Origin of the sequence: Thiomonas arsenitoxydans (assembly GCF_000253115.1) — a bacterium.
GTDB classification, from domain to species: domain Bacteria; phylum Pseudomonadota; class Gammaproteobacteria; order Burkholderiales; family Burkholderiaceae_C; genus Thiomonas; species Thiomonas arsenitoxydans.
In genome coordinates, this window is sequence record NC_014145.1 from 3,679,273 (window position 1) to 3,736,187 (window position 56,915).

Genomic DNA, 56,915 nt, shown 5'->3' on the forward strand with positions numbered 1-56,915 from the left:
AGGAGAGCGAGGTCGTTCTTGATGCCTGGCACCAGCCGCGGCGTGATGGCGAGCGTCCCGACCATGACGATGAGCAGTGGCAGCCAGGTCTGCCCCATCAGCCGCATCACCGGAATGCGGCGGCGGTTGAATAGCTCCACGGCGATGAGGCCGATGATGAGGCCGTTGAGCAGACCGCCCAGACCGATGGCTGCGCCGCCGCCACCGATCTTGGTCATATTGAGCATCGGGTCGAGGTTGGCGCGGAACAGGATGATGAGCAGCAGCAGGGTTTCGCGCGCATAAACGAACAGCAGCCCGAGGATGAAGGCCGCGGGCAATGCAATCATCAGCGCCTTGTGCCCGCGGTCGTCCAGTGCGAGCTTGGCAGCGGCAAAACCCGCCAGCAGCGCCAGGGCGATTCCCCCCAGAATGGTCAACGCCATCAGCGCGCGCTGGCGGCTGGCGGCGGTGAAATCGAAGGGCAGTGTCATGGTCTGCCAATCGGCTCAGCGCTGGTTGAGCACGCCGCCCACCAGAGTCAGGCCCGCATTGTGAAGGGCCGTCGCCGTGCCGCGCACTTCTGCGGCGCTGCTGAGGTGCTGATCAACCATGAGCAGGGCTCCTTCAGTTGCGGCGCAGACGGGCAATATCTCGGCGAGATTGCCGGGGGCGGTGTTGACCAGAACGACATCGAATTGCTCGGCGCTCTGCCTCAACAGGCTGAAAAAGCTCGGCCGCGCCAGCAACTCGGCGGGGTTGGGCGGTTGTGTGCCCGCACCCAGCACCGTGAGCCCGAGCAACGGCCCGATGCGCACGGCGGCCGTGGCGTCGGCACGCCCGATCAGCACATCTGACAGGCCGGCCCGCGCTGGCAGGTTGAACAAGCCCTGCAACAGGGGGCGACGCAGGTTGGCGTCGATCAGCAGGGTGCGCTCACCCAGCTGGGAAAAGACAACGGCCAGATTGGCGGCGAGATTGCTCATCGTCCCCGACGATCCGGTTCCGACTAGCGCCAGGCAACGCTGCCCGGTGCCAAACCAGCGCAGCATGAGCTGGCTGCGCAGCGCGCGCAATTGCTCGACCTGGGGCGTGAACGGCTGATACGCGGCCACCAGTTCATCGCTGAATCCGCTGGCCCCGGGGGCTAGGTAGGGGTAGTCAAACTGCCGGGCCAGGGCGAGGAGGATGTCCTGCTCGCTCACCAGGCCGAGGCGAACTGCGGCGTCGCCGAAACGCAGGTTCTCGGCTTTCTGCAGTCGCAGCACGCGCTCGGCATCTGCCGCGCTGAGCTTGCCTGAATCGAGCAGGAGCTGGCCGAGCTTGAGGTCGCGCGAGGGATCGGCGGGAAGCTCAGGCCGTGGGACGGCACCAGCGGGCGGGGCGGCACGCAGCAGCGTGCCCTCCAGTTCGCGCACATCTGCGCGCCGGGCCAGACGCACCGGAATCGGATCGACACGAGCGGGAATGTCCATGGCGGAGCCCATCAGCGCAGCAAAAGGGGGCGGATCTGCACGGCGCCTAACAGCGGGGCGCCGGTGAGGTCGATGACTTCCTGCATCGATCGCACCCTGCGTTGCAACTGTTCCAGCAGCAGAGCCAGGGAAATGCCGAGAATGAGGCCGAGCGCCGCGCCCAGCGCCACGCTGATCAAGGCGCGCGGTCCCGATGGAGCAAGAGGCGGCACGGCACGGCTCAACACGGTGATATCGGTCTGGTCCGACTTGGACAGCATTTGGCTTTGTTGGTAGCTGCGCAGTGTCGCGTCGTACAGCTTCTGCGCGTTGGCGGCCTGCTGCACCAGGAACTGGCCTTCCGCCTTGAGGGTGTTGTCGGAGATGAGGCGCTGCTGCTGCGCACGCACCGCAGCCTGCATGTCGGCCATGCTCTGGCGCGAGACCTGCGCGGTGCTTTGCACCGTGCTTTGCATGGTGGCAATCTGCTGCTCCAGCTTGGACTGCAGGCTGGAGGCCTCGGCTCGCGCTGCGATGTATTGCGGGTTATTCGGACCTTCGGTTTGTGCGAGCTGGCTGAGCCGGGCCTGCGCCAGTGCCAGACTAGTCTTGAGCGACTGCACCACTGGGTCACGCATGATTTCGGCGCTACTGTTGGCGGCGATCTGGGCGCGCGATGTGTCGGCATAGTTCAGCGCCGCGGCGGCTGCCTGCTGCGCGGCCAGCGCCTGCAGCGGCGCCGCCGCCTGCGGGTCTTGTTCGGTGAGGAGGACACCGTGCTGTTTCTGATACGCCACCAGCCGTGCCTGCGCCCGCTCGGCCTCGGCCTGCTGCGCCTTGAGCTGCGCCGCATACCACTGAGCGGTGCGTTCGGCTGGCTGGGTGCGCAGCGCCAGATTAGTCTGCAGATAGGCATCGAGGAAGGCATTGGCCACACGCGCAGCCTGCTCAGGCTGACCCGCCGTGTAGCTCATCGAGATAATGTTGTCTCGGTCGGTGGCGCCCACTTTGAACTTGGACAGCAGGCTTTGCGCGATCCACTCGCGCAGGCTGCCCGCTCCAGGCGTGAGCTTGGCGGCCACTGCGGCGTACTGCGCCTTCCAGCTTGGATCATCTGCGAGGTGCAGGGCGTCGACCACCTGAAGCGCGGTTGTTCGGTTGGTCAAGATCATGGTCTGGGTGTTGAGATAGGCTGGAATCAGCATGCCCTGCATCTGCGCCCCGGTGACAGGGTTGACGTACTGGCTGTTGACCACGACTTGCGCAGTAGCGACGTAATGCTTTGGCAGCAGCTTCGTGGTGACGCCGGCCGTGGTCGCCGCAATGAAGGCTAACGCGGCGATGACCAGCCAGCGTGCACGCAAGGTAAGCATCAATCCCTGAAGGTCCATGACAGCTCCTAAAACAGGCTTTGCCCGATGTCGATCACGTCGTCTGCGCGGATCGGCGTATCGGCACCGGCGCCGCGCTGCACCGCTGTCTTGTCGCCTTCGCCGGCGCGGTGAATGGAAGCGCCGCTGAGCGTGCCACGGCGCGTGAGCCCGCCGCCCAGCGCCACGGCCTGCAGCAGCGTCATGCCTGGCGCCAGGCGGTAGGCCCCGGGTTTGTTGACCTCGCCTTCGATGTAGAACACTGGCGCCTGCGGGACGTAGAGCACATCACCCGCGCTGACCACCGGGTCGGGCGCAGAGCCCCCTGCAAACAGGGCGTCAAGGCGGATCGTGGTGTCGGTGCGCTTGCCATCTTGCGAGCGCTGCAGGATGACGCTGTCCGCCCCGGTCGGGCCGATGCCTCCGGCCTGCGCCAGCAGATCGGTGACGCGGCTGCCACTATCGAGCACAAACTTGCCTGGCTTGTTCACGGCGCCGAGCACCACGGCCTGCTGGCTGAAGTATTTGTCCACCAGTAGGTTGACGTAGGGCTTGAGGATGAAGCCGCCCTCCTTCAGGCGTGCCGCCACCGCCTTGCTCGCCGCCGTGGCACTCAGACCGCCCACCGGCACATAGCCCAATAGCGGCAGCACCACTTGACCCTGCGCATCCACCTGCACCGCGGGCACCTGCAGTTCGGGGTGGCCGTAAACGGTCACGCTGACAATGTCTCCGGGGCCAAGCAGATACTCACCAGCCTGCGCGCGCGCGGCAAGCAGGACGATCAGAGCGATGAACAGAGCGAACAAAGGGCGGAAGCGCATGGCGGTTCGGTCTCCGTAGCGGGTTAGATCAGAATGGGTCAAAAAGCTTGCTTGAGGACGAGGCTCAGATCGTGGCTGGAATAGCTGCTATTGGCGGCGGTAGAAGTCTGGTTGTTCAGTGCATAACGCAGAGCAAGTTGCGTGCCCGGGCGCGGCTGGTAGCTGGCCACGAAGTCGGTGGCGTGAATGTGATCGCGCCGTGGCGTACCGGGGTAGGTGGCCTGCTCTCGCCGGTAATCGGCCTGCAACCGCGTGGTGGCGTTGAGCTGCCAGGACAGACCGATCAACGCCCCGGTGAGCACCTGGTAGCTAGTGGTCAGCGTGTTGTAGGGCACCAACCTTCGGTAGAGCGCACCCTGCAGCGTGGTGTCCACGGTCAGGGCGCGCTTGACAGCGATGTCGGCGATCACGCCGCTGAAGTCGCGCGCGGCCAGCCCATCGGAGCGATAGCGCAGATAACCGGCCGAGCCGCCCAACTGCCAGAACGCACCGTCTGACCAAATGAAGCGTGCTGTGCCGTCGATCTGGCGATAGTTGGCCGGGGGCGTGCCGCCGACCTGCAGCGCGGCGTTGGGATAACGGCCCTGCTGCATGCCCAAGGTGAATGCCAGGGTGTTGCCCGCCGCACTGGTGTAGCGCGGTCCGGCACGCATCTGGGCAATGTTCATGTCATAGGGCCGCTGACTGGCGGTGCCGTTGCGCACGCGAATCCACGCTGCATCCAGCGTACCGTCCAGACGCCCATACAACTGGCGCGCCCCTCCCGCGCTGAGTACCTGCTGGCGCACCACATCGCTCAGCGGGGCCTGGAAGATCAGGAGGTTCTGCAGCGTCGCCGTGTCGCTGGCGCCGAGGTAGAGATTCCACTTTGGCGTGTGGTTCAGTTCGTAGCCCAGCGCCACGTCGTGGCCGGTGTAGTCCAGGCCGTGGTAATGCTGGTATCGCGTTCGTCCGATGATCGCGTGGCCGTGCAGACGGCCGACGACGCCATCGTCGTCATAGCGCACCCCGGCCTGCGCGGCGCTCCAGCAATCGGACAGTTGCGCGTCTCCAAACTTCGCTTGTGCCGCAGCACCACTACTCAGGCCGAACAGATTGCTGCTGCAGGTGTGCTGCAGTTGCAGCACCGGATGGAGCCCCGGAGTCTCTGGCGTCCAGGGCGGCGGGAACTCAGCAGCTTGCGCGGCGCCCATGACCAACAGCACCAGCGCTGCGGAAACGACCGGTGGACGCAGTACTGCACTGGGATGCTGGCGGGCTGGATTGTTCATGCCGGTGTGTCCGCCGTAGCACGGCGGGGCAGCAGCAGCCGCAACAAGGCATCAACGAAAAAGCGGTTTGCCAGCAGATTGAGCAGTAGGTAAAGCGGGGTGGTAACCACCGCACCCACCAGCAACTGCAACAGCGGCGGACCAACCTGCTGCGCCAGCAGCAGCGCGGGAACCATGCTCAGCGCCGCCAGTCCCACCGGGCGCAACACCAGCATTGCGAACTCGCCTGCGGCAATATCTGCCAGCGGATGGTAGATAGCCATCCATGCCGGCACCAGCAAACCCAGCGTGGCCGCTGCAAGCAACAGCGCCAGCCATTGCGGCCCGAATTGCGCCCCAACGACGATGGCGGGCAAGACAACCGCCAGGATGCCCAGGTTCCAACGCAGCTCACGCCCGGCCTGGCCTACGCCCAGAATCAGATCACGGATAGGGCTAAACATCGCGCGCACATAGCCCACCACCGCCAGAATGGCGAGCAAATGCCCGGTGCCATGCCATTCGCCGCCAAACAGAACTCGCACCAGCGGATCGGCGAACAACGCCATACCGACATAAACCGGAGCGTTGAGGGCGCCCACCAAATTGAGGGTGGACAGGGTGATGGCGCGCACGCGGGCGCGCTCAGCCTGCACGCTGGCGATCAGCGGAAACCCCACCCGCGACAGGATCGGGTTGACGAAGGTCTGCATCTGGTTCATGAAATTGCGCGGCACGCTGTATAGACCGAGATCAGCGGGGGCGACGAACTTGCCCAGCATCATCACGTCCAGGCTGCGGTTGAGGTTGCTGATCAGCGCACTGGACACCGCAGCCAGGCCGAAATGCACATAGGGCTTTAGCTCCGCCCAAGACAGGTGCCAGCGTGGCGTCCAGTCGGCCGAGAGGTAGCGCCACGCCAACCCGCTGTTGACCACCGCACCGGTGAGACTGGACCACACCAAGGTGTAGGGCCCGGCGCCGTTCAACGCCGCGAGCACAGCCACGGCCATGCTGGCCGCTGCAGCGAGGGTTTCAATCACCGCCATGGGCTTGAAGCGCAGGTGCTTTTCGGCGTTCATACGAAACTGCGCGCCCACGCCGCTGACCAGAAAGGTGGCCGATGACAGCGCCAGCAGAGGAAGCAGCCGCGCGTCGCCATACAGCCAGGCGATCAACGGCGCGAGCGCCAGCACCACCGCGCCCAGAAACAGCGCGAACAACACCCCAGCCCAGAACAAGCTGGAGCGCTCGCCCTCGGTGACGTCGCGACGGTGGATGAAGGCACTGTTGAGCCCTGTGCCGTTGAGTACCCAAGGGAAGGTCAGCACTGCGGCAACGATGGCCATGATGCCGTAATCCGCCGGGGTGAGGATGCGGGTGAGCATCACCACCTGCAGCAGTTGCACGAGGGCCCCGGTGGCCGCTGACACCGCAGTCCAGCGCACGGCAGAGTAGGCCTGCTCCTTCAGGTTGGGCGGATTGTTGCTCATGACATGGCGGCGCCGGAACGCGCACGGCGGCCAAGCCGCATCTGCAGAGCCAGGTATTGCACGAAGCCGCGCACGAGAAAGAAGAAGGGCCGAGTTGGACGCCAGGTGTACTGCGCTCGCAGCGCGATCAGCAGCATCTTGAAGGCGGCCCATTTGAAACGGCTGTGCAGGAGGGTCTTGGCGTACATCGCGCCTTCTCCAATGAGATAGAAGCGCCACAGCGCGGGCACGTCTGGGGCCTTGCGACCGTGGTGATGCCAGACCAGCACGTTGGGCTCATAGCGGCCGGCGCCGCCGGCATCGCTCACCCGCATGGCAACTTCCCAGTCCTCCCCTGCAAAGCGTGCGCCGGCGCCGAACACCGGGTCGAACCCCCCCTGGCGGAGCAAAGGCTCACGGCGGAAGGCCATATTGGCGCCCTGAACGAAGGCGCCGGGCACCGGGCGGTTACCCGGTACATCAAACGGGATGGTGGACTCAGCGATGGTCACCGGCGCGTCGTCCGGGTCGAACAGCAAGATGCGCCCGGCGATGTAGTCCACCGGATGTTCGCGAAAGGTACGAGCAAGTTGCTCCACATAGTCGTCTGCAACGTAGCAGTCGTCATCGGTGAAGCCGATGACCGCGCCGCGCGCCCAAGGCAGCGCAGCATTGCGCCCGGCGCCGTTGCCGCGCGCGCCCTCGAACAGGGTGCCGGCGGGCACGTCAAGTCCCTCGATGAAGGCGTCGGCGACGGCGCGGGTGTCGTCGGTCGAGGCGTTGTCGACGATCAGCAGTTCCCAGCGCACGGTCGTGCGCTGGCGTTCAAAGCGCTCGAGGCAAGCGTGGAGCTGCCTTGCCCGGTTACGGGTGCAGATCACCACGCTGATCTCGATGACTTCGGCCCCGGCCCAATGCGCATTGAAGAAGGGCGCATTGGGCTCAGAGCGCATCTCGGCTCCGAGGGGATTGCGTGTGCTGGCGTCCATGGTGTCACACCAGCACGCGGCCGATGCCCTCACGTCGCACGAAATGACCGAGCTGCTCCCGCATGCGCGCATGCGCCGTGTCCAGAGCAGCGTCACTGCTGAGCCGGGGTGAATGCGTCGTTGCCAGCTTGTGCAGGTGATGGGCCGCACGTTCGACCCACCATGTCGGCGTGAGATCGCGCAAGGTGGACGTGGCGCGACGGCGCGCCGACAACTGACCGGCCAGCACGCTGCCCCGCGGCGCAATCCGTTGCGCCTGTTCGAGCCACGAACTGCGCGGCAGATGCGCCCAGTCGATGTGCAGGCCGAGGACCGATCCCCAATCGTTCCACTTCATACGGTGCTTCGGTTCAGGCGAGGCCGCAACCCAGGGCGTGCGCAGACTGTCGGCAATGATGGCGCCATGCATGGCCTCGGTCAGCAGCAATTCGGCGCCCGCAATCGCTGCCAGCACCGTGTCCACTGGCGCCGTTGGGTCGATGAACTGCACATCGGCCAGGCGGCAAGCCTGCTCCCATCGCCCCGGCCAGACACTTTCCCAATGAGGCATGAAAGCGACCGAACCCGGTACAGCCTGCCGGACAATGCCCAGACTGCGGATCAGAATGCCGGCATCGCCGATGGCCTTGTCCTCATCCAGGCCCAGCGCGGTGGCGCTGAGCTTGCCGCGCACGAAATACACGTCCCACAATGCATCCAGTTCAGGCGGTTCTGTGTAGCCGCCATACCCAGCGCCGAACACCACCTTGCGACGCTTCGGACTGAAGCCCGTCATGATGGTGGAGCCGATGCCGATGAACAGGTCGCCTGTGCCGTCGAACACCTCGCCGAGCAAGCGCGGCCAGAGCCAATGGTTCAGCTCGTCACCGAAGTTCGGACTGGCGCCGCGATAAGCATAGAGTTCCATGGTCGGGAGGCTCCGTATCGGCTGCTGTTCAGCCCATCAGGGCGGGGACCGGGCGGGGCTGGGGGGTGTCTCGCAGCGAAGATGCGATTTCGCTATCGAGCTTGGCATCAAGCAAATGCAGCAGTTCTCGCGATTCGACGCCGAATTTGCGCGCAAAAAGAAAGGGTTGAGCCTGCGGACAGGTCTTGCTCGGATGGCGCTCAGGGTGTCGCGTCAGGAATTCGGCATGCGCCAGGGTCAACGGTTCAGGGCGATGGCGCCGTGTGCTCCAGTCGGTGTAGGTCAGGCAGGGCCGAATGGCCGCTGAGAGGGACGAATTTCCCAGAATGGTGTGGAAACACGACTCGTCCGGACAGATAGTGTTGCGGTAGAAATCGACATAGGCGGGATGCTCGTCCATGAATTCAAGAACATGCGCCACAGCAGAGCGGGTCAAGGCCCACCACGTTGACCCGCCGTAAGGTTGCATCTTGCCGAGAACGGGCCCGAAATCCCGTCGCCGGGGAAGCAACCCCATTCCTTGGGCGCTGTGCATCAGCCGGTTAATGACACGAGAGGACGTCTTCTGCGGCTGATAGGTCGTCAACCGAGACAGGGGCTTCGATTCATCCAACGACGGCATGGACGTCAGATTGATGAATTCCAGATCCGCATGGCCCTGGAAAAATTGGTGGATGAAGGCGTTGCTGCGCACCGGATAGTCCGCGCCGCTGAGCAGCACGAAACGCGGGGGTGTCTGTCCGGGCTGCGCCAGCGCGGCGCGCATCAGCAGCACAATGGCATCGACCTGGGAGTAGTCGCCCCAGAACACCCGCGCACGGTCTTGCAGGATATGCACGCGCGGGGCATCCGGCAGGCTGAAGTCGGTAAGCCGAGATTTTTTGTCGATATGGACGTAGAAATGGCTGTCCGGCGTGGACAGGCGGTCGATCAAGGCACGCAGATGCGCGGGCTGATCGTGCGCGAGGATGAGGTAGGCGATGTCCATGAGCGGCTCCGTGGGATCAGGCCGCGGCCAGCGCGGGACTCAGTTGCGCCTGCGGACCTTTGCGGCCAAGAAGGTGGAGCTTGACGGTGGTGTGCTCGTTCATCAACGGGCGGTGACTGGCGCGAAACAGGGCGTATCGGGCCAGCAGGGCGGCGCGGTTGCGGTTGACCAGAATGCTGCGATAGCGCAGTTCGCGCTGAATCTGCGCGGGCTCCGCGTCCATGCGCAGCAGGGCGGCCCGCAGGGCGCTGAACTCCTCGCTGTAGTTGGTGCGGGCGCCCAAGTCGAACAATATCCCGCCATGGTTGCAGAAGGGCGTGGGGTCGAAGGTTTCGGCACCAACCATATGGCTCAGTCGCGCAGCCAGATGCCTAGAGACGCTTTGTGAGGCCGCCATCTGAGCCACGAATTTTTTGCGGCCCACACCGCCGGGGTGCACGCGGTAGCGGATCAGCCGTTGCGGCACGTTGGCCACCATGCCAAGCAGGGCAAGCTGGCCGAACAGGAAATAGTCCTCGACCAGATTCTCGAATTCCGCCACCGGCCGCGGCGGCTGTCCGTTGCCGAATTCCACGCCGTAGCGCGCACCCAGCGCATGCAGCCGGTCGAGCCGCATGGCCACGGTTGGGTGCGCCACTGGGTTGCAGAACAGCATGGCAGCGGCGATGCGGCCAGGCTCAAGCGGCAGCGGGTGCTGGCCCAGGGTGCGCCCCTGGTCATCAAAATTGGTGAGCTGCCCGCCCACCACCACCACTTCGGGGTGCGCGGCAAAACCCGCCAGAGTATGGCGCAGACGCTCGGGCAGCGCGATGTCATCGGCGTCGTGGCGCACCACGTACTTCGCGTCGCACAGCGCCAGTCCGGCGTTGAGCAGGCCGGACAGGCCGCGGGCATCTGGCAGGCAGTGGATGCGGATGCGGGGATCGATCAGCGCGCGGGACTGGGCGATCTCCAGAGTGTGATCGGTAGAGCCGTGGTCGAGGACGAGCAGGCGCCAGTCGGCAACGGTCTGGGCGCGGATGCTATCGATCGCCTCGGCCAGATAGGCCGCGCCATTTTTCACCGGTAGCAGGATGTCAAAGGTGGCCACGATGTCCTCAGTAGGCGTTCTGACCGCGGAACCCTTTGAAGGCCGTCGCGATGATGATGCGCAGGTCCATACCCAGAGACCAGTTGCGGATGTAGTGCATGTCGTACTCCACGCGCTTCTCCATCTTGTCCACGCTGTCGGTTTCGCCGCGCCATCCGTTGATTTGCGCCCAGCCAGTGATGCCTGGCTTGACCTTGTGGCGCAGCATGTAGCCGTGGATCAGCGCGCGGTACTGCTCGTTGTGCGCCACCGCGTGCGGCCGGGGGCCGACGATGGACATCTGCCCCTGCAGCACATTGAAGAACTGCGGCAGCTCATCGAGTGAAGTGCGCCGAAGGAAGGCCCCCAGCGGAGTGACGCGGAGGTCGCCGCGGGTGGCTTGCACCACGGTGTCACCGTTTTCCGTCACGGTCATGCTGCGGAACTTCCAAACCTCCACCACTTGGCCATTGAGCCCGTAGCGCCGCTGGCGGAAGATTGTCGGGCCGGGCGAGGTCACGCGCACAGCGACTGCGATGGCTAGCAACAAAGGGCTAATCAGCAACAGGATGAGGCTGGAGACGACCACGTCTTCGAGGCGCTTGAGCAGTCCGCTGATGCCGAAAAACGGCGTGTCGTACACGCTGATGATGGGGTGGCCTGCCACCTCGCGCCAGTTGGCATGGTTGCGCTCGAAAATGTAGGCATCAGGCACGATGAATACCGAGGCTGTGGTGTCGGCGAGGTCGCGCACAATCTGGTCGATCCGGTGCTCGGCGCAGATCGGTAGAGTGATGAACACGAAGTCCACCTTGCCCTCGCGGGCGTCGCGCACTAGATCGTCGATGCTGCCCACCAGCGAAAGGCTTTGCAAGTTCAGCCGCTTGACAGCGCGGTCGTCGTACACGCCCGCAACCCGCAACCCGGACCACAAGCGGCTGTGAAAGTGCCGCGCGATGCGCTCTGCCGTGCGGTTGGCGCCGATGAAGGCGAGGATGCGAATGTCGATCCCCTTACGCGCATTTCGCTCGACATGATGGCGCAGATAGGCACGCAGCCCCAGCATGCAGGCTGGCACGCTCAGAGACCAGGTGCCCAGCGCGAGCCGCGAATAGTCAGAGGTGACATGCAACGCAAAACCCGTGATCAACAGCGCCGATAGCACAGCGAGCCAGACGATGGCGAGCTGCCGCATCTCCTCGCGCAGCGGCAGAAGTTGCCACGAACCGTATAGATTCCAGAACCGCGCGCTGATTTGGAAGTACAGCAACGCAGTAGTCATCAATAAAAAGGTGTGGTCGGGCGCAACACTGCCGACCAGCAGCATGCTGCCGTACAGCAGCCCGCCAATGAATAACACATCGACCGCACGCAGCAGGATTTCAGCGTTGTCGTAAGAGGACTGCACTGCCCCACGCACCATGATTCGACCCCTCGCTGAGTATGACAATGCGCCCGACCGGGACTGCGTCGAACGTACCGGTCGCCTATGCCTAGCCGCCGGCGCAATTTCTTGCCGATGCGACCGCAGATGCGACGTTTTCACCATCGCTCATGCAATTCCCAGGCCATCGAGTCGGCTGGGTGCAAAGCGCCCCCATGAAACGCGGGAATCTGCCCAATGGCCGAACAGGAGCCGGGCATGCGGGCAGCTCGGTAACACGCAGACGGAAGCACTGCCGAAATCGGCCTGCCGAAGTAATTTGCATTGCAGTTGCGCACCGTAGCGGTGCGCCGGCACCCCGGTGCCGCGCATCATCGCACTGCTGCAGTGCAGCATTCGCAGGGTGACAGCCGCCTAGCGTCGCGACAAACCGGGTTCGGAATTTGCTAAGTGCACACTATCTTGGCTCACACGCAGAGGCCTCCAAATTGTGGTCTCAGGAGAGTGCATGACAACCGACGCCATCTCGAGCCGCGCGCCCACTCCTGATGAACGCAACCGTTGGCAGCGCGACGGCTTCGTGCCGCTGCCCGGGCTGTTTCCCCGCAACGCCGTGACTGAGGTAGAGCGTCTGCTAGACGGCCTCTACATTGCGCATCAGGCCGCTCGGCCCGACGACTGGACACAGCAGCGCGACGGTCAGGCCACCTCAGTAGAAATCCTACGCACGACAGAGCGCGAACCGCGGCTGCTCTTCACCGAGGTGTACCGACGCTGTGAGTGCTTTGCCAGTCAATTGCTGAACATGCCGGTGGAATGCGTATTCGAGCATGTCATCCGCAAGCCTGGGGGCGTGGGCACTGGCACCTTCTGGCATCAGGACTGCTATTACGAAAAAGTCGAGCCCTGGCGCTGCAAGCACCGTGTGCATTTCTGGATTCCGATGGCCGACGTGGCGCTTCACGGAGGCGCCATGCGCTACGTTCCCAACACGCACGGCGGCCAGCGCTATCCGCACGACACCATCCCCGGTGAACGCAATACCCACTACGTAATGGCCAGCGGCTTCGACCAGAGCACCGCTGTGGACGTACCCATTCAGGCAGGAGGCGCCATCGCGCACCACCCTCACCTGCTGCACGCCAGCGGGCCCAACACATCACCAGAAGGGAGAACCGCGTGGATTCTGCAGTTTGCCCGTCCGCGAACTGTCACGCAAAAACTCTACTTCCGTGCCCTGGGGCTGAAGGCTCGGGCACTGGGTCAGCTCAACCTCAACCCCGCAGCCGATTGAGCGACTGCAGCTCGTAAATCAACCTCGTGCGCACACCGTTGATCGACAGCGTGTCCTCGATGCCCTTGACCGCGCGCCCGGCGGCCGGCGCGTACCAGTAGTGCGTCATCACCGTGGCCTGCGCGGCGGTGTAGTGCCCTTGCAGGCGAATGGCGTGAAAAGTGCCCGCGGGCACGGTAATGGTCTGCTCGGCCTCCACGCTCACACTCACGCCCAGCCGGGTGTGCAGTTCCCAATCGGGCTGGCTCTGGGTGATGGTGTCTTTCCAGTTCTTGCCCACGCTCAGCGGAAAGTCGAACTGCGGAAACGCCGGGCTGTACTTAATCGCCTCGCCCGGCACGATTTCGCGTGAGAGCAGGTCGAACTGCTTGGAATAGATGTTTTTCAGCACCGGCGCGTCGGCCTTGTTGGTACGCTGCACTTCGACATGCACCTCGCCATTCGGCCCGATCTGCGTGACGTGATTGGCCAGCACCAGACCGGCGTCACCACGCTCGATTTCTTCCTGCGTGCGGGTGACGAACACCCAGCGGTCTCCAACGCGGATATCGGGCAACTGCATCTCATGTCTCCTCTAGGGCTCGAACGGTGCCGCGATTTTGCCCGCACGCCCGGCAAGACGCTGCTTGCGGCGCAATGCCCGTCACGGCAAAGGTGAATCAGTCCGGGCAAAGGTGAATCAGTCCGCGTCGGCATAGAACCCGGCACGGCGGCGCGCGCGCGGGGCTTCGTCTTTCACCGCCGATTGAATGGCGGCGATGTGCTCGGGCGTGGTACCACAGCAGCCGCCGACGATGTTCACCAGACCTTCGGCCGCAAACTCGTGCAGCAGCCGCGAGGTCACTTCGGGCGTTTCATCGAAGCCGGTGTCGCTCATCGGATTGGGCAGGCCGGCATTGGGGTAGCAGGAGATGAAGGTATCAGGCGCGGCCTTGGCGAGTTCCTGCAGATAGGGCCGCATGAGGGCGGCGCCCAGTGCGCAGTTCAGCCCTATGGCCAGCGGCTGGGCGTGGCGCACGCTGGCCCAGAATGCGGTCACGGTCTGGCCGGACAGCACGCGCCCGGAGGCGTCGGTCACGGTGCCACTAATGATGATGGGCAGCCGCTCGCCGGTTTGCTCAAACACTTCATCGACGGCGAACAGCGCCGCCTTGGCGTTGAGGGTGTCGAAAATGGTTTCCACCAAAATGACGTCGGCGCCGCCGCGCATCAGGGCGCGGGTCTGCTGGGCATAGGCTGCGCGCAGGGTCTCGAAATCGACATTGCGCGCACCGGGGTCGTTGACATCGGGGCTGATGCTCGCGGTCTTGGGCGTGGGGCCCAGAGCGCCCGCGACGAAACGCGGCTTGTCCGGGGTGCTGAACTTGTCGCAGGCCGCGCGCGCCAGCCGGGCCGAGGCTTCGTTCATCTCGTCCACCAGTTCGGCCATGCCGTAATCGTCCTGCGCCACCGTGGTCGCACCAAACGTATTGGTCTCGACCAGATCGGCGCCCGCGGCCAGATAGCCCTCGTGAATGTCGCGGATGATCTGCGGCTGCGTCAGGCTGAGCAGTTCGTTATTGCCCTTCACATCGCGCGGCCAATCTTTGAAGCGCTCGCCGCGATACTGCGCTTCGCTGAGTTTGAAGCGCTGGATCATGGTGCCCATGGCGCCATCGAGGATGACGATGCGTTGCTTGAGCAGAGCAGGCAGTTGGGCGGCGCGGGTGTAGGGCTTGGGGGCGGGTGGGTGGGCGGTCTGCATCCTTGCATGGTAAAGGCTTGCAGGGTGGGTGCCTGTGGCCTGATCTGCGCGGTGCGAAGCCTGCCTGCCTGACGGGGCTGCCGCGGGTGCTGCTGCGCCGAATCAGATTTCAGCCGCAATGTATTGCGCAAACGCAAAATCGCCAGCGACGGCGCTTGTTTGCGTAAGATGCAAAGCAGACACTCCACCGCCATGCGCTTTCTGCCGCGTCTGTTTTCCACTCTGCGCCGCGCCTCCCATCTGATCTGGGTGGTGCTCGCGGCGCTCATGCTGCAGCCGCTGGCGTTGGCGCAGCAGCCGGCCGCCGTTTGGATCTCGCTGCCGTATTGCGCGAGCGCAGCCGCCGACCACGATGCGTCGGCGCGCAGCGCACAGCCCGCGCGCCACAGCCCGTCGCAGCCGCACGCGCACAGCCTGCTGGTCCTGCTCAACCCGGCAGCCGCGGTCACGGCGTCCGCCCAGGCTGCGTTGCCCGCGCCCGACACATCGGCCCTGCCCAGCAAAGCAGGTGTGGTCGCACAATGCCCTGCCTACCGGGCCGCGCCGTACGCGGCAGCGCCGCCCCACTCCCCGCAACAGCCCCGCGCTCCACCCCGGTTCTCCTGACCCGCTTTCCAAGTCGCGCCGCGCGTTTCGCCACACGCGGCGCTCGGCATGCACGCCCGCCCGCCCCTGCGGGCCTACAGGAGTCTCCGATGCTTTGCGTACATTCCCCACGGGCAAGACGCTTGCCCGCCCCCCAGTGGCGCGCCCTGCGCGCAGCCAGCCTGGCCTGCAGCGCCATGGCGCTGGCTTTTCCCTTGTCTGCGCACGCCTGCGCCACCTGCGGCTGCAGTCTGAGTACCGACGCCGCCATGGGTTATTCCGCCGCCTCGGGTTGGCGGGTCAATCTGCAGACCGACTACATCAACCAGAGCCAGCTCCGCACGGGTACGCACAGCGTGTCGGCGGCGAGCGTGGCCGCGCTCAACCCCGCCGCGGGGCAGGAAGTCGAGCGCGACACCATCAACCGCTACACCACCCTGGGGCTGACGTACAGCCCGAATGCCGACTGGTCGGTCAACTTGCAGATTCCCTACATCGACCGCAGCCACAGCACCTATGGCGCAGCCACGCCGGATCAGATCACGGCAGGCAACCTCAGCGGCGCCACGCTGCGCGGCCTGGGCGACGTCAAGCTCATCGGCAGCTACCAGGGGCTGCTGCCCACGCACAACGTCGGGCTGCAGCTCGGACTGAAGTTGCCTACAGGCCGCTACGGCGGGCCGAACGCCGACGGCACGGGCACGGTAGGGCGCAGCCCGGTTGCTTTTTCCAGCGGGCCGAGTGCCGGGCAACTGGTGGACACCAGTCTGCAGCCCGGCACGGGCAGCACCGATCTGATCGTCGGCGCCTACGCCTATCAGGCCATCAGCCAGGACTTCGACGCCTTCGTCAGCGGCCAATTTCAGGCGGCGGTGGCGCACAAGCTCGACACCCCGGGCGAGGACTACCGGCCGGGCAACCTCGCCAGCCTAAGCTTTGGCCTGCGCGATGAGGCGCGCCCCGATTTTGTGCCGCAAGTGCAGGTGAACATCACGCACAAAAGCCACGACCAGGGCGCACTGGCCGACACCGCGGATACTGCGGGCACCGTGGCCTACCTCAGCCCCGGCCTATCGGCGACACTGGTCAAGGGCTGGCAAGCCTACGGCTTTGTGCAACTGCCGGTATATAGCCGCCTCGACGGCTATCAGCTCTTCCCGCACTGGACGGCCAGCCTGGGAATCAGTACCGCGTTTTAATCTCTGCTTATCTCTGCTTTCTTTCACTCGCAAACGGAGTTCACCATGCGTTCAAACGCTTTTTTCTCTCGCACCGCCCGGCGCGGCCTGGCCGCGGGCGCGCTCAGCCTGGGGCTGCTCGGCTCGGCCTGCGCCGCGGGCATCCAGGTCACCGACGCCTGGATCCGCTGGCTTCCGGCCAACCTGCCTGCGGGCGGCTATGCCAAGGTCACCAACGATACCGACAAGGAGATCAAGCTCGTCGGCGCGTCCAGCCCGAAATACGGCATGGTCATGCTGCACCAGACGGTCAACAAGAACGGCATGTCGAATATGGTGCACGTCGATGCCATCGCCATCGCCCCGCACAAAAGCATGGCGTTCACCCCGGGCGACTATCACATCATGCTGATGCAGCCCAAGCCGGGGATCGAGCCGGGGCAGAAGGTGCCGGTCACGCTCAAGTTCTCGGATGGCCAGACGGTCACCGCCGAATTCGAGGTGCGCAAACCCACCGCCTCGGGCCCGGGGGACATGAAGGGCATGGACATGGATCACATGCACGGCATGCGGCACTGAGCCGTCAGACGATGACCGCATGGTCCCGGCGCGCCCTGCTGCAACGCGGCGCATACCTTGGCGTGAGCCTGCTCGGCATGGGCTCGCAGACGGCCCGGGCGGCTGGCCTACACGTCGGCCAGCCCGCACCGGTCGCGGTGCTGCAGACCCTGGACGGGCAGACAATCTCTACCGCAGCGCTGCGCGGCGAGGTCGTCATCCTCACGTTCTGGGCGACCTGGTGCGACCCCTGCCGAGCAGAGCTGCCCGTGCTGTCGCGCTATGCGGCAGACCACGCCGCGCAGGGCTTGCGGGTGCTGGGCTTCTGCCTGGACGGGCCCGAGCGGCTGGCGCAGGTGCGCGCCGTCGCTGCCACGCTGTCCTTCCCCGTCGGGCTGCTGCCCAGCCCGTGGATGCCCGGCTACGGCCGCATCTGGCGGATTCCGGTGAGCTTTGTCATCGACCGCGACGGCCGTCTGGCCGATAACGGCTGGAACGATCCGCACCCGGCGTGGACGCAAGAGCGGCTGCAGCAAGTTGTCGGCCCGCTGTTGGCTTGAGTATCAATGCATGAAACCGATGCGCGACTGCCGATGCAGGCGCTCGAAGTCGAAATCCTTCGGCGCCAGCGTCGTGCGGTGGTCGAGCTTGGCCGCGCCGAACGCGTTCAGCAACAGGCGGCGCAGCTCGCGCGGCTTGCACTGCTGCAGCACGTCGAGCACGTCGGCGTCGGGCTGGTCGGGAAAGGTGGCGCCCCAATCGTGGCTGTTGCGAATCTCGCGGTAGAGCGTTGCGGCGATCTGGCGTGTGCCCTCGGCATCGGGCGCGGCGATGTCGTAAACATTGAGCCGGTTCAGGATGGGCTCGGGAATGCCGCTGGCATCGTTGGCGGTGGCAATCCAGATCACGCTACTGCAGTCGATCGGCACTTCGGCGAATTCGTCGGTGAAAGTGCGCGCGGTATCGGCTTCGAGCAGGCTGTATAGCGCGCCCAGCGGGTCGTACTGCGCGTGGCCCGCGGCCTTGTCGATCTCGTCGATCACCAGTACCGGGTTGGCATATTCGCCGCCCACCAGGGTGTCGAACACCTTGCCGGGGCGCGAATTCTTCCATTGCGATGACGCGCCCGACAGAATCCACCCGGCCGTGAGCGCATTCATCGGCGCCACCGCACAACTGGTGCCGAGCAGCGCCGACACGCGACGGGCGAAATAGGTCTTGCCGATGCCCGGGTCGCCCAGCAGCAGCATGGGCATGATTTCCACCGGATCACGGCTGTCGGCGCACAGCGCCAGACTGCGCTGGATGTCGCGCAGCGGCGCGCCGAAATTGGGCAGCTCGGCGCAGAGCGGCGACATCTCGGGCGCGTCCTGCGGCTTGATCGCCAGGCGCTCGCCGCCCGTGGCCAGCATGCGCTGGTAGGTGCCTCGCAGATGCTCGTTTCCATCCTGTCCGATGCCGTGAAGCTTGCGCTCCACTTCACTGACATCGAACACGGTTTTATAGGCGGCTACGGCAAGCATGGCATCCTCCTGGGAGTGGGTCACGGCGATGAAGCATCAACCATGCCTGCATCATCGGCACGACGACCGCTCCGCACAAGGGCACCGTTGCCGCGCGGCCTCACGCCACAGGCCAAACCGTGACAAACCTCTCAGATCTCGACTTGCGTGCCCAGCTCTACCACGCGGTTGGGCGGGATGCGGAAGTAGTCCGACGCATCCTGCGCGTTGCGGCTCATCCATGAGAACAGCACTTCGCGCCACAGCGCCATGCCAGGCAGCTTGGACGGAATGATGGTCTGCCGCGCGAGGAAGAACGAGGTTTCCATCAACTGGAATTCCAGGCCGTAGAGCCGTTCGCATTCCTTGAGCAGGCGCTGAATATCGGGCTCGTCCTGGAAGCCCAGCTCGACGTGCAGTAGGTAGATGCCCTCGTCCATTGGCGTGAGCTTGACCCCCTGTTCGGCGCTCACATGCGGCACATCCATGGTCTGCGCCGAAAGAAAAATCACCCGCTCGTGCAGCACCTTGTTGTGCTTGAGGTTGTGCAGCAGCGCGTGCGGCACGGTGGTCGCACTGGGGGTGAGGTAGATGGCCGTGCCTTCCACCCGGGTGGGCGGATAGGTGGACAGGCTGGCGACGAAATCCTGCAGGTTGAGCGCATGTTCTTCGAGCTGGCGACGCAGCAGGGTGCGGCCGCGCTTCCAGGTGGCCAGCAGGGTGTAGACCACGGCGCCGAACAGCAGTGGGAACCAGCCGCCGTGATCGATCTTCAGCGCGTTGGACGACAGAAAAGCCAGGTCGATCAGCGCGAACAAGCCGAACACCGCATTGGCCCGCAGGGCGCTCCAACCCCAGCGGTGCTGCGCGATCATCCAGCAGAACGCGGTGGTGACGATCATGGTGATGTTCACCGCGATGCCGTAGGCCGCCGCGAGGTTTTCCGCCGTTTTGAAACTCAGCACCAGCAGAATCACGAAGATCAGCAGCAGCCAGTTGATGAAGGGCACGTAGATCTGACCCTGATTGCTCTCATTGGTGAACAACACCCGCATGCGCGGCAGATACCCCAGCTTGATCGCCTGCGTGGTGATGGAGTAAGCGCCGGTGATGACTGCCTGCGAGGCGATGATGGTGGCGGCAGTCGCCAATGCCAACAAGGGCCACAGCGCCCACGAGGGCGCCAGATAGAAAAAGGGATTCTTGGTGGCTTCAGGGTGCGCCAGCACCAACGCGCCCTGGCCGAAGTAGTTAAGCACCAGCCCGGGCATCACCAGACTGATCCAGGCGAGCTGAATCGGCTTGCGGCCGAAATGCCCCATGTCGGCATACAGCGCCTCGCCGCCGGTGAGCACCAGAAACACCGCGCCCAGCAAAATGAGCGCCACACCGGGTTCGCGCACGAACAGCTCCGCACCGTAATACGGGTTGATCGCCAGCAGCACCGCGGGGTTTTGCACGATCTGCGCCAGTCCTAGCACGCCAATGGCGGTGAACCACAACAGCATGATGGGGCCGAAAAAGCGCCCGACCAGCGCGGTGCCGTGCTTTTGCACCACGAACAGCGCCACCAGAATGCCCGCGGTGATGGGCACGATCCAGTCATTGAAAATCGGCGTGGCCACACTTAGGCCCTCCATCGCCGAGAGCACCGAAATCGCCGGGGTGATGACGCTGTCGCCATAAAACATCGACGCACCCACCAGCCCGAGGGTGATGGCCACGGTGCGCCCGCGCGTGCCTTTGGCATAGCGGCGCATGACCAGCGCCATCAACGCCAGAATGCCGCCCTCGCCATCGTTGTCGGCGCGCAGCACCAGCAGCACATACTTCACCAGCACGATCAGGGTGAGCGCCCAGAAGATCAGCGACAGCACGCCCAGAATGTTGTCCGGGCTGTAGGGCACGCCGTGATCGGGGCTGAAGGCCGTCTGGAAGGCGTATAGCGGGCTGGTGCCGATGTCGCCGTACACCACGCCCAGGGCGCCGAGGCTGAGGGCCGCCATACCAGATTTGTGTTCGGTCGCGGAATGCGTTTCTGTCTGCATGGGAATTGCGCGAGGCCAGGCCCGCGACGCCGGAAGATGCGCGTCGCAGGATAGTTCATTCCTCCCTTGTTTCCACGCGCGGCGCCCCAGCCTGGCCTGCAACTGTTGGTTTTGCGTCGCAGCAATTGTGCCGCTGCCTCGCCAACCGTTGCGTCAGATCAAAACCTTCCTACTGGCTTTGCGCAAACATTCAATCATTATGATGAATCAATCTCTCGACTTCCAGCCCGATCTGCTCCAGCGTTTCGACATCTCCGGCCCGCGTTACACCTCCTACCCTACCGCCGACCGCATGCATTCCGGTTTCGGCGCGCGCGACTACGCCGAGGAATTGCGACGCCGCGCCCAGCGTCCCGACGAGCCGGTGTCGCTGTATTTCCACGTGCCGTTCTGCGAGACCCTGTGCTACTACTGCGGCTGCAACAAGATTCCCACCAAGAATCACGGCCGCTCCACGCCCTATCTCGACAGCGTGGAACAGGAGTTGAGGCTGATCGCCAGCATCTTGCAAGCCCGTCTGCCCGTCACCCAGCTTCACTGGGGCGGCGGCACGCCCACCTTCCTGAATGACGAGGAAGCCGCGCGGCTGATGGCCATGACGCGCGAACATTTCGACCTGCAGCCCGGCGGCGAATTCTCCATCGAGATCGACCCGCGCAAGGTGAATGAGGCGCGCGTGGCGCATCTCGCCCAACTCGGTTTCAACCGCATGAGCGTGGGCGTGCAGGATTTCGCGCCGGAGGTACAGCAGGCGGTCAATCGCATCCAGAGCGTGGAAGAAACCCGGCTGGTGATCGACGCCGCCCGTGCCAACGGTTTTAGCTCCATCAGCCTCGACCTGATCTACGGCCTGCCCTTCCAGAACCTCGATTCGTTCGCCCGCACCCTCGATCAGGTGATCGAGATCTCGCCCGACCGGCTCTCGCTCTACAGCTACGCGCATCTGCCGCACATTTTCAAGCCGCAGCGCCGCATCAACGCCGAAGATCTGCCTACGGCCGAGGTCAAGCTCGGCCTGCTGGGTCTGGCCATCCGCCGGCTGGAAGAAGCGGGTTATGTCTATATCGGCATGGATCACTTTGCCAAGCCGGGCGACGAGCTCGCCCGCGCCCAGCGCGAGGGCAAGCTGCACCGCAATTTCCAGGGCTACTCCACCCAGGCCGAACTCGATCTGCTGGCCTTTGGCGTATCCAGCATTTCCAACGTCGGCAACTGCTACGCGCAGAACGCCAAGACCATCGACGAGTACACCGAGATGCTGGCTTTCGGCAAGCTGCCCACGGCGCGCGGGGTGCATCTCACTCCCGAAGACCACCTGCGTCGCACCGCCATTCAGCGGCTGATGTGCGATTTCCAGCTCGATCTGGCCGCGCTGGCCGACGAATTCAAAGTGGACGCCGCCACCACCTTTGCCCTCGACCTGCAGCGCCTCAAGCCGCTGGAAGATGCCGGGTTGGTCGTGCGCGAAGGCCCGCAAGGTCTGCGCGTCCAGGTCACGCCGCAAGGCCGCCTGCTGGTGCGCATCGTCGCCATGCAGTTCGATGGCTATTTGCATCAGCCGCGCGAGCAATTGCTGCAGCCCCGCTATTCGCGGGTGATCTGAACGCTGGCCCGTCACGCCCGGCGGTGAGATGAGGGCGAGGGCGCCGATAATGGAGCCCGCGCACTCACAACTCCAAATCCATGAATCTGGTCAAGCCCTTGATCGCCCTGCTGGCGATCGTCAATCCGCTGGGTATCATTCCCTTTTTCATTCTGTTCACCGAGAGTTTCTCGCGGGAGCAGAAGAAGCGAACCATCCTCGTCGCTTCGATCTCGGCGTTTCTGGTCATCGCCGTCAGCACGCTGATCGGTGCTGACCTGCTGCATTTTTTCGGCATTTCCATCGCGTCGTTTCAGGTCGGCGGCGGCATGCTGTTGCTCATCAGCGCCATCAGCATGCTCAACGCCAAAACCGGCGCCACCAAATCGACCAGTGACGAGGTGGAAGAAGCCGCCGACCGGGCCAGCGTGGCCGTGGTGCCGCTCACCATCCCCCTGCTCACAGGCCCGGCCACCATCAGTACGGTGATCATTTATGCCAGCAACACGCACCACTGGTGGCAGCACGCGGTGCTGATCGGCTACGGTGTGATCATTGCCGGGGCCGCGGCGCTGTGCTTCATGGCGGCCGAACCGATTGCGCGGTTTCTGGGCAAGACCGGCATCAATGTGATGACCCGCTTGATGGGTCTGATCCTCTCGGCGCTCGCGGTGGAAATGATGAGCGACGGCCTGATCAAGCTATTTCCGGGCCTGGGACGCTAACCTGCAAACCCCAACTCTCAGGGTTCGCCCCTAGTGCGCGCGGCAGCCAAAATTCGAACAATGTTTTGTATTGCGATTGGGCTCACCCAACGCGCCCCAACAAGAGGGATCGAGGAGACAAACGACCTGCAACCCAGGTTGCTTCACGACAACAGCGCTGCACAATATGGCAGCGCAAGCAGTACCCCGAAGCACCGTGAACACTCGTTCCGGTGCTTTTTTACGCCCCGCTCCCCACGCCCGCTCCCAATATGGAACTGATCCTGCTCGGCATTGCCGCACTCTTTGCCGGGTTTGTCGATGCCATTGTCGGCGGCGGTGGTCTGGTACTCGTACCCGCCCTGTTTGCTGCGTTTCCCAACGCGGCTCCTGCCACGCTGTTTGGCACCAACAAAGGCGGCGCCATCTGGGGCACCTCGGCGTCAATGTGGTCGTATGTGCGCCGGGTTCAGCCCCCTTGGTCCACTGTGGCGCCCGCCACCCTTGCAGCGTTTGTCGGCGCGCTTGGCGGCGCCTGGCTCATCACACAAGTCAAGTCGACTGATTTTCGGCAGGCCCTACCTTTCATTCTGCTGGCCGTATTGCTCTACACCCTCAAGCGCAAGGATTTGGGACATCACCATGCCCCGCACCTGAGCGGCGGCGCCGAGCGGGCTCTGGCAGTGGGCGGCGGCCTGCTGATCGGTTTTTACGATGGATTTTTCGGGCCGGGCACTGGTAACTTCTTGATTTTCCTGTTTGTTCGTGGCTTCGGCTTTGATTTTCTCCATGCCTCGGCCAGCGCCAAAGTCGTCAACGTGGCCTGCAATCTTGCGGCCCTGCTGGTGTTCGCCAGTAAAGGCCACGTCATGTGGCAGTATGCCGCGCTCATCGCGGTGTGCAATATTGCGGGTAGCCTGCTGGGCACCCGGCTCGCCTTGCGCCGTGGCACGCACTTCGTGCGCGGCGTCTTTCTGCTGGTCGTCGCGGCGCTCATTCTCAAGACCGCGCACGATGCGTTTTTTTGAACAAACATAAAAAAAGCGCCGCCTGTTGCCAGTGGGCGCTTCATCTGAAACACGGCGTTGAAGCACGGCACATGGCCGCCAGACTTATTTTTTCATCGGGCAGGTGTTCATGCCGATGATGGAGTACAGCGGGCAGAATTTGAACAGGCCCGTGACCAGCGGCACAATGCCGATCCAACCCCAGACGCCGATGGTGCCCATCAGGCTCAAGGCGATCAGAACGATGCCCACAATAATGCGCAGAATGCGATCGATACCGCCGACGTTGAATTTCATGGTCCACTCCTTGAAAAAAGAATATCGCAATTTGACACCGATTCGTGCGGGCGCACAGTGACCTCGGTCACACGCGTCTTACCCCGACACCTCCCCGGCGGCCACTTGGCGCAGCACGGCGGGCTGCAGAATGTCGATCTTCTCGCGCGACAGCCCCACCCACCCGGCCGCTTCGAAGCGCTTGAGCAGGCGCGTGACGATCTCCCGCGCCGTGCCCAGCCGGTCAGCCAGTTGCTGATGGGTGCTCTGCAGACGCGGCCCTTGGCCCAGCAGGGCTTGCGCCAGACGTTGATCCAGGCGATGAAAGGCCAGCGCATCGATCAAGGCAGTCAGGTCGGCCATGCGCGCAGCAAACTGGCCGAGAACGAACCGGCGAAAGGCCGGAGCGCATTGCAGCCAATGTCCGAACAATTCAGGACGGATCATCCACAGCGCCCCCTCGGTCTGCATTTCCGCAAAGGCCGTGAGCACCTCACCCGAAAACAGGCTGGCCGACGACACCAGGCAGATTTCACCCGGCGTCAGGCGATACATCTCCAACTGCCGCCCGGAGGGCGCCATGCGAAACACGCGCGCCTCGCCAGACAACACCAGCGGGAACCCGCCGCAGTTCGCGCCGGGCGCGAAAAGCTGCGTTCCGCGCGGCACCTGCATGACGGTCGCCCCGCCAGCCCATTCCGCCTCCAGCTCAGCGGTGGGCACAGAGGTCATCGAGGGATAAAGCTCTTGCAGTTCGCGCAGGGTTTGCATGGAATTGAGTCGAAAGATCAAAATAATGCGGTTCGTGGATATGTTTCACGTGAAACAAAGCCCGACCAAGCTGCCGCACCGGGTAAACCCGCATAAAATGATCGGGTTGAGGAGACACACAGTGAATTATCCGCGTAACTTTGATGTCGTTGTCATCGGGGGTGGGCATGCCGGCACCGAGGCGGCTCTGGCCGCTGCGCGCATGGGCTGCGCCACCTTGTTGCTGACGCACAATATCGAAACCTTGGGCCAGATGTCGTGCAATCCGTCGATAGGCGGAATCGGCAAAGGACACCTCGTCAAAGAGGTGGACGCGCTGGGCGGCGCAATGGCCGAGGCGACTGACGAAGCAGGCATCCAGTTCCGCATTCTCAACGCCAGCAAAGGCCCCGCGGTGCGCGCTACCCGGGCGCAGGCCGACCGTCAGCTCTACAAGCGTGCCATACGCGGACGGCTGGAAGACCAGCCCAATCTGTGGCTGTTCCAGCAGGCGGCCGATGATTTGCTGGTGGAATCGACCGGCCAAGCCGAGCGGGTTACAGCCGTGGTGACACAGACGGGCATCCGCTTTCGCACCCGCACCGTGGTGCTGACCGCTGGGACGTTTCTGGACGGGAAAATTCACATCGGACTCGACCAATACGCCGCCGGGCGCGCGGGCGATCCGCCCTCGCTGCGTTTGTCCGCCCGGCTGAAGGCGCTCGCACTGCCGCAGGGGCGGCTCAAGACCGGCACGCCGGCGCGCATCGACGGCCGCACCATCGATTTTTCCAAGCTCATCGAGCAGCCGGGCGACCTCAACCCGATGCCGGTTTTCAGTTTTCTCGGCTCTGCCGATCAACACCCTGCACAGGTCGCTTGCTGGATCACCCATACCACCGAGCAGACGCACGACATCATTCGCGCCGGGCTCGATCGCAGCCCGATGTTCACCGGAGTGATCGAAGGCGTGGGCCCTCGCTATTGCCCGAGCATCGAGGACAAGATTCACCGCTTCGCCGACAAGTCCTCACACCAGATTTTTCTCGAACCCGAGGGGCTGCAGACCAACGAGTTTTACCCCAATGGCATCTCCACCAGCCTGCCCTTCGATGTGCAGATTGCCATGGTGCACTCGATTCCGGGGCTGGAAAATGCCCATCTGCTGCGTCCCGGCTATGCCATCGAGTACGACTATTTCAACCCGATGGCGCTGAAAACCTCGCTGGAAACCAAGTCCATCGATGGGCTGTTCTTCGCCGGGCAGATCAACGGCACCACCGGCTACGAGGAGGCCGCTGCGCAAGGGCTACTGGCGGGCATCAACGCCGCGTTGCAGGTACAGGGCCGTGATCCTTGGTGTCCGCGGCGCGATCAGGCCTATCTCGGCGTGCTGGTTGATGATCTGGTGACCAAAGGGGTGAGCGAGCCCTACCGCATGTTCACCAGCCGCGCCGAGTACCGGCTCAGTCTGCGCGAAGACAACGCCGATCTGCGCCTAACCGAGATCGGCCGCGAACTCGGCGTGGTGAACGACGCCCGCTGGGATGCGTTCTGCCGCAAACGTGACGCCATTGAGCGCGAGATTCAACGGCTGCGCACCACCTGGGTCACGCCGCAAAGCCTTCCGCCCGAACAGGCTGAAGCGCTGCTGGGCAAATCCATCGAACGCGAATACAACCTTGCCGACTTGCTGCGTCGCCCCGAACTGCGCTACGACACCCTGGCCGCGTTCCCGCACCCCGCTTTCGCCCCGGAATTCCCGCTGGGCGAGACCGAGCGCGAGCAGGTTGAGATCCACCTCAAATACGCCGGTTACATCGAACGCCAGCAAGATGAAGTCGAGCGCGCTGCGCAGCAGGAATCATTGCGCCTGCCGGCCGATCTCGACTACCGAGAAGTGTCGGGACTGTCGATCGAAGTGCAACAAAAGCTCAATCAAGCCCGCCCAGAGACGCTTGGCCTGGCCTCGCGCCTGTCGGGCATGACCCCCGCGGCCGTTTCCTTGCTGTTGATTCATTTGCGCAAAGGCGTCCTCAAAAAAGCGCTCAAACTGGAAAAGGATGCCCTCGCGTGAGTGCGATTACCCCCCGCACCGCTGGCGGCTTTTCCCTCGAAGACTTTTTGCACCAAACACTGTCCGCGCTCCAACTCGACTTTACCGCGCGCCAGCGCCAGCAATTGCTCGACTACACCGCCTTGCTCCAACGCTGGAACCGGGTGTTCAACCTCACCGCAGTGCGCGATCTGGAAGGCATCGCCCGACTGCATCTGGCCGATTGCCTGGCCGCACTACCCGCTCTGCAGCGCCTAGCTCCCCGGCGCCTGTTGGACGTCGGCTCGGGCGGCGGCCTGCCCGGCATCGTGTTTGCCATCGGCCTGCCTGAGGCGGAAGTTCATCTGATCGATACGGTGCAGAAGAAATGCGCCTTTCTGCAGCAGACCTGCGGCAGTCTGCAACTCAGGCAGGTCAACGTCCATCATGCGCGCGTCGAGGCTCTGGCCGATGCACGCGGTTTTGATTGCATTACCAGCCGCGCCTTCAGCGATCTGCCTTTGCTGATTCAGAGCACCCGACACCTGCTTGCCGACGGCGGCCAGTGGTGCGCCATGAAGGGCCAAGCGCCTCAAGATGAAATCATGGCATTGCCCGCGGATGTGGCCGCGCAGGTAGAACCCCTGCAGGTGCCTGGGCTCGATGCACAGCGTTGCCTGGTGTGGCTGCGGCTGACGTCTGCTGGCCGCTGATTTCGTGGCCGAGCCATCGGCTCCGGCACAATACAGCCTCGGTTGAGCCAGAAGTCTGTAGGACTCCTCACTCAGCACCGTTTCACGTGAAACATCGGTTTTCTGGAGAATCGGCTTGGCGCAGATTTTTTGCATCGCAAACCAAAAAGGTGGCGTCGGCAAGACCACCACCAGTGTCAATCTGGCCGCCGCCCTGGCGAACATCGGCCAACGCGTTTTGCTGGTCGATATGGACCCGCAGGGTAATGCCACCATGGGATCGGGCGTGGACAAACACGCCCTTGAGGCCTCGGTTTACGAAGTTTTGATCGGGCAGGCAGAGCTTGCCCAGGCCCGGCAACGCAGCGCCAAAGCCGGGTACGACCTCATCGGCGCCAACCGCGAACTGGCCGGCGCCGAAGTCGAGTTGGTCAGCCTGCCGCAGCGAGAGCGCCGACTCAAGACCGCGCTCGCCACCGTCGATGCCGACTACGACTTTATCCTCATCGACAGCCCGCCCGCCCTGGGCCTGCTCACACTCAACGGTCTTTGCGCCGCGCACGGTGTCATCGTGCCGATGCAATGCGAGTACTTCGCCCTCGAAGGGCTGTCCGATCTGGTCAACACCATCAAACAGGTGCACGCCAACCTCAACCGCGATCTGCGCATCATCGGCCTGCTACGGGTGATGTTCGACCCGCGCATCACCTTGCAGCAGCAGGTCAGCGAACAGATTAAAAACCATTTTGGCGACAAAGTGTTCAACACCGTCATTCCCCGCAACGTGCGCCTGGCCGAAGCGCCAAGTTACGGCTTGCCCGGCGTGGTGTTCGACCCAAGCAGCCGCGGCGCCAAAGCCTTCACCGAGTTTGCCCAGGAAATGGTTGACCGCCTGGCCGTGGCCGCATGACCCGCATTCTGCTGCTCCCCGGCTGGCAAGGCTCGAGCGACGGGCACTGGCAGCGCCAATGGGAAAGACTTTACGGCGACATCGTGGTGGAACAGGCCGACTGGGACTTTCCGCGCCGCGGCGACTGGATCGCCCGGCTGGAAGACGTCATCCTCGCCCAGCCCGACCCGGTCGCGCTCGTCGGCCATAGCCTGGGCTGCCACCTGATCGACGCTTGGTCGGCCAGCACGCGCCATGCCGACCGCGTCGTCTGCGCACTGCTGGTCGCGCCGCCCGATCTGCAGAGCGATGAACTGCCCGCCGCCTTGCTCCCCTGGCGACACCTTTTGAGCCAAGCGCCGCTGCCCTTCCCCGCGACCCTCGCCGCCAGTACCGACGACCCCTATTGCCGCTGGCAGGCCGCACAGCAGCTCGCCCAGCGCTGGGGGGCCCGCTGCGCCAACCTCGGCGGCTGCGGACACGTCAATGCCGCGTCCGGCCTGGGCGATTGGCCCCATGGCCGTCAACTGCTGGACGCGATGCTGCCGCCCGCCCAACACCCTACCGCCCTTTTTTCTGCTTGATCACCCAGCTTGATCCGTCTCACGCTCATGGCAACCAAAAAACCCAAAGGACTCGGCCGCGGCCTCGACGTGCTGCTCGGCCCCTCCGTCGAACTCTCGGAAACCGACGCCGCCGCACTACGCGAACTGCGGCTGGACGATCTCGTGCCCGGCCGCTATCAGCCCCGTGCGCAGATGGACGAGGGCGCCCTCTACGAACTGGCGCAGAGTATCAAGGCGCAAGGCGTAATGCAGCCCGTGCTCGTTCGCGCCCTGCCCGATGGCCGCTATGAAATCATCGCCGGCGAGCGCCGCACACGCGCCGCCCGCCTTGCCGGGCTCGACAGCGTGCCCGCACTGGTGAAAGAGGCTGACGACCGCACCACCCTGGCCATGGCCCTGATCGAAAACCTTCAGCGCGAAGACCTCAATCCGCTGGAAGAAGCCCGCGGCATCGCCCGGCTGATCGAAGAGTTCGGCCACACCCACGAGCAGGCCGGGCAAGCCGTCGGCCGCTCGCGCACCGCCACCAGCAATCTGCTGCGCCTGCTGCAACTGAGCGAGACCGTGCAGACCATGCTGCTGGCGGGCGATCTCGACATGGGTCACGCCCGCGCGCTGCTATCGCTCGACAAGGCGCAGCAGGTTCAGGCCGCACAGCAAATTCTGGCCAAACGCCTGAGCGTGCGCGAAGCCGAACGGCTGGTGGCTCGCACCCAGCAAGCGCAGAACCCGGGCGCCACGCCCAAAAAAGCCAAAGCCGCCAAAGATCAAGACTGGAAGCGGCTGGAAGAAGAACTGTCGGAACGCTTCACCGCCCCGGTTGAAATTCGCAGCAAGGCAGGCCGCAAAGGCCAGCACGGCGGAGAAATCGCAATTCGATTTTCCTCTCTGGACGAGCTCGACGGGCTGCTCGCGCTGCTGCGCGGCGGTGATACCGCTCAACCGTAATTACTGCAACGCCGACGACGCCGTCGCAAAGCGGCAGGCCGAATGCGCATCGGCCCGCCCCACCTCGCTGCCCAGCGTCAGCCAGTACGCTGCCAGACGGCGGCAGACGATGCTGAGTTCGGCGCTGAGTTGAGGGTGTTGCTGCAAGGTCTGCAGATTACGGCCGATTTTCTGCATGACCGCAAGACTGGGCTTGTCCGCGTAAAACGTCATCAATGCCAGGGTTCCGGCCAACAGCGGCTCGGCGGAGTCGACTCGGGTTTTCTGGGTATTCGGCATAAAAATCGCATGGCTGGCTAATGTGCTGGAGGACTAGTCCACACAAGGCTGGCGAGCAAAGCTGCGAGAAATCAACTACTTGGTCAAAATCAACTTGTCCTGCCGCGTTAAACGCAGTTGGTAAGTCTGCCCCTGATGGCGAATCTGCACCACAGAGCCTTGCCGGAAAAGATCGCGCGAATGCAGGGTCAACCCCGCGTTCGCACCCGGCTCCAGCGCGGAGACTACGTTCGCCGCTCGCGGCAATGGCTTGCACAGCCCCGGGTTCATCGTGACCACTCCATCGCTGCCCACGTCAGCAGCAGCACCACCAACAGACTGAGCCCAAGTTCTGCATATCCCATGATCGATCTCCCAAGTCAGGTCGGCCCGGAATCAGACCCACCGAGGCGAAACGCTCTGCGCCATCGCCTTGGGGCTATCTTATTGCGAATAATTCTTATTTGTAGGAATGCCCTCATGATTCAGAGGGAATAGCGTGAACAGACCCTAGTCGCAATACAGCTCGGTGCGATTACGCCCGCCCTGTTTGGCGCGATACATCGCCTGATCGGCCATCGACAGCACCCGGTCGATGCTCTGCACCGGCGCATCGCATCCCGCGATGCCCAGACTCAGGCTCAAGCGCACCACCCCGGCCGAGGTCTGGAACGGGTGCGCCGCGACGAACTCGCGCACCCGTTCCGCCACCTCCAAGGCCTGCGACGCGCGCGTATGCGCGAGCAGAATGCAGAACTCCTCGCCGCCCATGCGAGCGAACACATCGCCCTCGCGCAAAAGCGACAGCACCACCTGGGCAAACTCCACCAGGATTTCGTCACCCACCGGGTGGCCATAGCGGTCATTGATCTGCTTGAAATGGTCGAGATCGATCAGCATGATGCAAGGCCCTGGCTGCCCTGCGGGCCGCGTCCGCAGGGCGTGCTCGACCATGGCGAAAAATCCGCGCCGGTTCTGCAGCCCGGTCAACGGATCGGTGTGGGCCAGCGCGCGTAGTTGCTGTTCAAGGTGCTTCTGCGCTGAAATTTCGACCATGCCCGTGACAATGCAGTCCTCCCCGGCAAAGCGCAGCGGGCGCATGGACAAGAGCGCGTCCACACCCTGCCCTCCAACCGTCTTCAGCCGCACTTCAGCCTGACGCACCGTGCCTTCGGCTTGCGGACGCTCGAGCAACTGCAGGCGCTGCGCCGGATTTTCGTAAAAATCGGTCGTGAACACGTCGCCGTGCGAGAGATCATGCGGGTCGAACAGCACCTTCGCCGCCGCGTTGTAACGCAACACCCGGGAATCGGCCACACGCACCAGCACCAGTGGCATCGGCGAGGCGTCGAACAAGTGTTCGAGGTTTTCCTCGCTTTGCTCGGCGCGCTGCCGCGCCTGCTGGGCCGCCTGCGCCTGCTGTTCGAGTCGGCGTCGGTCCAGCCACGCCAGCCGCATGCCCCGGCTGAGCGAGACCGCAATCTGCCATCCGGCCACGTTGGCAAAGCCGAACAGCACCAGCGCGATATTGACGTATTTGGCGTCAAAATGCAGCGAAGTCCAGACAACGAACGCGAACAGTACGGTAAACACTCCGCCCACCCACATCGCCTCGCGTCGCATCACGGGCACATAGGCATAGCCGGCAAAGATCAGCGCCAGCGCGGTGATCGAGTGATAGTCCGCGCTGCCGCCATAGGCCAGCACCACCAGCAGGAACAGCACCATGATGCTCAGCTCGAAGCCGAGCAGCGCCGTCGCCACACGGCGCACATCCGGCACCTCCTTGGCCCGACCCACCCGCGCCAGCCACAGGCCCCAAGCCAGAATGCCAAAGCGCGCGACCAGCAAGCTCCAGTACACCGCCGTTGGACCGAGCACCGAAAGGTCGGTAAAGGTGGCGGAGAGAAAGGCCAAGGCGCCGTAAAGCCCGATCTGCCGCACCCGGTGGCCGATCACGCCCCATTCCGCGCGGATGAATATCTCGTCCTGCTGGCGGTCAGAGAAAAGCCCGTCCCTCCCGATGTGCCAGGAAGGATCCGCTTCACCGGGGGGCGCAACCACATGCAAAGAGTCGTACATGGACAAATTGGCACATCAACAAAACACGCATCGTATTGCCCAGACTACGCTTCGCAAAACTTGCCCTCCAAACGGAAGCGGAATAGTTCACAAAACCGGCCCGAGTTGAAGTCAACCGTCATCAAGCCCCTCCTAAGATGCCGCAAACAGCAGAAAATTCGTCTCTGGCGCACCCGACTTCCTCTCTCTGCATGTCAACCACGCTCTTGAGCCATCTCCCAGACGCCGACGCCACGCCCCGAGCCTGTGACGAGCGCTGGCCCTTGAGCCAAACCCAGCAAGACATTCTGCTGCGCCAAGAGTTGCTCGGCAGCGCCATCTACAACATCGGCCTGACCGTGAGCATCGACGGCGCGCTCGATGTGCTCGTGTTGCAGCGCGCCATTCAGGAAGTCGCCGCCGCCGAACCCATGCTGCGCGCCCGCGTGGTCGAGACCTCTCAAGGAAACGCCGGGCCGCCCCAAGTTTCCTTGACCCCCTCGGGGGGCGGGCTGGGCGCAGCCCGGCCCTGGGGGCACTCAGAAGGCCCGCGGTGGCAAATCGCCTCGGCGCAGACTTGGCGATTGCCCTACACCGACTTTTTCGCCGAGACCCACAGCCCCGACCGCGCCGCCCGGCTCGCCGCGCAAGCCATCGAGGCGATCAAAACCGAACCTACACCCCCGCAAGGCCCCCTCCTCTGGAAATCCGCCCTGTACCGCACCGCCGCGCAGCGCTACGCCTGGCTGCTGTGCTTCAACCACCTTCTGCTCGATGGCTATGGCGTCATGCGGGTCGGTCAGCGCATCGCTCAACGCTACAACGAGCTGCTGGACAATCCCCTGAGCGCCCCGCCGCAGCCCGGACCCGACTACGCACGGTTCCTCGAAAGAGAACAGGCCTACCTGCAGTCCGCCCGCTTCGAGCGAGACCATTCCTTCTGGCAGCAACGCATCGCAGGCGCCCAAGCGTTGGCCGCGGTTTCGGCCCCCGACCTTCAAACGCCACCCGAACCGCTGGTGCATCAGTGGCGCGTTAGCCCATCGATCTGGGCGCACTATCTGCAACAGGCGGCCGAACAGGGCCTGACCCCGGCGCAGGGCGTCCACTTTTTTCTGGCAACGTACATCGCGCGTGTGACCGGACAGGCCGATGTGCTCATCGGCATGCCGCTGCACAACCGCAAGGATGCCCTCGACAAACAAACCGTCGGTCTGTTTGCCAACACCCTGCCCCTGCGACTCCACACCGCTGAAGACGACCGTCTGCCCAGCCTCATGCGCGCGCTGGCCGAAGACACCCGGCAGATCCTGCGCCATCAGCAATATCCGCTCGACCGCGCCCTGGCGCGACAGCCGCACCGGCAGGGCATCGCAGGCATGCCCTTCGACCTGATGGTGTCGTTCGAAGACTTCGATCCGCACGCCACGCTGGGAAACGCCCGCCTGTCCTTCGCCCCCTTCCGCGGACAACCCGGGTTTGCACCGATCGCCGCCTATGTGCGCCAATACGGCAACTCCGAAAATCGGCCCATCGATCTGGTGATCGACCCCCGCGCCCCTGCCGCGCTGCGACATACCGAATTTCTCAGCGCCCGCCTTGATCAGCACCTGGCCGAACTCATCGCCCATCCGCAAGCCCGTCTGCGCGATCTCGACCTGCTGTGCGCCCAAGAGCGCGCCGCACTGGCCGCGCTGAACCGCACCGCCCAGCCCCGCCCGGCGCCGCAGTGCATGCACCTGCTCGTCGCCGAACAGGCGCGCGCCACGCCGCAGGCGGTTGCGGTGCGCTTCGGCGACACCCAGCTGAGCTACGCCGAGCTAGAGCAGGCGGCCAACCGCCTGGCGCACACCCTGCGCGGTCTGGGGGTGCAACGCGACGTGCTCGTTCCCGTCATCATGGAACGCCGCGCCGAACTCGTCGTGGCCCTGCTCGCCGTGCTCAAGGCCGGCGGCGCCTACGTTCCGCTGGACGCGGACCTGCCTCCCGAACGCCTGCAGCGCATCCTGCTCGATACCCAGGCCCGCGTCGTACTCGCGCAGCCGTCGCTGCACGCCGCCGTGCGAGCGGCCGCGGCTTCGGAGACGCCACAGCTTCTCGATGCCGATCTGACGCCGCCCTACGGCGACGTTGACGCCCCCGTCACCGAAAGCACGCCCGACGACCTCGCCCTGGTCATCTTTACCTCGGGCTCCACCGGGCAACCCAAGGGCGTGATGATTCCGCACCGCGCCCTGTGCAATCACAAGCTGTGGAACGCCCGCGTGCTCCAGTTCGGCCCGCACGACCGGCTGCTGCAAAAATCCTCGCTGAGTTTCGACGCGTCGATCTCAGAATTTTTCATGCCCCTGATCTGCGGCGCGGCGGTTCACCTCGCCCCGCCTGGCCTGCAGCGCGATCTGCCCGCCCTGTTGCAATTCGTGCGCGAACAGGGCATCACCCACCTCACCCTGGCACCCACCACCGCCCGGGCGCTGGTGGACGACCCCCAGCTGCCCGCCTGCACCAGCCTGCGCTACGTTCAGTTCGGCGGCGAGCCGCTGGACGCCGCCCTTGCCGCGCGCTTTCAGTCGCTGCTGCCGCAGCCCACCCTGCTCAACTACTACGGCCCGAGCGAAACCACCGAAGACAGCACGCTCTACGTCGTGGACGGCCCCATCACCCAGACGCGCGGCAACCTGCCCGTCGGACGACCGATCGACAACACCCGCGCCTACGTGCTCGACGAGCAGTTGCGGCAAATACCCTTCGATGTCACCGGCGAAATCTGCATCGCCGGTCTGGGCGTGGCGCGGGGCTACCTCGGCCAGCCCGAACTCACCGCCGAGCGCTTTTTGCCCGACCCCTTCTGCCCCGGTGAGCGCCTGTACCGCACCGGCGATCTGGGCTACTGGTCGGCCGATGGGCAGCTGCACCTCGTCGGCCGCAATGACGAGCAGATCAAGATCTGCGGTTTTCGCATCGAAATCGGCGAAATCGAACGCCGCCTCGCCGCCCACCCCGCCGTGGCGCAGGCGGCGGTCGTTTCCTGGATGCCGCGCGAAAACGACCCGCAACTAGCTGCCTATGTCGTTTGGCGCGAAGGCCAACAGCAGACCCCTCTGAGCACCCTGCAGCAGTCCCTACAGACCTTGCTGCCTCACCATGCAATGCCCTGCTCATGGCAGATTTTGACCGCCATGCCATTGGCTGCAAGCGGAAAAATTGACAAGCGGGCGTTGCCCACCCCGCAGTGTCTTTCTACCGCCCAGGCGCAGGCGCGGACATTACCGAATACTCCTACGGAAAAGACCCTGTGGGCTATCTGGAGTGAAGTGCTGCACACCGATGACTTTGGCGTGCATGATCACTTTTTCGACTTGGGTGGTCACTCGCTCACGCTCACCCAAGTGCGCTCTCGAATCCAAACCCAGTTCGGACTTGAACTGCCCCTGGCGCTTCTGTTCACTTACCTGAGCATCGACAAACTCGCTGCTTATCTGGATCAGCACGCCCTCCCAAATATCGTCACGGTCGGAGATTCGCCTGCTGAGGGCGCAGACAACTCAGGCTTCGAGACAGAGTCGCTTCGACAGCCACGTCTTGCACAAACAAGCACGCCAGAAATCAGTGCCGAAGAGTATTCCGCGATAGCACCAACGACGTCGCGCTCCGGCATGCGGCAACTTGTCTCGATCTCTTCCTCGGGCGACTGCGAGTCTGGCTATTTGCCGACTTCGTTATCTCAACGTCGTATGTGGGTCATTCAGCAGTTTCATCCGGATTCGGTCGCCTACAACATCACCGCGCCGTTGCGGCTACGAGGAACTCTTGATCTGTCTTTGTTTAGACAGACCCTCGATCTTCTGATCGCGCGCCATGAAGGGTTGCGCACCCAGTTCGCCCTGCGAAATCAGGAGCCCGCGCAAATCATTCTTCCTGCGTCACCTGCGAGTCTGGAATTCATCGACCTGCGAGGGATAGACGAATCCGATCGTGAGCAAACCGCCAGACAGATAGCGCAAGCGTTTGCTGCCCAGCCTTTTGATCTTGCCACTGCACCACTTTTCCGCGTTGCTCTCCTGCGAACGCGGGAAAACGAGCATGTGCTGCTCTGGGTCCTGCACCACACCATCTCCGACAACTGGGCGATATCTGTGCTGACACGAGACGCTCTCAAGATTTACTCCCGGCTGCATCAAGGCCAGACCGATCCGTCCAAGATGGGCCTGCCAGAACTGACGACTCAGTATTCTGATTACGCAATCGAGCAACGCAGCCCGCGCGCCGCTGAGGCACGTCAGGCTCACATGGCTTACTGGGTGGAACAGCTGCAGGGCTTAACTGATCTTCTTTTGCCAACCGATTTTCCGCGCCCATCCGAACCAAGTTTCAGGGGGCGCACGCTACATGCGCAGTTGTCCGAGTCTTTGATTCAGGCGCTACGACACATCGGCGTGTCCCACGGCGCTACCCCTTTCATGCTGCTGCTGGCCAGCTTCAACGTGCTGCTTGCGCGCCTGAGCCGCAGCACCGACATCGCCGTCGGCACGCCCATCGCCAACCGCCACCATGCCGCGACCGAGCAGCTTGTGGGCACCCTGGTCAACACCCTGGTGATGCGCAATACCGTCGAGCCGCAAGCCACCTTCGACCAGCTAGTCCAGCAAGTGCGCGACACCGCGCTCACGGCTTACGCTCACCAGGACGCCCCGTTCGACGAGCTGGTCGAACGGCTCGAAGCCCAACGTGCAGACCAGCCACAGGGCTTGGTACGGGTGCTGTTCAACGTGCTTAATGCGCCCATCGGCCAACTGGCAGACGTACCGTTCACTTACGAAGTTTTCGACTTCGATAGGGTTTCCGCGCAGTTCGACCTGTCCATCCACGTCGATACCGAATTCAGCCGTCACATCCAGCTCGAATACTCCACCGATCTGTTCAGCTTGGATACCGCGCAGCGCCTGCTCGACAGCTATGTTTTCCTCACCGAGCAACTGCTGGCGCAACCCGCTCTGCCCGTGTCGAGTCATGCCCTGGTCACGCCCGCCCAGCGTGCCGTGCTCGATCAGTGGAACACCACGCCACAGCCGCTGACCGCGCCGCTCACCTTGCCCGCCGCGCTGCAGCTCGACGCGCCCGACCGCCGCGACCACCTCGCCCTCACCGACGCACTGGGCCATACGCTGCGCTACGGCGAACTTCACGCCCGCGCGCTGGGCATCGCCCACCACCTGCGCCAGATGGGCGTGGGACGCGGCGACCGCGTCGGGCTGTGCCTGCACCGTCACGCCGACATGCTCGCCGCGCTGCTGGGCGTGCTGCAGTCTGGCGCCGCCTATGTCCCGCTCGACCCCGGCTTTCCGCCCGAGCGCCTGCATTACATGGCCACCGATGCTCAGCTGCGCTGCCTGCTCACCCAGACCGCCCTGCTGCCGCTATTGGCCAATGCCGACGTGCCGCAACTCGCGCTCGACAGCGCGCCGCTAGCCGGACTTCGCCGCGACGCCCCCCTCCCGCCCGACCCCGCCCGCGACGCCCGCCCCGACGACCCGGCCTACCTGATCTACACCTCAGGCTCCACCGGACGGCCCAAGGGGGTGGAGGTGCCGCACCGCGCCGTGGTGAATTTTCTGCGCAGCATGGCGCGCGAACCCGGGCTGCAAAGCGACGACGTCCTGCTCGCCGTGACCACGCTCTCGTTCGACATCGCCGTGCTCGAACTGCTGTTGCCGCTGACCGTGGGCGCGCGCGTGGTGCTGGCCGATCACGCCCAGTCGCGCGATCCCTTTGCCCTGCGCGACCTGCTGCAAACCAGCCAGGCCACGGTGCTGCAGGCCACGCCCTCGACCTGGCGCATGCTGCTCGACGTCGGCTGGCCCGGCAACCCCGACCCCTTCCGTCCCCCCAGACTTCGCGCCTTCATCGGCGGCGAAGCCCTGCCCGCCGATCTGGCGCCGCGTCTGCTCGCCGCCTGCGCCGAAGTGTGGAACCTGTACGGTCCGACCGAAACCACCGTCTGGTCCACCTGCTGGCAGGTGCAGCCGGGGCAGCCCATCGTGATCGGCCGACCCATCGCCAACACCCAGGTCTGGATACTCGATCCGCAGGGCCAGCTCTGCCCCATCGGCACGCCGGGCGAAATCCACATCGGCGGCGCCGGCGTCACGCTGGGCTATTTTCAGCGGCCCGAACTCACCGCCGAGCGCTTCATCCCCGATCCGTTCAGCGCCGATGCCCAGGCCAGTCTGTACAAAACCGGCGATCTCGGCCGCTGGCGGCACGACGGCCAGCTCGAACACCTCGGCCGTCTCGATCATCAGGTGAAAATTCGTGGCTTTCGCATCGAACTGGGCGAAATCGAAGCCGCGCTGCGCGAGCAAGCCGGCGTGGCCACCTGCGTGCTCACCACCTACGCCCCCACCCCTCAAGACGTGCGCCTCGTCGCCTACCTCGTGGCGAAACCGGGCGCCGCGCCCAATCCGGCCGATCTGCGCCAGGCCCTGCGCGCGCGCCTGCCCGACTACATGGTGCCGCAGCACCTCGTGCCACTCGACGCCTTGCCCCTGCTGCCCAACGGCAAGCTCGACCGCGCCGCCCTGCCCGCCCCCCAAACCGCCGCTCCGGCGGCGCACACGCGCCAAGCCGCACGCCTGCCGTCCACGCCGCAAGAGCAGCAGATCGCCGCCATCTGGCGCGAGCTGCTCGGCGTCGAGCGGGTGCAACTCACCGACAACTTCTTCGATCTGGGCGGCCACTCGCTGCTGGCCATGCGCGCCGTCATCGCCATCGAGCAGCAGCTCGGCTGGCGCATCGCCCCGCGTCGGCTGATTTTCGAAAGCCTGGGGCAACTCGCCCGCCCCGGCGCTGCTGAACCTCACACCGTCTGAGCCCGGCGCCCGCCATGCCCGCTGTGCCCGTGCGCGACGCCCTCGGCCAGCCGATTGCCGCAGCCGACGCCCAGGCGCGCATCGCCAGCCTGGTTCCCAGCCTGACCGAAACCCTGTTCGCCCTCGGGCTGCGGCAGCACCTCGTGGCCCGCACCGGGTTCTGCGTGCATCCCCGCGCCGAGGTGCGCGCCATTCCCAAGGTCGGCGGCACCAAAGACGTCCACCTCGACGCCCTGCGCGCGCTGCAGCCCACCCATGTGCTAGTCAACATCGACGAAAACACCCGCGAAACCGTGGATGCGCTGCGCACCTTCGTGCCCCACATCATCGTCACCCATCCGCAAGCCCCGCAAGACAACCTGAGCCTGTTCGACCAGCTCGGCGCGGCCTTCGGCCGCCTGCCCGGCGTGACCGAGCGCGTCGCCGCCCTGCGCCAGCAGTTGCAAGCCGTACTGGAGGAGGTGCAAACCCGCCCCGGCGCGCCGCGCAAGGTGCTCTACCTCATCTGGCGCGATCCGTGGATGACCGTGGCGCGCGACACCTACATCAGCCAAAGCCTCGCCGCCGTGCGCTGGCACACCCTGCCCGAGGTGCTGGGCGGTGATGGCCTGCATCAGCCTGGCCGCAGCCGCTATCCGGTGTTCGACTGGTCGGCAGACTGGCTCGGCGCGGTGGACGAGGTGCTGCTGTCCAGCGAGCCCTATCGCTTCGGCGCCCGGCATGCGGCCGAAGTGCGCAGCCTGCTCGCCGCGCGCGGCTTGCCCCCGGCCGTGCGCTGCATCCCCGGCGAATGGGCCAGCTGGTACGGCGTGCGCGCCATCGACGGCCTCAGGCAACTCGCCGCACTGGCGCGCTGAAGCGGCTGGCCTCAGCGCCCAAGCGGGGCTACAGTCCAGTCATTCCATTTTCTTTATGTTTCCATCATGCCGCGCATCGCCTACTTACCGCAACACCACGCCGAGCCCGAAGAACTGGTGGCCGCCATACGCCAGCGGCGCGGCGGAGAACTGCTCAACCTCGACCGCATGCTGCTGCACAGCCCCGCATTCGCGCGCGGCTGGAATGGCCTGCTGGGCGCGGTGCGTGGCGAGCTGGAGCTCGAAGCCGATTTGCGCGAACTCGCCATTTGCGTCGTGGCGCGACTCAATGGGGCCGAGTATGAATTCATGCATCACGCCCCGCTGTTTCTAGCCGCCGGCGGCTGCGCCGAGCAGCTCGCGCTGCTGCACGACATTCCTGCGGCGGTGGAAAACCGGCTAGCGTTCTCCCCCCGCGAGCGCGCAGTGCTGGCGCTCACCTACGACATGACCCGGCGCGTGCGGGTGAGTGAAGCGCATTTCGCCGCCGTCCGCGCCTTGCTGTCGCCCAAGCAAGTGGTCGAGCTCGTCGGCGTGGTCGCCACGTACAACATGGTGTCGCGGTTCCTGGTGGCGCTCGACGTGGGCATAGAAGACCGCTCAGAGTCGGACGCGGCGCACTGAAGCAAAAAAGGGGACGGCATGAGCGCATTTTGGCCGCTGTTTGCGCAACAGGCGCTGCACTACCGCACCTTCACCCTGATCGTGATCGGCCTCGTGCTCGGAGCGCTGGCCTTGCTCACCAGCAAACGCGCGCGGCATGATCTGCGAGTGGCGCAAGTGCTGCTGCGCTGGTTTTTGCTGTGCGCCGTCGGCGTGGGTTTTCTGGGCGTAAGCCTGCAGCATCTGCTGCCGCACACCACCCCAGACCCGGCCGGTTTTCAGATCGGCCTGGCCGCCGCAGGGTTTGCCGCGGTAGGCGTGGCCAGCGCCTGGGGCGGCATCGGCATGCGGCTGGCCGCGCTGCTCGGGCCCACGGTCTGGATCGTCGGTGCACTGCTGGGCACACCGGCGGGCGCGGTCAGCGTGTTCCGGCCCGGTGATCTGCTCCTGCCGGTAGTCGGCTTTGCCCTGCTGGTCTGGCAGTTCCGCGCGCAGCGACACCGCAGCGTATTTGCCCGTTCGCGGCTTTGATCAATACCCCCCCCCCGAAAGCCTCGCTGCGCCCGGCCCTCTCCCCAAAGGGGGCGAGAACCCCTTGGGGCGGCCCGACGGGGTTCTCTGAACCTCTGGGTTGAAAACCGTCTGGCCTTGCCGCATATTCACGGTATTGCTATTTGGAACAACCGCCATGCTCATCGTCTGCCCCCACTGCGCCACGCTCAACCGCGTTCCCGACGACCGCCTGAAGGACGCTCCGGTCTGCGGGCAATGCGGTCAGGAAATCCTCCCGGCCGCCCCCGTCACCCTGACCGATGCCAACTTCGAGCGCTTCATCGCCAAAAGCGAGCTGCCCGTGCTGGTGGATTTCTGGGCGGAGTGGTGCGGCCCGTGCAAGATGATGGCGCCGCAGTTCGCCCAGGCGGCAACCCAGCTTCAAGGCCGGGCGGTGCTGGCCAAGGTGGACACCGACGCCAACCCGCAGGTTTCAGTGCGCAGCCGCATTCGCAGCATTCCCACCCTGGCGCTTTATCGCGGCGGGCAGGAAGTCAAACGCCAGTCCGGCGTCATGCCGGCGCAAGAACTGGTGCGCTGGGTGGGCGCATAAGTCGACGCATAAGTCGAGCCCCTCCGAATCGGCCTGCGACTCAACGCGACGCTTTGCCGGTCGCTTTGCTTGCTACCTTGACTGCCGCCTTGCCGCGTTTGGCCGCAGGCGATGCGGGCCGGGCGGGCGTTTTGCGGGCCGCATTGCCCACAGTCTTTGCAGCCGGTTTTTTCGCCGCGGCCTTCTTCGCCCCAGGTTTGGGCGAGTTCACCGGCGCGGCCGAACCCGCAGGCGTTGCCCCGTTCTCCTGCAACGCTTGGCTCGCCAACTCGGTGAACTGCTGGGTCATCGCGTTCCACCACTGCATCGGGTCAAACAGCGGCGATGCACCCGCTGCGGCCTGCGGCGGCTCGGCGGACTTAGCCGGCTCGGCTTGCGGCGCTTCCGAGGGCTGCACGGCGGCGGGCGCCGATGGCGGCTCGGCCACCATGCCCTTGGCGAAGTCCTGCATATCCACATTCATGGTCTTGAGCGCCCGCAAGGTCATGCGCTGCACCTCTAGCGCCTGAATCATGTTTTGCGTCATGCGCGCATTGGTTTCCAGCCAGCTCAGCACGGCCTTGAGGTCGGTGATCTTCTGCTCGATCTCTTCCACATCGAGGGTCGGCGCCACCCAGTTGGCAAACTGCGAAGGCATGCCCGCGCCTTTGAGCAGGGTCTGAAAAAACTCCATGCCGGGAATGAAATCCTTGAACTCGGGAATTTGCGCCATGACGGCCTCCTCATGCGTTGTGCGGGGGATGGGTGCAGCATACGCGCGGCGCTGCCAAGCGAGAACCCGCATCCGCCCTGCGAACACTCCCAAGCGAACGGCAAAATAGCTGGCATGTTTCCCCGCCCAAGCCACTTCGCCGCACGCCGTTGGCTCGCCACGAGGCCCTGGCCATGACGACCGATCGGCGTACCCGCGGGCGGCCGGGCTGGCGCACCATCGCGCTGCTCGCGCTGGGGGTGGTCGCCCTGCATCTGGCCGCGCTCGATTGGCTCGGCACCGCTTTCCGCCCCCTGGCCGCTGGCAAACTGCCCGAGCCGATCTACACCCAGCTTCTCAAACCCACGCCCCCCGTCGTCACTGCGGCACGCCCTGCGCTCGCGTCGCCGCCCAAGCCCGCCAAGGCGAAACGGCCACCGGCGCTACAGCCTGCACCCATGCCTGCTCCCGAGCCCGCAGCCGACATCGCCCGCCCCCGCCCAGCCGAAACCGTCGCCTCCTCCGCGCAGGCACCTCCGGCTCCGGTGCAGGCCCTCAGCGCGCCACCGCCGCCCACATCGGCGCCGCTTCTGGCCGCCGCTACCAGCCTGGGTGACCTGGCGCCAGCAGACCAAGTCAGCCAGCCCGCGCGTCCCATCCCCACCGAATCCAGCCCGGCCCCCACGGCCAGTGCACCGGCTTCAGCCGCGGCCCCGCGTCCCTGGCCACCCTCCACCCGGCTGTCCTACACCATTACCGGCTACTGGCGCGGCCACCTGCACGGCAGCGGCGCATTGGTCTGGACGGTCGATGGCGACCACTACGAGGCCCGCCTCTCCGGCAGCGCGCTGATCGGCTTTTCCTACCGCAGCACCGGCCGCATCGAAGGCGACTGGCTCGCGCCCTCGGAGTACACCGAGCGCGTATTCACCCGCGAGAAATCCGTGCGTGTCGACCGCGGCGACAACACCCTGCACTTCAGCGCCAGCCCCGCCGTGCTGCCCTTGCCGCCTCATGTGCAAGACAGCGCCAGCTTGTTTCTGCAACTCGCCAACCGCCTCAGCGTCGCCCCCGGCGACTTCCACCCCGGCGCCACGCTCAGCTTCGCCGTGGCCCGACCCAGCGGCATGGCGGACTGGGCCTTCACCATCGCCGGCATGGATATCGTGGATACCCCGATCGGATCACTGCCCTGCTGGCATATCGTGCGGCAGGCCACGCAGGCCAACGAACTCGGCGCGCAAATCTGGCTGTCGCCGCAGTTGCAAAACCTGCCCGTGCAAATCCGCTTGCAACACTCCGCTGATAGCTATCTGCTTTTCACTCTCGACCACGCCGAACAAGCCGGCGCGACGGCCCCAGCATCGGCCAAGCCATGAAAAACGCCGCGCAGAGCGCGGCGTGTGCGGCGGGGAAAAGAAAACGACTCAATGCGGCGGCAACACCGGAATCATCCAGGTCAGCACATGCTGCTGCAGATACACCAGGATGCCCAGCAGCAAGGTGAGAAACACGCTGTGCTTGAAGGTGCGGGCGAACACCACGCCCTCCTTGCCCTTGAGCGCCGTAGTCGAAACGCCCGTGGCGATGTTCTGCGGCGAAATCATCTTGCCCATCACCCCGCCGGACGAATTGGTCGCCGCCATCAGCACGGGATCGAAGCCCAGCTGCCGCGCGGCAACCACCTGCAGATTGCCGAACAGTGCATTGCCCGATGTGTCGCTGCCCGACAGGAACACCGCCACCCAGCCGAGAAAGGCCGATACCAGCGGAAATAGCGCGCCGACACCGGCTACTCCCAGCCCAAGCGTGTAACTCATGCCGGAATAGTTAAGCAAAAAGGCCAGACCGACAATCATGCACACCGTGAGCACCGCAATCCGCACCTGCACCCAGGCATCGCGCATCGCCGCAAAAAACTCCCCCACCGGCAGCCGCACCAGCACCGCCGTGATCACCGCAGACAACAAAATGGCCGTGCCCGTGCCCAAAGGCTGGAAGTCCCACAAGGCCACGTACGGCTTGTTGTAAAGCGTGATGAACACCTGTTTGTCCAGGCCCGGCCAGAGCACCTTGATCTCGCCAAACGCAAAAATCTTGGCATAGACCCAGAAAATCACCACCATGGTAATGACCACCCAGGGCAGCCAGCCACCATAGCCCACGCGCGCTTCATTCGGCGCGCGCACCGGGCGGGCAATGGCGAATTCCGGGTCGGGCGCCGGGCTCCAGATTTTAAGAAAACCAACCGTCAGAATCAGCGAGAACATCGAAGCCAGCACATCGGTCAGCTGATAACTGATGAAGTTCGATGAGACGAACTGCGCCAGCGCAAAGCTGCCGCCGGCCACCAGCAAAGCGGGCCACAAGGCGCGGATCGACCGCAGCCCTCCGTAAATCGCAATGACATAAAACGGCAACAGAAAGGCAAAAAACGGCAACTGTCGCCCCACCATCGCCGCCAGCGGCTCTGATGGCATGCTCGTTACCGCGCCCAACACCGTCAGCGGCACGCCCAATGCGCCAAACGCCACCGGCGCCGTGTTGAAAATCAGGGTGAAGGTCAGCGCCTCCAGCGCCGGGAAGCCCAGGCCGATGAGCAAGGCACTGGTAATCGCCACCGGGGTGCCAAAGCCCGCTATCCCTTCGAGCAGACAACCGAAGGAAAACGCCACTACCAGCAACACCAGCCGACGGTCGTTGGGCAGATGCTCCAGCATCCATAGGCGAAACATTTCAAACCGGCCCGACTTGACCGCCACGTTGTAGAGCACCAACGCGCCATACACGATCCACATCACCGGCAGCAAGGCAAACACCACGCCGAGCGCGACGGCATTGAACGCGAGCCCCAGCGGCAACTGCCAAACGCCAACAGCAATGATCAGTCCCGCGACCAAGCCCACCGCAGATGCCTGCCATGCCGGTCGCCGCAGCACACCCAGCATCAACAGCACGATGGCAATCGGAATGGCCGCCACCAAAAACGAGGGCAGCAAAGCGCCGCCCACCGGGGTCAGAATTTGATGAAACATGCTTGTCTCCCGCCCGATGGCTCGCTGTGCGCGCTCCGGGCCTATCAATGTGCGCTGTGAACAGTGAAATCCCCGCACACGCCAGTAATCCGTCCGTTGCGAAGTCTGGTTTGTGCAGCGCCGCAAGCCTATGAGCGCTCTGCAAGGCGAGCAAGCGAATCGCGGCAATTCTTACGTCTTGTTGCAGGTGAGCGATGACAGTCAACACAGATTTGCGATGCGTGCTGGCAATCCTCCGCGCAGACCCGGATGGACAAACCGGCGGTCAACGCAAGTCCATCGCCGGGCGTTGTGCATTTAACAAAGTTGCGCGTTTTTGTCGGGCTTGTTTTTTGCTTCGATGTCCACATCTCCTCATCAACCAGCGGAGAACCACCATGCAAACCATGATCTATGACTCAGACGCCTTTTGTGTCCTGCAGCTCGACTGGTCGGGCTCGCAGGAGTCTCGAACCGATCACGAAACCGACCTCTCTCGCGGCGGGTATGAAATCGTCGACAAATTCGCCCGCAAGGAAATTTTTCTGGGCGGCCGCGCGGCCGAAGGGTTTCGCGCCAGCGTGCAGCAACTCATCGCCCAAGAGCCCAGCAGCGAAGAAATCGACGATTTTCTCGACCGCTACTCCGCCCTCTCGCGGCAGTCTTTGCATGCGCATTGAATGAGCGCCCCAGGCGGGGTTCAGCCCGGGGCTACCGCCACGGCATAAGGTCGGGCGTGAGTTTCGCGCGCCAGCAGCACGCACAGCACCGACAAGGCAATCCAGGCCAGAAGCACACCGTTGGCTGCCTGAAATGCCGTGCCGTCATACAGCCGCGCGCCGCCCGCCTGCTGCCCCGTCCAGAACCGATCGAGCACCCAGCCCAGCAAAGGCAACTGCACCAGCGCGCCCACCATCACTCCTGTGTTGTGCACGCCCGATGCGGTACCCGCGAGCCGCTGCGGCACTGATTCCTTGGCCCAGGCGAAACCCACCACCATGCCGCCTGAGCCCACCGAACTCACCAGCAACGCCAGCAACAACAAGCTCCAGGGCGCCTGCGGCCAGGCCACCAGCAGGCCAAAGCCCGCCAGCATCATCACCCCGCCGAGCAAATAGGGCAATTTGCGTCGACGCAGCCGGTCCGAAACCCGCCCCCACAGCACCCCGCCCACCGAAAACGCCACCAGCATCGACGCCACCACCCACGAGGCCCGCCCCGCCGACATCTGCCGCTGCTGCACCAGAAACGGCATCCCCCAAAGGGTGGTGAAGGTCAAAAACGCGCCGCAAACTCCGCCGGGCGCGATGAACAGCAAAGCGGTATTGCGATAGCGCCAGACTTCGCCCAGACCCCGCCCGACCTCTCCCAGCGTCTGCGCCTTGCGCGCAGGCAGATAGCCGTCGAAACCCATGTCCTCTGGCCGGTTGCGAATGCGCAGCAAGGCCAGCAGCGACAAACCCAGGCACAGCACGCCCACCGCGCCGAGCACCCAACGCCAGCCGAAACTGTGCGACAAAATCAACAAAGGCGCTTGCGCCAACACCGCGCCCAGCGTGCCCAAGGCAAGCGACAACCCCGACATGGTGCCGAACACCCGCGGTGCAAACCACGCGGCGGAAAGCTCCAGCAACGACACCCAGGCCACGCCATGCCCCAGGCCGATCAGGGCCCGTGCCACGGCCGCCGACTCAAAGCTGCCCGCCACTGCAAACAGCAGCGCGCCGACCCCGGTCACCGCCTGCCCGACCACGATGAGAATCTTCGGGCCGAAACGATCGTTAGCGATGCCCGTCGGAATTTGCGAGGCCGCGTAAAAGTAGAAGTAGAACGACGCCAGATTGCCCAGCTGCGCGGCGTTCAGATGGAAGTCGCGCATCAAATCGACATTGAGCACGCCCGGCGTGACCCGCAGGAAAAACCCCACCATATAAGCCGCCGCCGCGATCCCCCACAGCAGCAAGGCCAGACGAACAGGAGGATGACGGAGCATGTGTGGCATCGGCTTGCTTGCTGAAACGGTGGGCAAAACAGAGCAGCTTACCCAATTCGGCCCGCTTGCGGCGAACAGCGGTGAAGCCTCATGAGAAAACGCAGAGCCGCCCCAAGTTTTCTTGTCCACCTCGCGGCTTGCAAGCCGCTCGGATTCGGCTCCGTCCAAGCTGCCACAGGGCAGCTTGGAGCCGCGGGCCTCATCCCCCTCGGGGGGCCTGACGCGAACGCGGCAGGTCTGGGGGCGCTCTCAAACCGCGCACATCGGCACGATTGACGCCCCGAGGCTCATGCGGGTCCCGCAGAAGCGCCACTTTCTTGTGTTGCATCAAAACCTTGCAATTTGATATTCATAGACTCCAAATCATGAATATCGCCGAACTGCCCCCCCAGACAGCGCCGAACCTCATCCTGCCGACGCCGATGCATCGGCTTGCCCGCCTGGAGCGCATGGCCGGCGGAGATGTCGTGCGCATACTCAAGGCTCTGGCGCACCGCGAGCGTCTGGCCATTCTCTGCCTGCTGATGGATGGCGAGCGTTGCGTGCGTGAACTCGAACACGAGGTCGGCATGCGCCAGGCCGCTTTGTCACAACAACTCGCCAAGCTGCGCGCCGAAAACATCGTCGAAGCCACCCGCCGCGGCCGCTTCGTGCACTACCACATCAAAAGCCAGCAGGTGCTCAACGTCGTCCGCGCCCTGTGTCCGGCTGAATGAGTGCCGATCTGACAGGCCTGTCAAGAATTTCGCCCTTACTTGCCAAGATAGGTGGCTTGAACCTCGGGCGATTCGAGTAATTCGATCGCGTTCCCCTGGAGCGCGATTTTGCCCGTCTCCATCACATAGCCTCGGTCGGCAAATTTCAGAGCCATGCGGGCGTTCTGCTCGACAAGCAGAATCGTCAATCCTTGCGTGCGGATTTTGCGCAAGGCCCGAAAAATATCTCGCACAACGATGGGAGCCAACCCGAGGCTCGGCTCGTCCAACAACAACAACTTGGGTTTGGAGATCATGGCGCGGCCGATGGCAAGCATCTGCTGCTCCCCGCCCGACAAAGTGCCCGCCAATTGACGAGCGCGCTCCCGCAAACGAGGAAACAACACCAACACCTCCTCCACGCTGGCACTCGTCTCTGCTGGCGGCCGGGTATAGCCGCCCAGGATCAGGTTTTCCATCACCGTCAAGGTCGGAAAGACGCGCCGCCCCTCTGGCACTTGCGAAATGCCCAGTCCCACAATCCGGTCTGCCGAGGTGTGGGCAATACTCTTCCCCAAAAACTGGACATCACCGGAATGGGGCCGCAATAAGCCACTGATGGTGCGCATCAGCGTCGTTTTGCCCGCGCCATTGGCGCCGAGCAAAGTCACGATCTCACCTTGCTCCACATGCAGGGTTACCCCTTTGAGCGCCTGGATCTGACCGTAGCGCACGTCTAGATCGGTGATTTCAAGCATTCTCACGGCGCCGCTCCTGTGGAGTACCCTTGCGCCTCTTCCACTTCGTCACCCTCGTCGTTGCCAAGGTAGGCTTCGATCACATCTGGATTGGTCCTAATTTCTTCTGGCGTACCTTCGGCAATCTTGCGTCCAAAATTGATGCAGACGATGCGATCGGTGACGTTCATGACCACATTCATGTCATGCTCCACCAACAGGATGGAGATGCCCTCATCGCGCATCGACAAAATGGTCTGATTGAGCGCCGACGACTCCTGATCGTTCAGGCCGGCGGCCGGCTCGTCCAGAATCAGTAGTCTCGGACGTGCAATCAGGGCCCGTGCCAATTCGACGCGGCGCTGCACGCCGTAAGGCAGGGAGGCGACGTCCTCCTGCGCCAGATGCGCCAAATCCAGACGCTCGAGCAGCGTCATGCTGCGACTGCGAAGATCCTTCTCTTCCCTGCGCTGTGCAGGCGTAGAAAGCAGCCCCTGCCACCAAGCCTGGTGCGTCTGCAAATGCAGCCCCGCCAAAACATTCGCCAGCACACTCTGCCCATAAAACAAGCGAATTGTCTGGAATGTGCGAAAGATTCCCCCACGCGCAATCCGGTGAGGTGCCCATCCGGTAATGTCATGGCCCTCCAGAAAAATCTTCCCAGAGCTTGGCTTGTATACCCCGGTGATCAGGTTAAAGGCCGTAGTTTTGCCCGCACCATTGGGGCCGATCAAGCCCATGACCTGTCTGTTTTCCACCGTAAAGCTCAGATCAGCGACCGCCTGCAGGCCCCCGAAGCGGATACCCACATCCTTGAGTTGCAGCAGCGCCCCACTCATTTCTGCCCCCGCCGAGGCCAGATGCCTTGGGGGCGCAGCACCATCACGACCACCATGGCGATGCCGAATATGAAGTACCGATATTCAGCAAAACTCCGGAATATCTGTGGCACCACAAACATCAAAACCGTACCCAGCAGCACCCCAGGAATCGAACCCTGCCCTCCAACCAACACAATCGCAAACAGAGTGACTGACTCGGTAAAAACAAACGCACCCGGACTGACAGCAGCCATCAGAGTAGCGAACAAAGTACCCGCAAAGCCCGCCAGTGCCGCACCCAATGCAAATGCCAGCACCCGATACGCCCTGGCATCCACGCCCATGGTGGTTGCGGCGAGTTGATCATGCTTTAGGTAATAAAACACTCGCCCCAGATGAGACCGATCCAGATTGCGAATCAAAAGCAGAATCACCGCAAATGCCAGCCAATCCAGCCAGAATTGCGCATTCTGGCTAGAAAGCGAAAAGCCGAAAAGGCTCGGTACGCCGATTCCAAAAATCCCGTCGGACCCACCTGTCAAATGCCCGAGATTGTTCCTCAGCGCAAGAACAAAAATTGCGTTGAAGCCGATAGTCGCCACCAGGAGATAATCCCCACGCAATTTCACAATAGGTGCTGCCAGCACCGCTCCAACCAGCCCCGCAACCAGAATGGCAACAGGCCACGTTGCAAAAATCGGCCAGTTAAAGTGTGTGTTCAATATCGATGTGACATACGCTCCGACACCAAAATACACCGCGTGCCCCATATCAAACATGCCAGCTCGCCCCAATACAATATCCTGACTGAGTGCAACAATGGCATACACCGCAAAAAGAGCGGCAATAAATACCCAAGTCTGATCAAGCACCAAAGGAATTGCCAGCCCAATAGCCCACAATGCCGCCCCTAGCCAGCCGTTACCCAACAACTCTCCTGGCGACTTCATACTTTTTCCGCCACTCGTTCGCCGAGTAGCCCGGTCGGCCGCACCAGCAAGATGCCAATCAACAACGCAAAAGTGATCGCCTCTTGCCAGGAACTGGAAATGAAACCCGCAGCAAGCGCATTGAAAAGCCCGAGCAACACACCACCAAGCATGGCTCCAGGAATGTTCCCAATTCCACCGATGATGGCGGCGATAAACGCACTCAGTCCGTAATTCCAACCCATCGTGAAATAAACTTGCCGATAATAAAGGCCGATAAACAGCCCACCAATCGCACCGATGGCCGGACCGATCACGAATACACTGGCGATCACACGATTCACATTGATGCCCATTAGCCTTGCTGCATCCTGATCACTGGCGGAGGCCCGCATGGCAGTACCAAAACGAGTGTGGTGAACAAACCAATAAAGCAAAGCCATCAATAGGGCTGAACCGAGCATGATGAGCACCTGGATCAGATCGATTCGCGCGCCTGCAAACTCCCAGTGCATAGCGGGCAGCAGATTACTGGGGAATACCCGAAGCTGGGGCCCCCAGATGATCATGATGCCGTTCTCGATGAAGAGCGACGCTCCTAATGCAGAAACCACGGCCGACAGACGATCCGCCTTACGCAATGGACGATATGCCGTGAACTCTAGCACCAAGCCAGCAACGCCAACCACCACCGCAGCCAGAATAAATGCCCCAGCGAGCAAAAATAAATGGCTTTGTCCTGTTCCCGCACCCATACCCAGCGCAACAAGACCAATATAAGCGCCGAAAATGCAGAGATCCCCATGGGCAAAGTTGATCAACTTGAGAATGCCATAAACCATGGTATATCCCAAAGCAATCAAAGCGTAGATGCCTCCCACCGTCAAACCATTGACGATTTGCTGAAGCAATGTTCCAAACATGAAAGCTACTCCTGTTACAGGCCAGCTGTTCTGGCCTGCACAATCCGTAGCGTTCACGAATTGTGCAGAGGTCTCAATTGTTGTTTTACTTAGCTACCGCCGTGGCTGGATAGGTGATTTTGTATCCGCCACTCGGTGTCACCTCAAAGGCCACATAAGGGCTGCCCGTCCGTTCTCCTACAGAATTCCAGGAAAACGTCCCTGTCAATCCTTTGAAGTCGTCTAATTTATGCAGAGCCGGTATCAACTTGGCCGGTTCAACACTCTTGATTTTTTCTGCGGTGTACAAAATGGCGCGCAGGCCATCTGCGTTGGTCAAGGTAAAAATGCTGGGCGGCTCATGGCCATAGGCGGTCTTGAATTCCGCCAAAAACTCTTTGGCTGCCGGGTAGGGCAGATCTTGCGGGGCCGGCACATTAATGATGACTGCGCCGGCTGCAGCATTACCCGCAATTTTTGCAAAGGCGACATTCTGGTTGGCGTCCCCGCCCACGAATTTTGCCTTCATACCGAGTTGCGCCATTTGCGCCTTCACCAAACCGCCATCGGTGTAATACCCTGAAAAATAAACCACTTGTGGGTTGAGCGCGTTCAGTTTGGTCAATACGGGCGTGAAATTCTGCGATCCGGCGTTGATGAACGCTTTATCGAGGACATCAATACCTTCCTTTTTCGAGTCGGCCACAACAGCGTCAGCGAGCCCAGTTGAAAAACTCGAATGATCCGTCAGCACAGCAATACGCTTGTATCCCATCGCTTTGAAGTAGCCGGCCGTGAACAAGGCCTCGGCGCTGTTGGGCGGGGCGTTACGAAAGAAAGTCTTGTAACCCCTGGAGGTCAGTTCATCGCTGGTGCCGTCAGAGGTCTGGATGATGTTTGCACGGGCATAAATCGGCTGCGCAGCAAGGGCTGCCCCACTCGTGTAACTGCCGATAACCGCCAGCACGCCGTCATTGGTCAACTGACGTGCACAAATTGCGGCTGGTGCGGCCTCGCCTTGGTCATCGCACACCTTCACTTCGAGTTGGTGTCCGAGCAATCCGCCTTTGGCGTTGGTCTGCTTGACGATCAGTTTCACGGCGTCTGCGATGCCCTGCCCTTCGTTGGCGTACTGACCCGTGATCGGCGCCTGAACACCGATGAGCAAAGGTTTGGCTGCAAACGCTGGGGCCGCTGCAAAAAATAGTGCGGCAACCGTTATGCCTAACTGGCGTTTGGTGAGTTTCATGCGAGTCTCCTGGATATGACATGCCTTGAGGGCTGATGATCACAGGCCTGATCGGAAAAGCGTCGCACGCAAACTTCGCAGTTTGCGGTTGCTTCTATACAGACCCATGTGGGGCCATAGGGCTCCGTTTGTCATTCCATCCTATGCCGGGTTTCGCGATCAAACCAGTTGGGGTTGTAGCAATATGTAACCCAAGGAGTTCCCTATGAACCTCATCCGTAACTGCACTTCACCAAGTGCCGTGCAGCCCCCAGTACACGATAAAAACCAGCACCAGGGTGGATATCGCCCACCCCCAAGGGGGCATCATGCCCCACAGTCGGTCGAGGGCACCGGCGCCGTCGTCCACCGGCAGTTGCCCGCGCATGACCTGATCGAAGCGGGAGAAAAAGGTTTCCGCCAGACTCTGCGCCGTGCTGTCCACCGTGCCCTTGCCCAGCTGGCCGATGGCGCCGCCCACCTCGGCGGTAGCCTGGTAGTTCATCTGCGTGCCGCCGTCTGCCGTGGGTTGCAACGCGACCAGGGCGCGGCCCAGGCCAAAACCGGCGCTCCCCGCGTTGCCCTCGAAGCGCAGTACGTAGCTGTGCGGCGGGTTGGGGTCCTCCAGCGTGAGTGTGCTGCTGAAGCGCGTCTTGAACCCGGCGACCGCCAGCACTTGCACGATCTCGAAATGTCCCGAACCGGTGTCGGTGATCGATTCGCAACCTGGAATACAGGCTTTGAGCACTTCCGGGCTGTTGAGCGCCTCCCAGGTTTTCTGCGGGCTGGTCGGCAGTAGCCATTTCCCTTTGACATCCATTTCGGTCTCCATGTCGTCTCACCCAGCCGCCTCGTTCGAATCATCGGACGGCAGACAGGCATATATCAAGACCAGCTTATATTCTGTGACTGACGACAGAAGCAAGCTGCGATGCAGCAAAATCGGGAAACTCCTATTCGGGGCATTACCGATCCGCCCGCTTCGGCGCCTTTCTTCCGCGCTGTTCCAAGGGCCTACACTGATCGGCTCTGGTGTTTCATCGGACGGATAACCATGCAGATCACCGTGCTCGACGACTATCAGGATGCGGTGCGCAAGCTCGATTGCGCGCAGCAGCTCGACGGTCACGACCTCAAGATATTCAACAACACCGTCAAAGGCGTAGGTCAGCTCAGCGTGCGCCTGCGCGACACCCAGGCGCTGGTGCTGATTCGCGACCGCACCGTGCTGTCGAGGCAATTGCTGGAAAAGTGCCCCAAGCTGCAGCTCGTGGTGCAGACCGGCCGGATCGGCCCGCATGTGGATGTGCAAGCGTGCAGTGATCTGGGCATCGCCGTAGCCGATGGGCAGACCGACCCCGGCGTCACCGCCGAGCTGACCTGGGCGCTGGTGCTGGCCGCCATGCGGCGTCTGCCGCAGTATGTCGCCAGTCTGAAGCATGGTGCATGGCAGCAGGCCGGGCTGAAGTCGCAGTCGATGCCGCCCAATTTCGGTCTCGGTCAGCGCCTCGCGGGCAAGACGCTGGGCATCTGGGGCTATGGCCGTATTGGCCAGCGCATTGCGCGGTACGGGCAGGCTTTCGACATGCGGGTTCAGGTCTGGGGCAGCGAGGCCTCACGCACGCGCGCTGCTGAACAAGGCTTGCTGGCGGCCGAGTCGCGTGAAGCCTTCTTCGCCACCAGCGATGTGCTCAGCCTTCACCTGCGCCTCACCGACGCCACCCGCCATCTCATCACCCTGGCCGATCTGTCGCTGATGCAACCCACCTCTTTGCTCGTCAACACCGCCCGCCCCGACCTCCTCGCCCCGGATGCGTTGGTGGCCGCGCTCAATCGCGGCCGGCCGGGTCTGGCGGCGGTCGATGTGTTCGAAGCCGAGCCGATTCTGCAAGGCCATCCGCTACTGCGACTGGAAAACGCCATCTGCACGCCGCACATCGGCTTTGTCGAGCAAGATCACTACGAGCAGATGTTCGCCCAGGCCTTCCAGACCATCGCCCAGTTTGCCGCGGGCGATCTGAGCGCGGCGATCAATGCAGGCGATTTATCGCCGCGCCGACCTTGATTTATTTGCCGATACAGAAACTGGAAAAAATCGCCCCGAGCAGATCGTCCGGGGTGTATTCGCCGGTGATCGCCATCAGCGCCTGATGCGATAGCCGCAGTTCTTCGGCGAGCAGATCCAGCGGCGCCTGCGCGTCCAGCTCGATCAGGTGCAAGGCCGCTCCGAGGTGTTGCCCGGTCTGCTCCAGCGCCTGCACATGGCGCTGGCGGGCGATGAACACGCCCTCGCTGGTCGGCTGCGCCCCTGCCAGTTGCAGCAGCTTGAGACGCAGTTCCTGCAGACCGTCTCCGGTCGCGGCGGAAATCCAGACCGACTCACCGGCCTCCACGCCCCATTGCGCCCAGACTTGCGGCAATAGCCGCGCCTGGGCGCCGGTCTCGACGCAATCGCGCTTGTTGAAAACGTGGAGCAGGGGCGCGCCCTTGGGGAGTCCGCGGGCGATTTCCGCCTCGGCCTGGGCATAGCCCGGCGCCTGCAGACGAGTGAGATCGTGCAGGAACACCACCACATCCGCACCGGCGATGGCGTGCCAACTGCGCTCCACGCCGATGCGCTCCACCGCGTCGGCGCTGTCGCGCAGGCCTGCGGTATCGACGATGTGCAAGGGCACGCCCTCGATCTGGATGGTCTGGCTGACCTTGTCTCGCGTCGTGCCCGCAATGGGCGTAACGATGGCCAGCTCGGCCCCCGCCAATGCGTTGAGCAAGGAGCTCTTGCCCACATTCGGCTGCCCTGCCAGCACCACCTGGAGTCCTTCGCGCAGCAGTGCGCCCTGCCGCGTCTTGGCCTGCACCTGCTGCAGCGTCTGCTGCAAAGCCTGCAAACGCCGCTGCGCCTGTGCCTGGCGCAAAAAGTCGATGTCTTCCTCGGGAAAATCGAGCGTGGCCTCGACCAGCAGGCGCAACTCGACCAACTCGGCGGCCAGTGCGCGCACCGCCTGCGACAACTCGCCCGCCAGCGCCCGGGTGGCGCTGCGAGCGGCCGCCTCGGTACTGGCCTCGATCAGATCAGCCACACTCTCGGCCTGCGCCAGATCGAGTTTGCCGTTCAGAAACGCGCGCCGGGTGAACTCGCCGGGCTGCGCCACCCGCAAGCGTGAAGACGCCCCCAGTTCGAGCAGCCGCGCCAGCAACAGTTGCAGCACCACCGGCCCACCGTGGATCTGCAGCTCCAGCACGTCTTCTCCGGTGTAGGAATGCGGCGCCGGAAAAAACAGCGCCAGCCCTCGGTCGATCACCCCGCCCTGACCATCCCCGAACGGCAGGTAAGTGGCATGACGCGGCAGCAGCACACGGCCTGTGATGGCCTGCGCCAAAGCCCCGAGCGATTTGCCCGAAGCCCGGACGATGCCCACGGCGCCGCGACCGGGTGCCGTGGCAATGGCCACGATCGGATCGGCGTCTTGCGCCAACAGATTCATGGCCGGGCAACCGCGCGGATCGAATGGGCCTTTGAGTGGGCCTTTACTTGGCCGCCGCTGTGGTGTCGGTCAACACACCCACGCCCATCTTCTTGTTGATGAACCACTGCTGCGCAATCGACGTGGTGTTGTTGGTCAGCCAGTACAACACCAGACCGGCCGGGAAGAAGAAGAACATGATGGAAAACGCCGCCGGCATGATCCACATCAGCCGCGCCTGCATCGGGTCGGGCGGGGTCGGGTTGAGCTTGACCTGCAGGAAAGACGTAGCCGTCATGATGGCCGGCAGGATGTAGTACGGGTCTTTGGCCGACAGATCGTGGATCCACAGAATCCACGGCGCGCCGCGCAGTTCCACGCTCGACAGCAGCACCCAGTACAGCGCGATGAACACCGGGATCTGGATCACGATCGGCAGGCAGCCGCCCAGCGGATTGATCTTCTCCTTGCGGTACAGCTCGACCATGGCCTGATTCATCTTCGCCTGATCGCCCTTGTACGACTCGCGCAGCGCGTTGATGCGCGGCCCTACGGCCTTCATGCGCGCCATCGACTTATAGCTCGCCGCCGTCAGCGGGAAGAACGCCAGCTTGATCAGCAGCGTGAGCACGATGATCGACCAG

The 56,915-nt window shown here is 63.6% G+C and carries 53 protein-coding genes (2 of these 53 only partly in view); 22 read left to right on the forward strand and 31 right to left on the reverse strand.

The annotated features are described in order from the left end of the window. The 11 genes in view from THI_RS17360 to THI_RS17410 are tightly spaced (at most 38 nt apart) and all read right to left on the reverse strand, a layout consistent with a single transcriptional unit that may run on beyond the window. Positions 1-473, reverse strand: partial view of an O-antigen ligase family protein gene (locus THI_RS17360; protein WP_013107551.1) — the beginning only. It extends 1,000 nt beyond the left edge of the window; only the first 473 of its 1,473 coding nucleotides appear in the window; the start codon lies at positions 471-473; the stop codon falls past the left edge of the window. A gap of 15 nt (positions 474-488) precedes the next feature. Beyond that, positions 489-1,454: a chain length determinant protein tyrosine kinase EpsG gene (gene epsG, locus THI_RS17365; RefSeq protein WP_141130489.1), complete on the reverse strand. Its 966-nt coding sequence runs from the start codon at positions 1,452-1,454 to the stop codon at positions 489-491. Between the two features lie 11 nt (positions 1,455-1,465). Then, the gene (locus THI_RS17370; protein WP_013107553.1) at positions 1,466-2,824 is read right to left on the reverse strand and encodes a Wzz/FepE/Etk N-terminal domain-containing protein; all 1,359 of its coding nucleotides are present in this window, start codon (positions 2,822-2,824) and stop codon (positions 1,466-1,468) included. An 8-nt stretch (positions 2,825-2,832) separates the two neighbouring features. Beyond that, positions 2,833-3,627, reverse strand: a complete 795-nt coding sequence (locus THI_RS17375) for an SLBB domain-containing protein (RefSeq protein WP_013107554.1) — start codon at positions 3,625-3,627, stop codon at positions 2,833-2,835. A 38-nt stretch (positions 3,628-3,665) separates the two neighbouring features. Further along, a complete protein-coding gene (locus THI_RS17380; protein ID WP_013107555.1) occupies positions 3,666-4,898 on the reverse strand; it encodes a porin family protein in 1,233 nt (410 codons plus the stop codon). Continuing rightward, positions 4,895-6,370 (reverse strand): MOP flippase family protein, encoded by a 1,476-nt coding sequence (locus THI_RS17385; protein WP_013107556.1) that lies wholly within the window; start codon positions 6,368-6,370, stop codon positions 4,895-4,897. The genes THI_RS17380 and THI_RS17385 overlap by 4 nt, the downstream gene beginning before the upstream one ends. Next, positions 6,367-7,338 carry a glycosyltransferase family 2 protein gene (locus THI_RS17390; RefSeq protein ID WP_050986006.1) on the reverse strand — a complete coding sequence of 324 codons (972 nt, stop codon included), beginning with the start codon at positions 7,336-7,338 and terminating at the stop codon, positions 6,367-6,369. Before THI_RS17390 ends, THI_RS17385 begins: the two co-directional genes overlap by 4 nt. A 4-nt stretch (positions 7,339-7,342) precedes the next feature. Beyond that, positions 7,343-8,245, reverse strand: a complete 903-nt coding sequence (locus THI_RS17395; RefSeq protein ID WP_013107558.1) for a polysaccharide pyruvyl transferase family protein — start codon at positions 8,243-8,245, stop codon at positions 7,343-7,345. A gap of 28 nt (positions 8,246-8,273) precedes the next feature. Further along, complete coding sequence (locus THI_RS17400; protein ID WP_013107559.1) at positions 8,274-9,233, reverse strand: beta-1,6-N-acetylglucosaminyltransferase; 960 nt, start codon at positions 9,231-9,233, stop codon at positions 8,274-8,276. A 16-nt stretch (positions 9,234-9,249) separates the two neighbouring features. Next, positions 9,250-10,323 (reverse strand): glycosyltransferase family 2 protein, encoded by a 1,074-nt coding sequence (locus THI_RS17405; RefSeq protein ID WP_013107560.1) that lies wholly within the window; start codon positions 10,321-10,323, stop codon positions 9,250-9,252. A gap of 7 nt (positions 10,324-10,330) precedes the next feature. Further along, positions 10,331-11,725, reverse strand: coding sequence for an undecaprenyl-phosphate glucose phosphotransferase (locus tag THI_RS17410; protein WP_013107561.1), 1,395 nt, complete (start codon positions 11,723-11,725; stop codon positions 10,331-10,333). Positions 11,726-12,194: 469 nt separating this feature from the next. On the opposite strand from THI_RS17410, the gene THI_RS17415 reads away from it, so the two are divergent. Then, positions 12,195-12,980 (forward strand): phytanoyl-CoA dioxygenase family protein, encoded by a 786-nt coding sequence (locus THI_RS17415; protein WP_013107563.1) that lies wholly within the window; start codon positions 12,195-12,197, stop codon positions 12,978-12,980. Here THI_RS17415 and THI_RS17420 read toward each other — a convergent pair. Together THI_RS17420 and THI_RS17425 are read right to left on the reverse strand one after the other, a co-directional pair. Next, on the reverse strand, positions 12,961-13,542 hold the full coding sequence (locus THI_RS17420; protein ID WP_013107564.1) for a hypothetical protein: 582 nt from the start codon (positions 13,540-13,542) through the stop codon (positions 12,961-12,963). The genes THI_RS17415 and THI_RS17420 overlap by 20 nt on opposite strands. A gap of 117 nt (positions 13,543-13,659) precedes the next feature. Continuing rightward, entirely contained in the window at positions 13,660-14,724 is a 1,065-nt protein-coding gene (locus THI_RS17425; protein WP_013107565.1) for a homocysteine S-methyltransferase family protein, read from the reverse strand. A gap of 192 nt (positions 14,725-14,916) precedes the next feature. On the opposite strand from THI_RS17425, the gene THI_RS17430 reads away from it, so the two are divergent. The 4 genes from THI_RS17430 to THI_RS17445 all read left to right on the forward strand — a co-directional run bounded on the left by THI_RS17430 (position 14,917) and on the right by THI_RS17445 (position 17,605). Beyond that, positions 14,917-15,330, forward strand: a complete 414-nt coding sequence (locus tag THI_RS17430) for a hypothetical protein (protein ID WP_013107566.1) — start codon at positions 14,917-14,919, stop codon at positions 15,328-15,330. An 89-nt stretch (positions 15,331-15,419) separates the two neighbouring features. Continuing rightward, a complete protein-coding gene (locus tag THI_RS17435) occupies positions 15,420-16,508 on the forward strand; it encodes a hypothetical protein (RefSeq protein ID WP_050986007.1) in 1,089 nt (362 codons plus the stop codon). A 45-nt stretch (positions 16,509-16,553) separates the two neighbouring features. Then, positions 16,554-17,066, forward strand: coding sequence for a copper chaperone PCu(A)C (locus THI_RS17440; RefSeq protein WP_013107568.1), 513 nt, complete (start codon positions 16,554-16,556; stop codon positions 17,064-17,066). Positions 17,067-17,077: 11 nt separating this feature from the next. Next, entirely contained in the window at positions 17,078-17,605 is a 528-nt protein-coding gene (locus THI_RS17445; RefSeq protein ID WP_013107569.1) for a TlpA disulfide reductase family protein, read from the forward strand. Between the two features lie 3 nt (positions 17,606-17,608). Here the strand turns inward: THI_RS17445 and THI_RS17450 are convergent, their stop codons facing one another. Together THI_RS17450 and THI_RS17455 are read right to left on the reverse strand one after the other, a co-directional pair. After that, complete coding sequence (locus THI_RS17450; protein WP_013107570.1) at positions 17,609-18,592, reverse strand: AAA family ATPase; 984 nt, start codon at positions 18,590-18,592, stop codon at positions 17,609-17,611. 107 nt (positions 18,593-18,699) lie between these two features. Beyond that, positions 18,700-20,595 carry a potassium transporter Kup gene (locus THI_RS17455; RefSeq protein WP_041609064.1) on the reverse strand — a complete coding sequence of 632 codons (1,896 nt, stop codon included), beginning with the start codon at positions 20,593-20,595 and terminating at the stop codon, positions 18,700-18,702. Positions 20,596-20,797: 202 nt separating this feature from the next. Between THI_RS17455 and hemN the strand changes: the two genes are divergently transcribed. The 3 genes from hemN to THI_RS17470 all read left to right on the forward strand — a co-directional run bounded on the left by hemN (position 20,798) and on the right by THI_RS17470 (position 23,909). Beyond that, the gene (gene hemN / locus THI_RS17460; RefSeq protein ID WP_231836271.1) at positions 20,798-22,198 is read left to right on the forward strand and encodes an oxygen-independent coproporphyrinogen III oxidase; all 1,401 of its coding nucleotides are present in this window, start codon (positions 20,798-20,800) and stop codon (positions 22,196-22,198) included. An 80-nt stretch (positions 22,199-22,278) separates the two neighbouring features. Beyond that, a complete protein-coding gene (locus THI_RS17465; protein WP_013107573.1) occupies positions 22,279-22,902 on the forward strand; it encodes a MarC family protein in 624 nt (207 codons plus the stop codon). Between the two features lie 251 nt (positions 22,903-23,153). Next, entirely contained in the window at positions 23,154-23,909 is a 756-nt protein-coding gene (locus tag THI_RS17470) for a sulfite exporter TauE/SafE family protein (RefSeq protein WP_013107574.1), read from the forward strand. An 84-nt stretch (positions 23,910-23,993) separates the two neighbouring features. Here THI_RS17470 and THI_RS17475 read toward each other — a convergent pair whose 3' ends face one another. Further along, a complete protein-coding gene (locus tag THI_RS17475; protein ID WP_013107575.1) occupies positions 23,994-24,185 on the reverse strand; it encodes a YgaP family membrane protein in 192 nt (63 codons plus the stop codon). 78 nt (positions 24,186-24,263) lie between these two features. After that, on the reverse strand, positions 24,264-24,935 hold the full coding sequence (locus tag THI_RS17480; RefSeq protein WP_013107576.1) for a Crp/Fnr family transcriptional regulator: 672 nt from the start codon (positions 24,933-24,935) through the stop codon (positions 24,264-24,266). 97 nt (positions 24,936-25,032) lie between these two features. Here THI_RS17480 and mnmG point away from each other — a divergent pair, with 97 nt between their 5' ends. The 5 genes from mnmG to THI_RS17505 all read left to right on the forward strand — a co-directional run bounded on the left by mnmG (position 25,033) and on the right by THI_RS17505 (position 30,044). Next, positions 25,033-26,991, forward strand: a complete 1,959-nt coding sequence (mnmG, locus tag THI_RS17485) for a tRNA uridine-5-carboxymethylaminomethyl(34) synthesis enzyme MnmG (protein ID WP_407830078.1) — start codon at positions 25,033-25,035, stop codon at positions 26,989-26,991. Next, positions 26,988-27,662: a 16S rRNA (guanine(527)-N(7))-methyltransferase RsmG gene (gene rsmG / locus THI_RS17490; RefSeq protein WP_013107578.1), complete on the forward strand. Its 675-nt coding sequence runs from the start codon at positions 26,988-26,990 to the stop codon at positions 27,660-27,662. The genes mnmG and rsmG overlap by 4 nt, the downstream gene beginning before the upstream one ends. A 115-nt stretch (positions 27,663-27,777) precedes the next feature. Beyond that, complete coding sequence (locus THI_RS17495; RefSeq protein ID WP_013107579.1) at positions 27,778-28,551, forward strand: ParA family protein; 774 nt, start codon at positions 27,778-27,780, stop codon at positions 28,549-28,551. Further along, positions 28,548-29,114, forward strand: coding sequence for an RBBP9/YdeN family alpha/beta hydrolase (locus THI_RS17500; RefSeq protein ID WP_013107580.1), 567 nt, complete (start codon positions 28,548-28,550; stop codon positions 29,112-29,114). Before THI_RS17495 ends, THI_RS17500 begins: the two co-directional genes overlap by 4 nt. Before the next feature lie 27 nt (positions 29,115-29,141). Beyond that, the gene (locus tag THI_RS17505) at positions 29,142-30,044 is read left to right on the forward strand and encodes a ParB/RepB/Spo0J family partition protein (protein ID WP_013107581.1); all 903 of its coding nucleotides are present in this window, start codon (positions 29,142-29,144) and stop codon (positions 30,042-30,044) included. Here the strand turns inward: THI_RS17505 and THI_RS17510 are convergent, their stop codons facing one another. From THI_RS17510 to THI_RS17520, 3 genes are all read right to left on the reverse strand, one after another. After that, positions 30,045-30,323, reverse strand: a complete 279-nt coding sequence (locus THI_RS17510; RefSeq protein WP_013107582.1) for a hypothetical protein — start codon at positions 30,321-30,323, stop codon at positions 30,045-30,047. Positions 30,324-30,398: 75 nt separating this feature from the next. After that, positions 30,399-30,593 (reverse strand): hemin uptake protein HemP, encoded by a 195-nt coding sequence (gene hemP, locus THI_RS17515; RefSeq protein WP_013107583.1) that lies wholly within the window; start codon positions 30,591-30,593, stop codon positions 30,399-30,401. Positions 30,594-30,812: 219 nt separating this feature from the next. Continuing rightward, positions 30,813-32,384: a sensor domain-containing diguanylate cyclase gene (locus THI_RS17520; protein ID WP_013107584.1), complete on the reverse strand. Its 1,572-nt coding sequence runs from the start codon at positions 32,382-32,384 to the stop codon at positions 30,813-30,815. 191 nt (positions 32,385-32,575) lie between these two features. On the opposite strand from THI_RS17520, the gene THI_RS17525 reads away from it, so the two are divergent. From THI_RS17525 to trxC, 5 genes are all read left to right on the forward strand, one after another. Then, a complete protein-coding gene (locus THI_RS17525) occupies positions 32,576-39,232 on the forward strand; it encodes a non-ribosomal peptide synthetase (RefSeq protein WP_231836274.1) in 6,657 nt (2,218 codons plus the stop codon). Positions 39,233-39,246: 14 nt separating this feature from the next. Beyond that, positions 39,247-40,089 (forward strand): helical backbone metal receptor, encoded by an 843-nt coding sequence (locus THI_RS17530; protein ID WP_013107586.1) that lies wholly within the window; start codon positions 39,247-39,249, stop codon positions 40,087-40,089. Positions 40,090-40,155: 66 nt separating this feature from the next. Next, positions 40,156-40,713 (forward strand): carboxymuconolactone decarboxylase family protein, encoded by a 558-nt coding sequence (locus tag THI_RS17535; protein ID WP_013107587.1) that lies wholly within the window; start codon positions 40,156-40,158, stop codon positions 40,711-40,713. A gap of 18 nt (positions 40,714-40,731) precedes the next feature. Beyond that, positions 40,732-41,223: a DUF6790 family protein gene (locus THI_RS17540; protein ID WP_013107588.1), complete on the forward strand. Its 492-nt coding sequence runs from the start codon at positions 40,732-40,734 to the stop codon at positions 41,221-41,223. A 157-nt stretch (positions 41,224-41,380) separates the two neighbouring features. Further along, entirely contained in the window at positions 41,381-41,797 is a 417-nt protein-coding gene (trxC, locus tag THI_RS17545) for a thioredoxin TrxC (RefSeq protein ID WP_013107589.1), read from the forward strand. Between the two features lie 40 nt (positions 41,798-41,837). Here trxC and THI_RS17550 read toward each other — a convergent pair whose 3' ends face one another. Further along, positions 41,838-42,509, reverse strand: a complete 672-nt coding sequence (locus tag THI_RS17550; RefSeq protein WP_013107590.1) for a PhaM family polyhydroxyalkanoate granule multifunctional regulatory protein — start codon at positions 42,507-42,509, stop codon at positions 41,838-41,840. Between the two features lie 173 nt (positions 42,510-42,682). On the opposite strand from THI_RS17550, the gene THI_RS17555 reads away from it, so the two are divergent. Continuing rightward, complete coding sequence (locus tag THI_RS17555) at positions 42,683-43,867, forward strand: DUF3108 domain-containing protein (RefSeq protein WP_013107591.1); 1,185 nt, start codon at positions 42,683-42,685, stop codon at positions 43,865-43,867. A 48-nt stretch (positions 43,868-43,915) separates the two neighbouring features. Here THI_RS17555 and THI_RS17560 read toward each other — a convergent pair whose 3' ends face one another. Then, entirely contained in the window at positions 43,916-45,523 is a 1,608-nt protein-coding gene (locus tag THI_RS17560; RefSeq protein WP_041609065.1) for an L-lactate permease, read from the reverse strand. A 377-nt stretch (positions 45,524-45,900) separates the two neighbouring features. Here THI_RS17560 and THI_RS17565 point away from each other — a divergent pair, with 377 nt between their 5' ends. Next, a complete protein-coding gene (locus tag THI_RS17565) occupies positions 45,901-46,182 on the forward strand; it encodes a BTH_I0359 family protein (protein ID WP_013107593.1) in 282 nt (93 codons plus the stop codon). 20 nt (positions 46,183-46,202) lie between these two features. Here the strand turns inward: THI_RS17565 and THI_RS17570 are convergent, their stop codons facing one another. Next, the gene (locus THI_RS17570) at positions 46,203-47,495 is read right to left on the reverse strand and encodes an MFS transporter (protein WP_141130491.1); all 1,293 of its coding nucleotides are present in this window, start codon (positions 47,493-47,495) and stop codon (positions 46,203-46,205) included. A 365-nt stretch (positions 47,496-47,860) separates the two neighbouring features. Between THI_RS17570 and THI_RS17575 the strand changes: the two genes are divergently transcribed. Then, entirely contained in the window at positions 47,861-48,211 is a 351-nt protein-coding gene (locus THI_RS17575; RefSeq protein ID WP_013107595.1) for an ArsR/SmtB family transcription factor, read from the forward strand. A 35-nt stretch (positions 48,212-48,246) separates the two neighbouring features. Here the strand turns inward: THI_RS17575 and THI_RS17580 are convergent, their stop codons facing one another. The 6 genes from THI_RS17580 to THI_RS17605 all read right to left on the reverse strand — a co-directional run bounded on the left by THI_RS17580 (position 48,247) and on the right by THI_RS17605 (position 53,627). Beyond that, a complete protein-coding gene (locus THI_RS17580) occupies positions 48,247-48,948 on the reverse strand; it encodes an ABC transporter ATP-binding protein (protein ID WP_013107596.1) in 702 nt (233 codons plus the stop codon). 2 nt (positions 48,949-48,950) lie between these two features. Beyond that, positions 48,951-49,766, reverse strand: a complete 816-nt coding sequence (locus tag THI_RS17585; protein ID WP_013107597.1) for an ABC transporter ATP-binding protein — start codon at positions 49,764-49,766, stop codon at positions 48,951-48,953. Continuing rightward, complete coding sequence (locus THI_RS17590) at positions 49,763-50,698, reverse strand: branched-chain amino acid ABC transporter permease (RefSeq protein WP_013107598.1); 936 nt, start codon at positions 50,696-50,698, stop codon at positions 49,763-49,765. Before THI_RS17590 ends, THI_RS17585 begins: the two co-directional genes overlap by 4 nt. Continuing rightward, positions 50,695-51,600 (reverse strand): branched-chain amino acid ABC transporter permease, encoded by a 906-nt coding sequence (locus THI_RS17595; RefSeq protein ID WP_013107599.1) that lies wholly within the window; start codon positions 51,598-51,600, stop codon positions 50,695-50,697. The genes THI_RS17590 and THI_RS17595 overlap by 4 nt, the downstream gene beginning before the upstream one ends. Positions 51,601-51,685: 85 nt before the next feature. Further along, on the reverse strand, positions 51,686-52,828 hold the full coding sequence (locus tag THI_RS17600; RefSeq protein ID WP_013107600.1) for a branched-chain amino acid ABC transporter substrate-binding protein: 1,143 nt from the start codon (positions 52,826-52,828) through the stop codon (positions 51,686-51,688). Positions 52,829-53,057: 229 nt separating this feature from the next. Beyond that, the gene (locus tag THI_RS17605) at positions 53,058-53,627 is read right to left on the reverse strand and encodes an SRPBCC family protein (RefSeq protein WP_013107601.1); all 570 of its coding nucleotides are present in this window, start codon (positions 53,625-53,627) and stop codon (positions 53,058-53,060) included. A 234-nt stretch (positions 53,628-53,861) separates the two neighbouring features. On the opposite strand from THI_RS17605, the gene THI_RS17610 reads away from it, so the two are divergent. Further along, a complete protein-coding gene (locus THI_RS17610) occupies positions 53,862-54,872 on the forward strand; it encodes a D-2-hydroxyacid dehydrogenase family protein (protein WP_013107602.1) in 1,011 nt (336 codons plus the stop codon). A 1-nt stretch (position 54,873) separates the two neighbouring features. On the opposite strand, the gene mnmE is transcribed toward THI_RS17610, so the two are convergent. Together mnmE and yidC are read right to left on the reverse strand one after the other, a co-directional pair. Next, positions 54,874-56,292, reverse strand: coding sequence for a tRNA uridine-5-carboxymethylaminomethyl(34) synthesis GTPase MnmE (mnmE, locus tag THI_RS17615; protein WP_013107603.1), 1,419 nt, complete (start codon positions 56,290-56,292; stop codon positions 54,874-54,876). Between the two features lie 43 nt (positions 56,293-56,335). After that, positions 56,336-56,915, reverse strand: partial view of a membrane protein insertase YidC gene (yidC, locus tag THI_RS17620; RefSeq protein ID WP_013107604.1) — the final stretch only. 1,118 nt of this gene lie beyond the right edge of the window; the window shows 580 of its 1,698 coding nt (coding positions 1,119-1,698); the start codon falls outside the window, past its right edge; its stop codon occupies positions 56,336-56,338.

Bases quoted from the DNA above. Each gene is read 5' to 3' on its own strand.
- epsG (WP_141130489.1), bottom strand. From the start codon at position 1,454: ATGGACATTCCCGCTCGTGTCGATCCGATTCCGGTGCGTCTGGCCCGG.
- THI_RS17370 (WP_013107553.1), bottom strand. From the start codon at position 2,824: ATGGACCTTCAGGGATTGATGCTTACCTTGCGTGCACGCTGGCTGGTC.
- THI_RS17375 (WP_013107554.1), bottom strand. From the start codon at position 3,627: ATGCGCTTCCGCCCTTTGTTCGCTCTGTTCATCGCTCTGATCGTCCTG.
- THI_RS17380 (WP_013107555.1), bottom strand. From the start codon at position 4,898: ATGAACAATCCAGCCCGCCAGCATCCCAGTGCAGTACTGCGTCCACCG.
- THI_RS17385 (WP_013107556.1), bottom strand. From the start codon at position 6,370: ATGAGCAACAATCCGCCCAACCTGAAGGAGCAGGCCTACTCTGCCGTG.
- THI_RS17390 (WP_050986006.1), bottom strand. From the start codon at position 7,338: ATGGACGCCAGCACACGCAATCCCCTCGGAGCCGAGATGCGCTCTGAG.
- THI_RS17395 (WP_013107558.1), bottom strand. From the start codon at position 8,245: ATGGAACTCTATGCTTATCGCGGCGCCAGTCCGAACTTCGGTGACGAG.
- THI_RS17400 (WP_013107559.1), bottom strand. From the start codon at position 9,233: ATGGACATCGCCTACCTCATCCTCGCGCACGATCAGCCCGCGCATCTG.
- THI_RS17410 (WP_013107561.1), bottom strand. From the start codon at position 11,725: ATGGTGCGTGGGGCAGTGCAGTCCTCTTACGACAACGCTGAAATCCTG.
- THI_RS17415 (WP_013107563.1), top strand. From the start codon at position 12,195: ATGACAACCGACGCCATCTCGAGCCGCGCGCCCACTCCTGATGAACGC.
- THI_RS17420 (WP_013107564.1), bottom strand. From the start codon at position 13,542: ATGCAGTTGCCCGATATCCGCGTTGGAGACCGCTGGGTGTTCGTCACC.
- THI_RS17425 (WP_013107565.1), bottom strand. From the start codon at position 14,724: ATGCAGACCGCCCACCCACCCGCCCCCAAGCCCTACACCCGCGCCGCC.
- THI_RS17430 (WP_013107566.1), top strand. From the start codon at position 14,917: ATGCGCTTTCTGCCGCGTCTGTTTTCCACTCTGCGCCGCGCCTCCCAT.
- THI_RS17435 (WP_050986007.1), top strand. From the start codon at position 15,420: ATGCTTTGCGTACATTCCCCACGGGCAAGACGCTTGCCCGCCCCCCAG.
- THI_RS17440 (WP_013107568.1), top strand. From the start codon at position 16,554: ATGCGTTCAAACGCTTTTTTCTCTCGCACCGCCCGGCGCGGCCTGGCC.
- THI_RS17445 (WP_013107569.1), top strand. From the start codon at position 17,078: ATGACCGCATGGTCCCGGCGCGCCCTGCTGCAACGCGGCGCATACCTT.
- THI_RS17455 (WP_041609064.1), bottom strand. From the start codon at position 20,595: ATGCAGACAGAAACGCATTCCGCGACCGAACACAAATCTGGTATGGCG.
- hemN (WP_231836271.1), top strand. From the start codon at position 20,798: ATGAATCAATCTCTCGACTTCCAGCCCGATCTGCTCCAGCGTTTCGAC.
- THI_RS17465 (WP_013107573.1), top strand. From the start codon at position 22,279: ATGAATCTGGTCAAGCCCTTGATCGCCCTGCTGGCGATCGTCAATCCG.
- THI_RS17470 (WP_013107574.1), top strand. From the start codon at position 23,154: ATGGAACTGATCCTGCTCGGCATTGCCGCACTCTTTGCCGGGTTTGTC.
- THI_RS17475 (WP_013107575.1), bottom strand. From the start codon at position 24,185: ATGAAATTCAACGTCGGCGGTATCGATCGCATTCTGCGCATTATTGTG.
- THI_RS17480 (WP_013107576.1), bottom strand. From the start codon at position 24,935: ATGCAAACCCTGCGCGAACTGCAAGAGCTTTATCCCTCGATGACCTCT.
- mnmG (WP_407830078.1), top strand. From the start codon at position 25,033: ATGATCGGGTTGAGGAGACACACAGTGAATTATCCGCGTAACTTTGAT.
- THI_RS17500 (WP_013107580.1), top strand. From the start codon at position 28,548: ATGACCCGCATTCTGCTGCTCCCCGGCTGGCAAGGCTCGAGCGACGGG.
- THI_RS17505 (WP_013107581.1), top strand. From the start codon at position 29,142: ATGGCAACCAAAAAACCCAAAGGACTCGGCCGCGGCCTCGACGTGCTG.
- THI_RS17510 (WP_013107582.1), bottom strand. From the start codon at position 30,323: ATGCCGAATACCCAGAAAACCCGAGTCGACTCCGCCGAGCCGCTGTTG.
- hemP (WP_013107583.1), bottom strand. From the start codon at position 30,593: ATGAACCCGGGGCTGTGCAAGCCATTGCCGCGAGCGGCGAACGTAGTC.
- THI_RS17520 (WP_013107584.1), bottom strand. From the start codon at position 32,384: ATGTACGACTCTTTGCATGTGGTTGCGCCCCCCGGTGAAGCGGATCCT.
- THI_RS17525 (WP_231836274.1), top strand. From the start codon at position 32,576: ATGTCAACCACGCTCTTGAGCCATCTCCCAGACGCCGACGCCACGCCC.
- THI_RS17530 (WP_013107586.1), top strand. From the start codon at position 39,247: ATGCCCGCTGTGCCCGTGCGCGACGCCCTCGGCCAGCCGATTGCCGCA.
- THI_RS17535 (WP_013107587.1), top strand. From the start codon at position 40,156: ATGCCGCGCATCGCCTACTTACCGCAACACCACGCCGAGCCCGAAGAA.
- THI_RS17540 (WP_013107588.1), top strand. From the start codon at position 40,732: ATGAGCGCATTTTGGCCGCTGTTTGCGCAACAGGCGCTGCACTACCGC.
- trxC (WP_013107589.1), top strand. From the start codon at position 41,381: ATGCTCATCGTCTGCCCCCACTGCGCCACGCTCAACCGCGTTCCCGAC.
- THI_RS17550 (WP_013107590.1), bottom strand. From the start codon at position 42,509: ATGGCGCAAATTCCCGAGTTCAAGGATTTCATTCCCGGCATGGAGTTT.
- THI_RS17555 (WP_013107591.1), top strand. From the start codon at position 42,683: ATGACGACCGATCGGCGTACCCGCGGGCGGCCGGGCTGGCGCACCATC.
- THI_RS17560 (WP_041609065.1), bottom strand. From the start codon at position 45,523: ATGTTTCATCAAATTCTGACCCCGGTGGGCGGCGCTTTGCTGCCCTCG.
- THI_RS17565 (WP_013107593.1), top strand. From the start codon at position 45,901: ATGCAAACCATGATCTATGACTCAGACGCCTTTTGTGTCCTGCAGCTC.
- THI_RS17570 (WP_141130491.1), bottom strand. From the start codon at position 47,495: ATGCTCCGTCATCCTCCTGTTCGTCTGGCCTTGCTGCTGTGGGGGATC.
- THI_RS17575 (WP_013107595.1), top strand. From the start codon at position 47,861: ATGAATATCGCCGAACTGCCCCCCCAGACAGCGCCGAACCTCATCCTG.
- THI_RS17580 (WP_013107596.1), bottom strand. From the start codon at position 48,948: ATGCTTGAAATCACCGATCTAGACGTGCGCTACGGTCAGATCCAGGCG.
- THI_RS17585 (WP_013107597.1), bottom strand. From the start codon at position 49,766: ATGAGTGGGGCGCTGCTGCAACTCAAGGATGTGGGTATCCGCTTCGGG.
- THI_RS17590 (WP_013107598.1), bottom strand. From the start codon at position 50,698: ATGAAGTCGCCAGGAGAGTTGTTGGGTAACGGCTGGCTAGGGGCGGCA.
- THI_RS17595 (WP_013107599.1), bottom strand. From the start codon at position 51,600: ATGTTTGGAACATTGCTTCAGCAAATCGTCAATGGTTTGACGGTGGGA.
- THI_RS17600 (WP_013107600.1), bottom strand. From the start codon at position 52,828: ATGAAACTCACCAAACGCCAGTTAGGCATAACGGTTGCCGCACTATTT.
- THI_RS17605 (WP_013107601.1), bottom strand. From the start codon at position 53,627: ATGGATGTCAAAGGGAAATGGCTACTGCCGACCAGCCCGCAGAAAACC.
- THI_RS17610 (WP_013107602.1), top strand. From the start codon at position 53,862: ATGCAGATCACCGTGCTCGACGACTATCAGGATGCGGTGCGCAAGCTC.
- mnmE (WP_013107603.1), bottom strand. From the start codon at position 56,292: ATGAATCTGTTGGCGCAAGACGCCGATCCGATCGTGGCCATTGCCACG.